The 43,653-nt window shown below is 70.7% G+C and carries 43 protein-coding genes and 1 other RNA gene; 8 read left to right on the forward strand and 36 right to left on the reverse strand.

Annotated elements, in window-relative coordinates; all coding sequences use genetic code 11:
* Positions 1-356: 356 nt before the first annotated feature.
* Positions 357-1,208: a glycosyltransferase family 2 protein gene (locus VFQ84_RS13055; RefSeq protein ID WP_325132071.1), complete on the reverse strand. Its 852-nt coding sequence runs from the start codon at positions 1,206-1,208 to the stop codon at positions 357-359.
* Positions 1,209-1,345: 137 nt separating this feature from the next.
* Here VFQ84_RS13055 and pilB point away from each other — a divergent pair, with 137 nt between their 5' ends.
* From pilB to coaE, 4 genes are read left to right on the forward strand one after another with little or no spacing between them, the layout of a single operon-like run.
* On the forward strand, positions 1,346-3,073 hold the full coding sequence (gene pilB, locus VFQ84_RS13060) for a type IV-A pilus assembly ATPase PilB (RefSeq protein WP_325132072.1): 1,728 nt from the start codon (positions 1,346-1,348) through the stop codon (positions 3,071-3,073).
* Between the two features lie 3 nt (positions 3,074-3,076).
* A complete protein-coding gene (locus VFQ84_RS13065) occupies positions 3,077-4,324 on the forward strand; it encodes a type II secretion system F family protein (RefSeq protein WP_325132073.1) in 1,248 nt (415 codons plus the stop codon).
* A 5-nt stretch (positions 4,325-4,329) separates the two neighbouring features.
* Positions 4,330-5,196: an A24 family peptidase gene (locus VFQ84_RS13070; protein ID WP_325132074.1), complete on the forward strand. Its 867-nt coding sequence runs from the start codon at positions 4,330-4,332 to the stop codon at positions 5,194-5,196.
* Positions 5,197-5,200: 4 nt separating this feature from the next.
* Positions 5,201-5,821 carry a dephospho-CoA kinase gene (gene coaE / locus VFQ84_RS13075; RefSeq protein ID WP_325132075.1) on the forward strand — a complete coding sequence of 207 codons (621 nt, stop codon included), beginning with the start codon at positions 5,201-5,203 and terminating at the stop codon, positions 5,819-5,821.
* Between the two features lie 55 nt (positions 5,822-5,876).
* Here the strand turns inward: coaE and VFQ84_RS13080 are convergent, their stop codons facing one another.
* From VFQ84_RS13080 to VFQ84_RS13090, 3 genes are all read right to left on the reverse strand, one after another.
* Complete coding sequence (locus VFQ84_RS13080) at positions 5,877-6,833, reverse strand: Nudix family hydrolase (protein ID WP_325132076.1); 957 nt, start codon at positions 6,831-6,833, stop codon at positions 5,877-5,879.
* 9 nt (positions 6,834-6,842) lie between these two features.
* Positions 6,843-9,587: a preprotein translocase subunit SecA gene (gene secA / locus VFQ84_RS13085; RefSeq protein ID WP_325132077.1), complete on the reverse strand. Its 2,745-nt coding sequence runs from the start codon at positions 9,585-9,587 to the stop codon at positions 6,843-6,845.
* Between the two features lie 132 nt (positions 9,588-9,719).
* Complete coding sequence (locus tag VFQ84_RS13090) at positions 9,720-10,634, reverse strand: M23 family metallopeptidase (RefSeq protein WP_414637053.1); 915 nt, start codon at positions 10,632-10,634, stop codon at positions 9,720-9,722.
* On the opposite strand from VFQ84_RS13090, the gene VFQ84_RS13095 reads away from it, so the two are divergent.
* On the forward strand, positions 10,618-11,124 hold the full coding sequence (locus VFQ84_RS13095; RefSeq protein WP_325132079.1) for a DciA family protein: 507 nt from the start codon (positions 10,618-10,620) through the stop codon (positions 11,122-11,124). The genes VFQ84_RS13090 and VFQ84_RS13095 overlap by 17 nt on opposite strands.
* Positions 11,125-11,224: 100 nt before the next feature.
* Here VFQ84_RS13095 and lpxC read toward each other — a convergent pair whose 3' ends face one another.
* The 17 genes from lpxC to rsmI form a co-directional block, all read right to left on the reverse strand.
* Positions 11,225-12,136 carry a UDP-3-O-acyl-N-acetylglucosamine deacetylase gene (gene lpxC, locus VFQ84_RS13100; RefSeq protein ID WP_325132080.1) on the reverse strand — a complete coding sequence of 304 codons (912 nt, stop codon included), beginning with the start codon at positions 12,134-12,136 and terminating at the stop codon, positions 11,225-11,227.
* A gap of 332 nt (positions 12,137-12,468) precedes the next feature.
* Positions 12,469-13,698, reverse strand: coding sequence for a cell division protein FtsZ (ftsZ, locus tag VFQ84_RS13105; RefSeq protein ID WP_325132081.1), 1,230 nt, complete (start codon positions 13,696-13,698; stop codon positions 12,469-12,471).
* Between the two features lie 79 nt (positions 13,699-13,777).
* A complete protein-coding gene (gene ftsA, locus VFQ84_RS13110) occupies positions 13,778-15,013 on the reverse strand; it encodes a cell division protein FtsA (RefSeq protein WP_325132082.1) in 1,236 nt (411 codons plus the stop codon).
* Entirely contained in the window at positions 15,010-15,786 is a 777-nt protein-coding gene (locus VFQ84_RS13115) for a cell division protein FtsQ/DivIB (protein ID WP_325132083.1), read from the reverse strand. Before VFQ84_RS13115 ends, ftsA begins: the two co-directional genes overlap by 4 nt.
* Complete coding sequence (locus VFQ84_RS13120; RefSeq protein WP_325132084.1) at positions 15,783-16,766, reverse strand: D-alanine--D-alanine ligase; 984 nt, start codon at positions 16,764-16,766, stop codon at positions 15,783-15,785. The genes VFQ84_RS13115 and VFQ84_RS13120 overlap by 4 nt, the downstream gene beginning before the upstream one ends.
* On the reverse strand, positions 16,763-18,196 hold the full coding sequence (gene murC / locus VFQ84_RS13125) for a UDP-N-acetylmuramate--L-alanine ligase (protein WP_325132112.1): 1,434 nt from the start codon (positions 18,194-18,196) through the stop codon (positions 16,763-16,765). The genes VFQ84_RS13120 and murC overlap by 4 nt, the downstream gene beginning before the upstream one ends.
* The gene (gene murG, locus VFQ84_RS13130; protein ID WP_325132085.1) at positions 18,196-19,272 is read right to left on the reverse strand and encodes an undecaprenyldiphospho-muramoylpentapeptide beta-N-acetylglucosaminyltransferase; all 1,077 of its coding nucleotides are present in this window, start codon (positions 19,270-19,272) and stop codon (positions 18,196-18,198) included. Before murG ends, murC begins: the two co-directional genes overlap by 1 nt.
* Positions 19,269-20,579 (reverse strand): putative lipid II flippase FtsW, encoded by a 1,311-nt coding sequence (gene ftsW, locus VFQ84_RS13135; protein WP_325132086.1) that lies wholly within the window; start codon positions 20,577-20,579, stop codon positions 19,269-19,271. Before ftsW ends, murG begins: the two co-directional genes overlap by 4 nt.
* A gap of 1 nt (position 20,580) precedes the next feature.
* A complete protein-coding gene (mraY, locus tag VFQ84_RS13140; protein ID WP_325132087.1) occupies positions 20,581-21,663 on the reverse strand; it encodes a phospho-N-acetylmuramoyl-pentapeptide-transferase in 1,083 nt (360 codons plus the stop codon).
* On the reverse strand, positions 21,653-23,035 hold the full coding sequence (locus VFQ84_RS13145) for a UDP-N-acetylmuramoyl-tripeptide--D-alanyl-D-alanine ligase (protein ID WP_325132088.1): 1,383 nt from the start codon (positions 23,033-23,035) through the stop codon (positions 21,653-21,655). Before VFQ84_RS13145 ends, mraY begins: the two co-directional genes overlap by 11 nt.
* Positions 23,032-24,510: a UDP-N-acetylmuramoyl-L-alanyl-D-glutamate--2,6-diaminopimelate ligase gene (locus VFQ84_RS13150; protein ID WP_325132089.1), complete on the reverse strand. Its 1,479-nt coding sequence runs from the start codon at positions 24,508-24,510 to the stop codon at positions 23,032-23,034. Before VFQ84_RS13150 ends, VFQ84_RS13145 begins: the two co-directional genes overlap by 4 nt.
* Positions 24,507-26,267: a peptidoglycan D,D-transpeptidase FtsI family protein gene (locus VFQ84_RS13155; protein ID WP_325132090.1), complete on the reverse strand. Its 1,761-nt coding sequence runs from the start codon at positions 26,265-26,267 to the stop codon at positions 24,507-24,509. The genes VFQ84_RS13150 and VFQ84_RS13155 overlap by 4 nt, the downstream gene beginning before the upstream one ends.
* On the reverse strand, positions 26,264-26,533 hold the full coding sequence (gene ftsL, locus VFQ84_RS13160) for a cell division protein FtsL (protein WP_325132091.1): 270 nt from the start codon (positions 26,531-26,533) through the stop codon (positions 26,264-26,266). Before ftsL ends, VFQ84_RS13155 begins: the two co-directional genes overlap by 4 nt.
* Positions 26,530-27,489 (reverse strand): 16S rRNA (cytosine(1402)-N(4))-methyltransferase RsmH, encoded by a 960-nt coding sequence (gene rsmH, locus VFQ84_RS13165; protein WP_325132113.1) that lies wholly within the window; start codon positions 27,487-27,489, stop codon positions 26,530-26,532. The genes ftsL and rsmH overlap by 4 nt, the downstream gene beginning before the upstream one ends.
* A gap of 14 nt (positions 27,490-27,503) precedes the next feature.
* Positions 27,504-27,950 (reverse strand): division/cell wall cluster transcriptional repressor MraZ, encoded by a 447-nt coding sequence (mraZ, locus tag VFQ84_RS13170; protein WP_325132092.1) that lies wholly within the window; start codon positions 27,948-27,950, stop codon positions 27,504-27,506.
* Between the two features lie 311 nt (positions 27,951-28,261).
* Positions 28,262-28,615: RNase P RNA component class A (gene rnpB, locus VFQ84_RS13175), an RNA gene on the reverse strand.
* 207 nt (positions 28,616-28,822) lie between these two features.
* The gene (gene rsmI, locus VFQ84_RS13180) at positions 28,823-29,659 is read right to left on the reverse strand and encodes a 16S rRNA (cytidine(1402)-2'-O)-methyltransferase (RefSeq protein WP_325132093.1); all 837 of its coding nucleotides are present in this window, start codon (positions 29,657-29,659) and stop codon (positions 28,823-28,825) included.
* Positions 29,660-29,723: 64 nt separating this feature from the next.
* Between rsmI and VFQ84_RS13185 the strand changes: the two genes are divergently transcribed.
* The 3 genes from VFQ84_RS13185 to VFQ84_RS13195 all read left to right on the forward strand — a co-directional run bounded on the left by VFQ84_RS13185 (position 29,724) and on the right by VFQ84_RS13195 (position 33,287).
* On the forward strand, positions 29,724-31,469 hold the full coding sequence (locus VFQ84_RS13185; protein ID WP_325132094.1) for a penicillin-binding protein activator: 1,746 nt from the start codon (positions 29,724-29,726) through the stop codon (positions 31,467-31,469).
* The gene (locus VFQ84_RS13190; protein WP_325132095.1) at positions 31,453-31,833 is read left to right on the forward strand and encodes a YraN family protein; all 381 of its coding nucleotides are present in this window, start codon (positions 31,453-31,455) and stop codon (positions 31,831-31,833) included. Before VFQ84_RS13185 ends, VFQ84_RS13190 begins: the two co-directional genes overlap by 17 nt.
* A gap of 65 nt (positions 31,834-31,898) precedes the next feature.
* Positions 31,899-33,287 (forward strand): FAD-binding oxidoreductase, encoded by a 1,389-nt coding sequence (locus tag VFQ84_RS13195; RefSeq protein WP_325132096.1) that lies wholly within the window; start codon positions 31,899-31,901, stop codon positions 33,285-33,287.
* Positions 33,288-33,371: 84 nt separating this feature from the next.
* On the opposite strand, the gene VFQ84_RS13200 is transcribed toward VFQ84_RS13195, so the two are convergent.
* The 15 genes from VFQ84_RS13200 to glyA all read right to left on the reverse strand — a co-directional run bounded on the left by VFQ84_RS13200 (position 33,372) and on the right by glyA (position 43,420).
* Complete coding sequence (locus VFQ84_RS13200) at positions 33,372-33,533, reverse strand: hypothetical protein (RefSeq protein WP_325132097.1); 162 nt, start codon at positions 33,531-33,533, stop codon at positions 33,372-33,374.
* Positions 33,534-33,599: 66 nt separating this feature from the next.
* Positions 33,600-33,827 carry a hypothetical protein gene (locus VFQ84_RS13205; protein WP_325132098.1) on the reverse strand — a complete coding sequence of 76 codons (228 nt, stop codon included), beginning with the start codon at positions 33,825-33,827 and terminating at the stop codon, positions 33,600-33,602.
* A gap of 10 nt (positions 33,828-33,837) precedes the next feature.
* Positions 33,838-34,002 (reverse strand): hypothetical protein, encoded by a 165-nt coding sequence (locus VFQ84_RS13210; RefSeq protein WP_325132099.1) that lies wholly within the window; start codon positions 34,000-34,002, stop codon positions 33,838-33,840.
* A 269-nt stretch (positions 34,003-34,271) separates the two neighbouring features.
* Positions 34,272-34,763: a phosphatidylglycerophosphatase A gene (locus tag VFQ84_RS13215; RefSeq protein WP_325132100.1), complete on the reverse strand. Its 492-nt coding sequence runs from the start codon at positions 34,761-34,763 to the stop codon at positions 34,272-34,274.
* Positions 34,763-35,722 (reverse strand): thiamine-phosphate kinase, encoded by a 960-nt coding sequence (gene thiL, locus VFQ84_RS13220; RefSeq protein ID WP_325132101.1) that lies wholly within the window; start codon positions 35,720-35,722, stop codon positions 34,763-34,765. Before thiL ends, VFQ84_RS13215 begins: the two co-directional genes overlap by 1 nt.
* On the reverse strand, positions 35,722-36,183 hold the full coding sequence (gene nusB, locus VFQ84_RS13225) for a transcription antitermination factor NusB (RefSeq protein ID WP_325132102.1): 462 nt from the start codon (positions 36,181-36,183) through the stop codon (positions 35,722-35,724). The genes thiL and nusB overlap by 1 nt, the downstream gene beginning before the upstream one ends.
* The gene (ribH, locus tag VFQ84_RS13230) at positions 36,180-36,647 is read right to left on the reverse strand and encodes a 6,7-dimethyl-8-ribityllumazine synthase (protein WP_325132103.1); all 468 of its coding nucleotides are present in this window, start codon (positions 36,645-36,647) and stop codon (positions 36,180-36,182) included. The genes nusB and ribH overlap by 4 nt, the downstream gene beginning before the upstream one ends.
* A gap of 158 nt (positions 36,648-36,805) precedes the next feature.
* Entirely contained in the window at positions 36,806-37,894 is a 1,089-nt protein-coding gene (ribB, locus tag VFQ84_RS13235) for a 3,4-dihydroxy-2-butanone-4-phosphate synthase (protein WP_325132104.1), read from the reverse strand.
* Entirely contained in the window at positions 37,891-38,496 is a 606-nt protein-coding gene (locus VFQ84_RS13240) for a riboflavin synthase (protein ID WP_325132105.1), read from the reverse strand. The genes ribB and VFQ84_RS13240 overlap by 4 nt, the downstream gene beginning before the upstream one ends.
* Positions 38,497-38,611: 115 nt before the next feature.
* Entirely contained in the window at positions 38,612-39,187 is a 576-nt protein-coding gene (locus VFQ84_RS13245; protein ID WP_325132106.1) for a hypothetical protein, read from the reverse strand.
* A 25-nt stretch (positions 39,188-39,212) separates the two neighbouring features.
* The gene (locus VFQ84_RS13250; protein WP_325132107.1) at positions 39,213-39,731 is read right to left on the reverse strand and encodes a hypothetical protein; all 519 of its coding nucleotides are present in this window, start codon (positions 39,729-39,731) and stop codon (positions 39,213-39,215) included.
* A 360-nt stretch (positions 39,732-40,091) separates the two neighbouring features.
* Complete coding sequence (ribD, locus tag VFQ84_RS13255) at positions 40,092-41,183, reverse strand: bifunctional diaminohydroxyphosphoribosylaminopyrimidine deaminase/5-amino-6-(5-phosphoribosylamino)uracil reductase RibD (RefSeq protein ID WP_325132108.1); 1,092 nt, start codon at positions 41,181-41,183, stop codon at positions 40,092-40,094.
* Positions 41,180-41,644 carry a GNAT family N-acetyltransferase gene (locus VFQ84_RS13260; RefSeq protein WP_325132109.1) on the reverse strand — a complete coding sequence of 155 codons (465 nt, stop codon included), beginning with the start codon at positions 41,642-41,644 and terminating at the stop codon, positions 41,180-41,182. The genes ribD and VFQ84_RS13260 overlap by 4 nt, the downstream gene beginning before the upstream one ends.
* A gap of 5 nt (positions 41,645-41,649) precedes the next feature.
* Complete coding sequence (nrdR, locus tag VFQ84_RS13265; RefSeq protein ID WP_325132110.1) at positions 41,650-42,165, reverse strand: transcriptional regulator NrdR; 516 nt, start codon at positions 42,163-42,165, stop codon at positions 41,650-41,652.
* A 4-nt stretch (positions 42,166-42,169) separates the two neighbouring features.
* Complete coding sequence (glyA, locus tag VFQ84_RS13270) at positions 42,170-43,420, reverse strand: serine hydroxymethyltransferase (RefSeq protein ID WP_325132111.1); 1,251 nt, start codon at positions 43,418-43,420, stop codon at positions 42,170-42,172.
* Positions 43,421-43,653: the final 233 nt, after the last annotated feature.

Here is a 43,653-nt window from a genome sequence, read left to right on the forward strand (position 1 = left end):
TTCTGCGTTGTCGAGGATGCTGCCAGGCATCGCCTCGGGGACAGTTGGCACGATGGTGATGACATGGAGATCTTCCGTGAAACACCTGCGCAACTCATCATGGACAAGCCGGGGTTCTGGCTCTAGCGGCGAGCTCGGATACACGAATGCCAGAATCAGCATGGTCGACGAAGTACTCGTCATACGCTGAGTGGGTCGCAAAATAGTGGGCGATCACTCCGGAGCCGGTCCCGATCTCCAGCAACCGCAACCGCCTGTCCGCCATCGCGCCGAGCTTCAGGAGTGCTGCAACCTTTTCCGCTTTCGGCAGACGCCCTGCCGGATCGAGGGCAGCATGCGGAAGGCGGCGCTCGGCCTCAGGCATCGCGGCGGTACGTCAGCGCGGTGATCTGCTCGGAGATCAGGCCGATCAGGAAGACGATGACGGCGGCGCTCCACAGCAGCGTGCTCATGTTGGTCAGGCGGCCGGTGTGGAGGAAGGTCCAGGCATAGTTGGCGCAGCCAAGCAGGAAAAACACGGCACTGGCTGGCAGGAACAGTTTCAGCGGCGCATACAGGGTGGCGATCTTGAAGATGATGACCAGGAAGCGCAGGCCGTCGCGCAGCGGCCGGATGTGGCTCTTGCCGACGCGCTGCGCGGCCTTGATCGGCAGGTAGGCGACGGCATAGGCGCTGCGGAAGAAGGCCATGGTGCTGGTGGTGGGGTAACTGAAGCCGTTGGGCAGCAGGTGCAGGAACTCGCGGAACTTGTCGGCCCGCACCGCCCGGAAGCCGGAGGTCAGGTCCTTCACCTCGTGGTTGGTCATCCAGCTGGCCAGCCGGTTGTACAGGCGGTTGGCCAGGCCGCGGCCGACGCTGGCCTGGCCACTGCCGTCGCGTGCACCGACCACCATGTCGAAGCCGGCCTCGAGGCGGGCCAGGAGTTGGGGGATCAGGGCGGGGTCGTGCTGGCCGTCGGCGTCCATGAACACGATCACCTCGCCGGTCGCCGCCCGGGCGCCGCGCTTGATGGCGGCGCCATTGCCCATGGAGTAAGGCGCGGAGAGCACCCGGGCCCCCAGCGAGGCCGCCACGGCCGCGGTGTCGTCCGTGGAACCGTCGTCCACCACGATGACCTCGGCCCCGGGCAGGGTCGCCGCCAGGGCGGGCAGTGTCCTGCGCAGGCCCTCCGCCTCGTTTTTGGCAGGCAACACCACACTGACCTTCATGGCCACCCCCGAATGGACCCGACCCCAAGCTTACTTGATCCCACCCCCCTCCTGACTATAAGAAGGTGTTGCAAGAGGCTGGCCAGCGGCCATTTTTCGGGTACAGTTGGCCCAACCGCGCGTCTCTGGGGAGCAGAGTGAACGCCAACGCTACCGCCAACCTGGTGGGCATCACCGGCATCGCCCGGCGCCTGGTGCTGGACGGCGTGCTGGGCGAAGCCGATGCGCGCAAGGCCCTGGACGAGGCCAGCAAGCAGAAGCGGCCCATCCACCTGTACCTGCTCGAGAAGAAGCTGGTCACCAGCGCCCACGTCGCCGGGGCCAATGCCGTCGAGTTCGGCATGCCGCTGTTCGACAGCGCCGCCCTGGACCTCAACCAGGCCGCCACCAAGCTCGTCAGCGAAGAGCTGATTACCAAGCACCAGGCGCTGCCGCTGTTCAAGCGCGGCAACCGGCTGTTCGTGGGCATCGCCGACCCGACCAACACCCGGGCCCTGGACGAGATCAAGTTCGCCGCCAACCTCACCGTCGAGCCGATCCTGGTCGACGAGGAAAAGCTCCGCCGCAGCATCGAACAGGCCCTGACCGCCAGCGACAGCATGGGCGACAGCATGGGCGACGACGAGGGCCTCGAGAACCTCGAGTCCACCGGTGGCGACGATGATGCCAACGACAACATCGCCGACTCCAAGGGTGGCGACGACACCCCGGTGGTGCGCTTCGTCAACAAGGTGCTGCTGGATGCCATCAAGCGCGGCGCCTCCGACATCCATTTCGAGCCCTACGAGACCGAGTTCCGGGTCCGCCTGCGCATGGACGGCATCCTGCGCGGCGTCGCCAAGGCCCCGGTGAAGCTGCACCCGCGCATCACCGCGCGCCTGAAGGTCATGGCCCAGCTCGACATCGCCGAGCGCCGCCTGCCCCAGGACGGCCGCATCAAGCTCAACATCTCCAAGACCAAGCAGATGGACTTCCGCGTGTCCACCTGCCCCACGCTGTTCGGAGAGAAGGTCGTGCTGCGACTGCTCGACGGCAGCGCGGCCAAGCTGGGCATCGACAAGCTGGGCTACGAGGAAGACCAGAAACAGCTCTACCTCGACGCCCTGGCCAAGCCCTACGGCATGATCCTGGTCACCGGCCCCACCGGCTCGGGCAAGACCGTGTCCCTGTACACCGGCCTGAACATCCTCAACACCGAGGAGCGCAACATCTCCACCGCCGAGGACCCGGTCGAAATCCGCGTCCCGGGCATCAACCAGGTGCAGATGAACGTCAAGAAGGGCATGACCTTCGCCGCGGCCCTGCGCAGCTTCCTGCGCCAGGACCCGGACGTGATCATGGTCGGCGAGATCCGCGACCTGGAGACCGCCGAGATCGCGGTCAAGGCCGCCCAGACCGGCCACCTGGTGCTGTCCACCCTGCACACCAACGACGCCCCGCAGACCGTGTCGCGCCTGATGAACATGGGCATCGCGCCCTACAACATCACCTCGTCGGTCACCATCATCATCGCCCAGCGCCTGGCGCGCCGGCTGCACGACGCCTGCAAGCGGCCGATCACCCTGCCGGAGAACGCGCTGCTGGCGGAGGGCTTCACGGCCGACGACATCAAGGCCGGCATCAACCTGTACGAACCGGGTGGCTGCGAAGACTGCAACGACGGCTACAAGGGCCGCGTCGGCATCTACCAGGTGATGCCGATGGCCGAGAACATCCAGTCCATCATCCTCGAGGGCGGCAATGCCCTGCAGATCGCCCAGGCCGCGCAGGATGCCGGCGTCCGCGACCTGCGGCAATCCGCCCTTTACAAGGCCCGGCAAGGCGTCACCAGCCTGGCTGAAATCAACCGCGTGACGAAGGATTAAGCCATGGCGACGACCGCTGCCAAAACCACCCAACAGCGCACCAACGCGATGGAGAACTTCATCTGGGAGGGCACCGACAAGCGCGGTGTCAAGATGAAGGGCGAGACCACGTCCAAGAACGCCAACCTGCTGCGCGCCGAACTGCGCAAGCAGGGCATCAATCCGACCGTGGTGCGGACCAAGTCCAAGCCGCTGTTCGGCAACGCCGGCAAGACCATCAGCGCCCAGGACATCTCGGTCTTCAGCCGCCAGATCGCCACCATGCTGCAGGCTGGCGTACCGATGGTGCAGAGCTTCGAGATCCTGGCCGGCGGCCAGAAGAACCCGCGCATGCGCGACATGCTGCTCGACATCCGCGACTCGATCGCCGGCGGCAGCTCGCTCAGCGAGGCGATGGCGCGGCATCCGGTCCAGTTCGACGCCCTCTACCGCAACCTTACCCGCGCCGGCGAAGGCGCCGGCGTGCTCGACACGGTGCTCGACACGGTCGCGACCTACAAGGAGCGCACCGAGGCCCTGAAGGGCAAGATCAAGAAGGCGCTGTTCTACCCCGCCGCCGTCATCGCGGTCGCCATCCTGGTCAGCGCCATCCTGCTGATCTACGTCGTTCCGCAGTTCGAGGAGGTCTTCAAGGGCTTCGGCGCCGACCTGCCCGCCTTCACCCAGATGATCGTCAATGCCTCGCGCTTCCTGACGGCCTGGTGGTGGCTGGTCCTGGCCGTGGTCGCCGGCAGCATTTTCGCCTTCATGTTCGCCTACAAGCGTTCGGCGGCCCTTGAGCGCAACGTCGACCGCCTGATGCTGAAGATCCCGGTGATGGGCCAGATCCTGCACCAGTCGGCCATCGCCCGCTTCGCGCGCACCCTCGCCCTGACCTTCAAGGCCGGCGTGCCGCTGGTGGAGGCGCTGGAAACGGTCGCCGGCGCCACCGGCTCGATCATCTACAACGAAGCCGTGATGCGCATCCGCGACGACGTCTCGGTGGGTTACCAGCTCAACGTGGCGATGAAGCAGGTCAACATCTTCCCGCACATGGTCGTCCAGATGACCGCGATCGGCGAAGAGGCCGGCGCGCTCGACACCATGCTGCTCAAGGTGGCCGAGTTCTACGAGCAGGAAGTCAACAACTCCGTCGATGCCCTGGCCAGCCTGATCGAGCCCTTCATCATGGTCATCATCGGCGTCCTGGTCGGCGGCATGGTCATCGGCATGTACCTGCCGATCTTCAAGCTCGCCTCCACCATCAGCTGATCCGGATGCTTGAGCTCATCCAGTCCACGCCGGGCCTCGCGCCCGGCCTGGCCTTCATCTTCGGCCTGCTGGTCGGCAGCTTCCTCAACGTCGTGATCCTGCGCCTGCCGCCCTGGCTGGAGTGGGACTGGCGCAAGACCAGCCGCGAGATGCTCGAGCTTCCCGAGCCGTACGAGCCGGCCCCGCCTGGCATCGTGGTCCAGGGCTCGGCCTGCCCCAAGTGCGGCCACAAGCTGGCGCCCTGGGAAAACATCCCGGTCCTGAGCTGGCTGGCCCTGCGCGGGCGCTGCCGCGGCTGCGGCGGCGCCATCTCGATCCAGTACCCGCTGGTCGAGCTGGCCACGGGCCTGCTGTTCGCGGCCTGCGTGCTGCGCTTCGGCGCCGGCCCCGAGGCGCTGGCGGCCATGGTCTTCACCGGCTTCCTGGTCGCCCTGGCCGGCATCGACCTGCGCACCACCCTGCTTCCCGACCAGCTCACGCTGAGCCTGCTGTGGATCGGCCTGGGCCTGTCCACGGTCACCCTGTTCAGCTCGCCCACCCAGGCCATCTTCGGCGCCATCGCCGGCTATCTCAGCCTCTGGACGGTCTACAAGCTGTTCAAGTGGCTGACCGGCAAGGAAGGCATGGGCTATGGCGACTTCAAGCTGCTGGCCGCGCTGGGCGCCTGGTGCGGCGCGACCGCCATCCTGCCGATCGTGCTGATCTCGTCCCTGATCGGCGCCGTGGTCGGCACGCTCTGGATCACCTGGCGCGGCGCCGATCGCGCCACCCCGATCCCGTTCGGCCCCTACCTGGCCGCCGCCGGCTGGGTCCAGTTGCTCTGGGGTCCACAGCTGATCCAGGCCTACCGCAGCTTCTCCGGCCTGGACTAGCGCGATGGCCGCGACCCGGGTCGCCGTGACGGGGGGCGTCGCGTCGGGCAAATCCGCGGTCACCGCCGCGTTCGAAGCCCTGGGCGCCAGCGTGGTCGACGCCGATATCGCCGCCCGCGAAGTCGTCGCCCCCGGCCAACCGGCGCTTGCCGGGATCGCGGCCCGCTTCGGGAGCGAGAGCCTGCTGCCGGACGGCCAGTTGGACCGCGCGGCCATGCGCCGGCGGGTGTTCGCCGACCCGACCGCGAAAGCCGACCTCGAAGCCCTGCTCCACCCGCCCATCCGCGCCTGGCTGCAGGCCGCCTGCGATGCGGCGACCGGGCCGTACGTGGTGGTGGCGATCCCGCTGTTGGCCGAAGGCGGGGGGCGCGCGCGCTACCCGTGGCTGGACCGCATCCTGGTGGTCGACGTGCCGCAGGCCGTGCAGACCGCCCGCCTGATGGCCCGGGACGGCATGGATCCGGACCTGGCCCGGCGGATGGTGGCGGCCCAGGCCAGCCGCGCCGAGCGGCTGGCGATCGCGGACGACGTGATCGTGAACGACGGGACCTTGGCCGACCTGGAGGCCGCGGTAGGCCGGCTGCATCCGCGGTACCTCGCGTTGGCCGAAGCGCTTCGGGCGTGAAGGCCCGCCTGCACGCGCCCCCGTAGGAGGGGCCTTCAGGCCCGAACCGCTGGCTTCACCGCGGCCAGAGGCCTCGGATGCCCGCCACGCCCTGCCCGCCATGGCGGCGGGCCACGGCGACGTCCGCCGGCTTCATCCCGCCCAGCGCATAGATCGGCAGCGACACCGCCTCGCGCAGTTCGGCGAAGGCCTCCCAGCCCAGCGGCACGGCCTCCGGATGGGATTCGGTGGCGCGCACCGGGCCCAGCACGACGAAATCCAGGCCCAACCGCTCGGCCTGGGCCAACTGCCCGGCGTCATGGCAGGACGCGGCCACCGGCTGGCCGGCGGCGAGCGCCGGGCGCTCGGCCAGCGCCATCAATTGGCTGGCCCGCAGGTGCAGGCCCAGCCCCAGGTCGGCCGCCAGTCCGGGCTCGCCGTTGAGCAGCAACTGGGCGCCCTTGGCGCGGCAGCGGATCTGGGCGTCGCGGGCCAGGAGGGCGAGTTCCTTCGGGGCCATGCCGCGGGCGCGCAGCTGGATGCGGCGGGCGCCCGCGGCCAGGGCCTTGTCCAGTCGCGCCAGGCAGCCGGGACGGTCCTCGGGCTCGGGCGTGATCAGGTAGCGATCGGGGGCCGTCAGCGCCGCCACGACGGGGCGGTCGGCGGGCGGCATCGGGTAGCTGGCCAGCTTTTCCAGCGGCGCCCAGGCCAGGGCCTGGCGCTCCAGCCCGTGGGCCGTGCCTTCGAACTGGGTCACCTCGTAGACATCGAGCACGATGCGCTTGGTCGGGTAAGCCTGGGGCACCGCCACCAGCGGCCGCGCCGACACCACGCGGATGCCCAGCTCTTCGTGCAGCTCGCGATCGAGGGCCTGCAGGGCGGTCTCGCCCGGTTCGACCTTGCCGCCCGGGAACTCCCAGGCGCCGGCCAGGTCACGGCCGGCGGTGCGGCGGGCCAACAGGATCCTGCCGCGGGCGTCCCGGAGGACGGCCGCGACCACATGCACCGGGGGCTTAGGTCGGTCGCCGGGCATGCGTGGGGATCACTCCAGGCGGCCGTGGCACTGCTTGTACTTCTTGCCGCTGCCGCAGGGACAGGGATCGTTGCGGCCGATCTTCGGCTCCTCGCGGACCTGCGGGGAGGCCAGCACGCCTTCGCCACGGGCGGCCTGCGCCTGGGCCTGGGCGGCTTCCTCGTCGGCGCCGTAGCCGCCGGTCTCGGGATGCTGGAACTGCATCTGCTGCGACTTGGCGGCCAGGCGCTGGCGCTCGGCGGCCTCCATCGCGGCCACTTCTTCCTCGTTGCGGATGCGGACGCGGGCCAGCAGCGACACCACCTCCAGCTTCACCTTCGACAGCATGTCGCCGAACAGCTCGAAGCTCTCGCGCTTGTACTCCTGCTTGGGCTGCTTCTGGGCGAAGCCGCGCAGGTGGATGCCCTGGCGCAGGTAGTCCATGCGCGCCAGGTGCTCCTTCCAGTTCTGGTCGAGCACGTTGAGCATCAGGTGCTTTTCCAGCGTGCGCATCATCTCGGGGCCGAGCTGGGCCTGCTTGGCCTCGAACAGGCGCGTCGCGGCCTCTTGGGCCAGGTCGTGGATGCGCTCGTCGTCGATCGCCTCTTCCTTGGCGGCCGGACCCTGCAGGTCGACCTCGAGGCCGAACTCGTCGGCCAGGGCGCGCTCGAGGCCCGGCAGGTCCCACTGCTCGTCGATCGATTCGACCGGCACGTAACGGCGGACGATCTCGGACACCACGTCCTCGCGGATGGCGAGCACGGACTCTTCCACCGACTCCGACTCCAGCAGCTCGTTGCGCTGCTGGTAGATGACCTTGCGCTGGTCGTTGGCGACGTCGTCGAAGTCGAGCAGGTTCTTGCGGATGTCGAAGTTGTGGGCCTCGACCTTGCGCTGGGCGTTCTGGATCTGCTTGGTCACCAGGCCCGACTCGATGACGTCGTTCTCCTTCATGCCCATGCCGCGCATGGCGCGCTGCACCCAGTCGGCGGCGAAGATGCGCATCAGGTTGTCTTCCAGCGACAGGTAGAAGCGGGACGAACCCGGATCGCCCTGGCGGCCGGCGCGGCCGCGCAGCTGGTTGTCGATGCGGCGGCTCTCGTGGCGCTCGGTGCCAATGATGTGCAGGCCGCCGAGGGCCTTCACTTCGTCATGGCGCTTCTGCCACTCGGCCTTGGCGCGGGCCTTGTCGGTGTCGCTGGCCTCTTCGCCGAGCTTGTGCAGCTCGGACTCGAGCGAGCCGCCCAGCACGATGTCGGTACCGCGGCCGGCCATGTTGGTGGCGATGGTGACGGCCTTGGGCATGCCGGCGTTGGCGACGATCTGCGCCTCGCGCTCGTGCTGCTTGGCGTTGAGCACCTCGTGCGGGATGCCGGCCTGCTTGAGCTGGTTCGACAGCAGTTCGGAAGTCTCGATCGAGGTCGTGCCGACCAGCACCGGCTGGCCGCGGCCGAAGCAGTCCTTGATGTCCTCGACGACGGCGTCGTACTTGGCCGGGCGGGCCAGGTAGACCAGGTCGGGATGGTCCTTGCGGACCATCGGGCGGTGGGTCGGGATCACCACCACTTCCAGGCCATAGATGGTCTGGAACTCGAAGGCCTCGGTATCGGCCGTGCCGGTCATGCCCGCCAGCTTGGCGTACATGCGGAAGTAGTTCTGGAAGGTGATCGAGGCCAGGGTCTGGTTCTCGCGCTGGATCGGCACGCCTTCCTTGGCCTCGATGGCCTGGTGCAGGCCGTCGGACCAGCGGCGGCCGGCCAGCGTGCGGCCGGTGAACTCGTCGACGATGATGACTTCGCCGTCGCGCACGATGTAGTCCACGTCGCGCTGGAACAGCGCATGCGCGCGCAGCGCCGCGTTGAGGTGGTGGACCACGGCCAGGTTGTTGCCCGAGTAGAGCGTGTCGTCCTCGGCGATGATGCCGGCCTGGCGCAGCAGCGCCTCGGCGTGGACCATGCCCTGCTCCGAGAGGTGCGCCTGCTTGCCCTTTTCGTCGACGAAGAAGTCGCCCTCGCCGTCTTCCTTCTCCTGGCGGACCAGCTTGGGGACGATGCGGTTGGTCTTGACGTACAGGTCCGGGGAATCATCGGCCGGGCCGGAGATGATCAGCGGCGTGCGGGCTTCGTCGATCAGGATCGAGTCGACTTCGTCGACGATGGCGAAGAACTGGCCGCGCTGGAAGCGATCGTCCTTCGACAGCGCCATGTTGTCGCGCAGGTAGTCGAAGCCGTATTCGTTGTTGGTGCCGTAGGTGATGTCGGCGGCGTAGGCGCCCTTCTTGTCCGAGTGCGGCATGCCGGGGTAGACGACGCCGACGGTCAGGCCCAGGAAGTTGTAGAGCTTGCCCATCCAGGCCGAGTCGCGCTTGGCCAGGTAGTCGTTCACCGTGACCACGTGCACGCCCTTGCCGGCCAGCGCGTTGAGGTAGACCGCCAGGGTCGCGACCAGGGTCTTGCCTTCGCCGGTGCGCATCTCGGCGATGCGGCCCGAGTGCAGCACCATGCCGCCGATCAGCTGCACGTCGTAGTGGCGCAGGCCCAGTGCCCGCCGGGAGGCCTCGCGGCAGACCGCGAACGCCTCGACCAGCAGGGAGTCGAGGCTGGCGCCGTTGGCCACGCGCTCGCGGAACTCCTCGGTCTTGCGCTTGAGGGCGGCGTCGTTCAGGCGCTCCAGCTCGGGCTCCAGGGCGTTGATCGCGGCGACGTTCTTCTGGAACTGGCGCAGCAGTCGATCGTTGCGGCTGCCGAAGATGCGGGTGAGCAAGCTGTTGAGCATGGGGAAAACCGGTAGGGGAAAGGACCGCGCAGGGCGCGAAATGAAACGGCCGCGGCAGCCCTCGGGGGGCGTCGCGGCCGTCTAGTCTAACTTGGGGACGGGGTCGGGACTATCAAGCCCCGGCCCGGAGGCTCAGCCGCGGACCTTTTCCAGGTACTGGCGCGGGTTGACCTGGCGGCCGTTGAGCTTGACCTCGAAGTGCAGGTGCGAGCCGGTGGATCGGCCGGTGGAGCCGACCCGGGCGATGTTCTGCCCGGCACGCACGACGTCGCCAGCCTTCACCAGGTTGGCGGAATTGTGCGCGTACAGGGTCTTGTAGCCGTTGCCGTGGTCGATCTCGACGACGTTGCCGTAGCCGCCGCGCACGCCGGAGAAGCTGACCACGCCCTCGGCGGCCGCGGTGACCGGGTCACCGCTGTTGGCGTCGATGTCGATGCCGAGATGGTGGGCCTGGCCGCGACCGAAGGGATCGTTGCGGCCGCCGTAGCGGGAAGAGATGTAGCCCGGGGCGGGCATGCCGGCCGGGGTGCTGTTGCTGTCGAGGGCCTGGTCGAAGAGCAGCGCCTCGAGCACGTTCAGCTGGCGACCGGAGCGGTCGAACTGCGTCTGCAGCTGGTCGAGGCTGGCCAGCAGGTCGCCCGAGGGCACGTCGCCGGCGGACTCGCCGCCGCCCTGGCCGGGCAGCTCGCCGAAGTTGAATTCACCGTCCTTGAGCTTGCCCACGCGGGTGAGGCGATCGCCGAGGGCGTTGAGGCGGTTGGCCTGGGCCTGCAGTTCGCCGACGCGGGCTGCGATGGCGTTGACTTCGCGCTGGGCCTCGTCGCGGGCCTGCACCAGCTCCTGCGCCTGGAGGTCGAGCTGCGCCTGCATGCGGGCGATTTCCTCGAGGGCGGCGCCGTTGGCGCCCCGCGCCAGGTAACCCGCGCCGAAGGCCGTCGCGAGCACCAGGAAGATGGCGCCCAGGGCGATGCCGGCTACTTTCGGTTGGTCGAACGCCAGTTTTTTTGGCGCCCGGAGGAATTTTGCTGCGATGATGACATTCATCATGTCTGAACCACCTAAAACCCGCGTCCGCGGCGCCGCGTCGTCGCCTGCCCTGCCCCCGCTGGCGCTTGAAGCGCTGGCTGGTTCCGGGCTGGCCAACGTGGTCGAACGCGCCAAATGGCTGGCCACGCTCGATCCGTTGCTGCGCCAGAGTCTCCCCGCCACCTTGGCCGACCAATGCAAGTTGGCCAACGTGGATGACAAGCACTTGGTGTTCCTGGTGAGCGCGCCGGTCTGGAAAGCCAAGCTGCGGCTGCATGCCGACGCCCTGCTGGACGCGGCGGCCGCGGCCGGCCTCAAGGCCCGGACGCTCGTGGTGAAGGTGTCCGCTCCGGTGACGCCCGTCCCCACGGGGACCGGTCCAACGAGGACACTTTCCGAGGCAGTCCGCGATTCACTGCGGGCCACCGCCCAATCGGTTTCCGATCCGGAGCTCCGGGCACAGCTTCTGAGGCTGGCCTCGTCATCCCGGTCGGGGACCGACGGGGCATGATGCCCCGGCTTTCCCGGCCAAGTCGTTAACCGAACGTTAAACGGGGGTCAGCCTTTGTGACCCGGGTCTCGTTTCGCTGTCGCGAAACGAGACGCCCTCCTCACACCGCCTGGGCGGGATGGGCGTAGGAAATCGGCGCCAGCGCCGGGTCCTCGAAGGTGACCTCTTCCCAGGCCGAGGTGTCGGCCAGCAGGGTCCGGAGCAGCTGGTTGTTGAGCGCGTGGCCGGACTTGTAGCCGTAGAACGCGCCGATCAGGCTGTGGCCGAGCAGGTAAAGGTCGCCGATGGCGTCGAGGATCTTGTGCTTGACGAACTCGTCCTCGTAGCGAAGGCCGTCCTCGTTCAGCACCCGGTAGTCGTCGAGCACGATGGCATTGTCCATCGAGCCGCCCAGCGCCAGGTTGCGCTCGCGCAGGAACTCGATGTCCTTCATGAAGCCGAAGGTCCGGGCCCGGCTCACTTCCTTGACAAAGGAGGTGGTCGAGAAGTCGATCTCGGTGCTGGAGGTCGACTTGTTGAAGATCGGATGCTGGAAATCGATGGTGAAGCCGACCTTGAAGCCGTCGAACGGCTCGAAGCGGGCCCACTTGTCGCCGTCCTCGACCTTGATCGGCTTGAGGATGCGGATGAAGCGCTTGGCCTTGGCCTGCTCTTCGATGCCCGCGGACTGCAGCAGGAACACGAAGGGGCCGGCGGAGCCGTCCATGATCGGCACTTCGGCCGTCGACAGGTCCACGTAGGCGTTGTCGATGCCCAGCCCGGCCATGGCCGACAGCAGGTGCTCGATGGTCATGACCCGGGTGTTGCCTTCCACCAGCGCGGTGCACAGGCTGGTGTCGCCGACCTTCTCGGCCTTGGCGTGGATTTCCACCGGGGTTTCGAAGTCAACGCGCCGGAACACGATGCCGGTATCGGGCGCAGCCGGGCGCAAGGTCATGTAGACCTTCTCGCCGCTATGCAGGCCGACGCCGGTGGCGCGGATGACGTTCTTGAGGGTTCTTTGTCTGATCATTTTTGTGGCGTTCTCCGCTCAGGAGCGCGCAAAACCGCTCGAACCATAGCACAGGGCGCAATGAACGAAAACCTAACATTATTCCCAGCGTCTCGTTACAGCAACAATTGTGAGCCAGTTCACGGCTTTACGGTCGCCACCGACACACCCCCCGGCCGGAAAAGGACCCGCCGGCAGGGCCGGCGGGCCAAGGTTTCCTGACCCCCTGGGGACAGCAGGCCTAACCCTGGAAGCAGGGCTGGACCCTGACCGGCGCGGCCATCCAGGCCGGCCGGCTGCGGTCCGCGCCGGGGGCACCTGGTCGGGTGCCCGCGACCGGACCGCCACTCAACTCAGTCGGCCTGGCGACGCAGGAAGGCCGGGATGTCCAGGTAGCTGTGGTCGTTGGGCATTTCGGCCAGGGCGCTGGTGGCCCCCGACGCCGGCTCGTGCGACCGGCCGGCGCGCAGGCCGAGGTGGCCGTTGGCCTGGGGCGGCGCCGCGGTGACGTTGGCCATCGCGTCGTAGTCCACCTGGCCGGTGCTGGCATTGCGCACCAGCTTGACCGGGGCCCGGTAGGCCTCCTTCTCCGGGGCGCGCGGGGCGGCCTGGCGCACGGCGCCGCGGTTGAGGCCGGTGGCCACCACGGTGACGCGCACTTCGTCCTGCATGTCCGGGTCCAGCGAGGTGCCGATGACGACGGTGGCGTCCTCGGAGGCGAAGTCCTCGATGGTGCGGCCGATCTCGTCGAACTCGGCCATGGTGAAGTCCGGGCCGGCGGTGATGTTGACCAGCACGCCGTTGGCGCCCGAGAGATTGACCTCGTCCAGCAGCGGGTTGGAGATCGCGGCCTCGGCGGCGGCCTGGGCGCGGTCGTCGCCGCGGGCCACGCCGGTACCCATCATCGCCAGGCCCATTTCGGACATGACGGTGCGGACGTCGGCGAAGTCGACGTTGATCAGGCCCGGGCTGACGATCAGGTCGGCGATGCCCTTCACTGCGCCCAGCAGCACGTCGTTGGCGGCGCGGAAGGCCTGGACCATGGTGGCCTGGCGGCCGAGCACGGTGATGAGCTTCTCGTTCGGGATGGTGATGAGCGAGTCGCAGTGGTGGCTCAGCTCCTCGATGCCCTTGAGCGCCACCTGCATGCGGCGGCGACCCTCGAACGGGAACGGCTTGGTGATGACGGCGACCGTCAGGATGCCCATCTCCTTGGCCAGCTGCGCCACGACCGGGGCCGCGCCCGTGCCGGTGCCGCCGCCCATGCCGGCGGTGATGAAGACCATGTCGGCGCCTTCCAGCGCCTCGACGATGCGCTCGCGGTCCTCCAGCGCGGCCTGGCGGCCGACTTCCGGGTTGGCGCCGGCGCCCAGGCCCTTGGTGACGTTGCCGCCGAGCTGCAGCTGCAGCTTGGCGCCGCACTGCTTGATCGCCTGCGCGTCGGTGTTGGCGGTGATGAACTCCACGCCTTCCACGCCCGCGTTGACCATGTGCGCCACGGCGTTGCCGCCACCGCCACCGACGCCGATGACCTTGATTACCGCATTGGGTGCCAACTTCTCGATCAGTTCAAAATGTGCCATGTCCGCGTCCTCCGTGATTCGAATCCAGGGGTTTGTGTTTTCTTGTTCGTTGCGTTTGCCGCTACCTCAATGACGTCGTTCAGAACTCACCGCGATACCAGTTCTTGAACTTCGTCCAAATCGTCCCCGCCTTGCCCGCCGACAGCGTCGGCCGGCGCGGGTGTTCCAACTGGCTGCCCCACAGCAGCAGGCCAACGCCGGTGGCGTGCACCGGGTTGCCCACCACTTCGCCCAGGCCGGACACGTGCTGGGGGATGCCCACCCGCACCGGCATGTGCAGCATTTCCTCGGCGAGCTCGACCACGCCCTCCATCCGCGAGGCGCCGCCGGTGAGCACCAGGCCGGCGCGCACCAGCTCCTCGAAGCCGGAGCGGCGCAGCTCGGCCTGCACCATCTCGAAGATTTCCTCGTAGCGGTTCTGCACCGCCTCGGCCAGGGCCTGGCGCGCCAGGCGGCGCGGCGGGCGGTCGCCGACGCTGGGCACCTGGATCGACTCCTCGGCGGTGGCCAGCTGGGCCAGCGCGCAGGCGTAGCGGACCTTGATCTGCTCGGCCTCCGGCGTCGGCGTGCGCAGCAGGTGGGCGATGTCGTTGGTGACCTGGTCGCCGGCGATCGGCAGCGATGCGGAGTGGCGGATCGCGCCCTGCACGAACACCGCGATGTCGGTGGTGCCGGCGCCGATGTCGACCAGCACCACGCCCAGTTCCTTTTCGTCGGTGGTCAGCACCGCGGTGCTGGAGGCCAGCGAGCTCAGGATCAGGTCATCCACCTGCAGGCCACAGCGCTGCACGCACTTCATCACGTTGCTGGCGGCCGACTGGGCGCCGGTGACCAGGTGCGCGCGCACCTCGAGCCGCACCCCCGACATGCCGACCGGGTTGCGGATGCCTTCCTGCGAGTTGTCGACGATGTATTCCTGGGCGATGGCGTGCAGGATCTTCTGGTCGGCCGGCACCGCCACGGCCTTGGCCGCTTCCAGCACGCGGTCGAGGTCTGCATACGTCACCTCGCCGCCCGCCACCGGCACGATGCCGGGCGAATTGCGGCACTGGGTGTGGCTGCCGGTGATCGAGGCATACACCGAACGGATCTCGCAGCCGGCCATCAGCTCGGCTTCCTCGATCGCGCGCTGGATCGACTGCACGGTGGACTCGATGTCGACCACCACGCCGCGCTTCATGCCGCGCGACTCGTGCGAGCCGATGCCGATCACTTCGATTTCCTGGCCGGGCGAGTACTCGCCCACCAGCGCGGTGATCTTGGAGGTGCCGATGTCGAGGCCGACGATCAGCGACTTGTCGCCTTTGCGGTTCATGCGTTTCCTTCCTGCGGATTGCCGGCGGCGTCGCGGAGCGACGGGCCTGCCGGGGCCGGCGCCGGGGCGGCCGGCGGCGGCGGATCACCCCAGACCAGGGTGAAGCCATTGGTGTAGCGGAGGTCGGCGCGGACGAGCACGCGTGGTTCGTCGTCGCGCAGGCGCGGCAGCAGCCGGGCGAAGCGCGCCAGGCGCGCCTGCGGATCGCCGCGACCGGCTTCCACTTCGGTGCCGTCGTCCAGCGTCAGGCTCCAGCTGCCGCGCGCGCTGAGCCGGACCGTCGCGACCTTGGCGCCGACGGTGAGGAAGAGCGGACGCGCCAGGCTGTGGAAGGACATCAGTTCGCTGGCGCGGTCCTCGGCGCCCTCGAACAGCGGCAGGCCGGCGCCGGCGCCCGCGGGCGCCGCGAACAGCTTGCCGTCCTCGGACAGCAGGCGGCCGTCGGGCCAGCGCGCCACCGGCGTGTGCTCGGTCAGGCTGACCTCGAGGCGGTCGGGCCAGCGCTTGCGCACCTCCACCCGCTCCACCCACGGCAGGGCCGCCACGGCCTCGCGCACCTGGTCCAGGTCGACCGCGAAGAAGCCGCGCTGCACCTGCGGCATCACCGCCGCACGGACGGCCGCTTCGTCGACCTGGGCGAACTCGCCGGTCACCGCCAGCCGCCGCATCGGCCAGCGCTCGCCGGCGATCCAGCCGTTGAGCACGGCGACCACGGGCAGCGCCACCAGCAGGATGGCGAGGGACCAGGCGATGATGCGCAGCAGGGCGTTCACGGCGTCGCGGCCTCCCGCGGCAGGCTGGTTTCCAGCACGCGCCAGCACAGCGCCTCGAAGTCGATGCCGACCTGGCCGGCGGCCTTCGGCACCAGCGAGTGGCTGGTCATGCCCGGGGCCGTGTTCACCTCGAGCAGGTAGTTGTTGCCGGCGGCGTCGCGCATCACGTCCACGCGGCCCCAGCCGGTGCAGCCGGCGGCGCGGAAGGCCGCGAGTGCGAGCGCACGGATCGTGGCCTCGGCCTCGCCGTCCAGGCCCGGGCACAGGTACTGGGTGTCTTCGGCCTGGTACTTGGCGTGGTAGTCGTAGTACTCGCCGGCCGGCACGATGCGGATGCTGGGCAGGGCGACGTCGCCGAGGATGCCGACGGTGTACTCGCCGCCCACCACCAGCTGCTCCATCAGCAGTTCGCCCGGGTAACGCGCCGCCAGCGCCACGGCGGCGGCCAGTCCGGCGGCGTCGAAGACGCGCGAGACGCCGACGCTGGAGCCTTCGCAGGACGGCTTCACGATCACGGGCAGGCCCAGGTCGGCGGCGGCGGCACGCACCGCGGCTTCGGTCGCGGCGGCATCGGCATTCGGCGCGATGCGGGCGTAGCGCGGCGTCGGCAGGCCCACCGACAGCCAGACCTGCTTGGTGCGGATCTTGTCCATGCCCAGCGCCGAACCGAGCACGCCGGAGCCGGTGTACGGAACGCCCAGCGCCTCCAGCAGGCCCTGCAGGGTGCCGTCTTCACCGCCGCCCTTGTTGCCGTGCAGGATGTTGAAGACACGGTCGAAGCGCTTGGCCACCAGGGCCTCGACCAGCGCCGGGATGCCGTCGACCGGCTGCGCGTCGATGCCGCGCGCACGCAGGGCCTCGAGCACGTTGCGGCCCGATTCGAGCGACACCTCGCGCTCGGCGCTGGTGCCGCCCATCAGCACGGCGACGCGGCCGAAGGCCTTGGGGTCGGTCAGGCGCGGGGCGGGGATCGGCGTCATGCCTTGGGTTCTCCGGGGATGCCGTGGGCCGCCAGTTCGGCGGCGACGTGGCCGATGTCGCCGGCGCCCATCACCAGCAGCAGGTCGCCGTCGGCCAGCACGTCGGCCAGCACGTTCGGCAGTTCGCGGGCCGCGCCGGCCAGCACCGGGTCGAGCCGGCCGCGGGCGCGGATGGCGCGCGCCAGTGCCTTGGCGTCGGCACCGGCGATGTGGGCTTCGCCGGCCGGGTAGACGTCGGTCAGCACCACTGCGTCGGCGCTCGAGAGCACCGCCGCGAAATCGTCGAACAGGTCCCGGGTGCGGGTGTAGCGGTGCGGCTGGAAGGCGACCACCAGGCGGCGCGACGGCCAGCCGCCGCGGGCCGCGGCGAACACGGCTTCGAGCTCCTTCGGGTGGTGGCCGTAGTCGTCGACCAGCAGCGCCTTGCCGCGGCCGAAGTCGAGTTCGCCCTTGAGGTTGAAGCGGCGGCCGATGCCCTGGAACTTCTCCAGCGCGGCCGCGATCGCCCGGGGCTCGACCCCGAGCTGCCAGCCGATGGCGGCCGCGGCGAGCGCGTTGAGCACGTTGTGGCGGCCGGGCAGGTTCAGGGTCACGGCCTGCGGCGCGCTTTCCGGCAGGTGCAGGGTGAAGCGCATGCAGGCGCCGTCCTGGCGCACGTCGCGGGCGGTGACGTCGGCCGGCTGGTCGATGCCGTAGGTCACGAGGTGCCGCGGCGTCTCCGCCGCCAGTGCCGCCACCTCGGCGTCGTCGACGCAGAGCACGGCCAGGCCATAGAACGGCAGCCGGTGCAGGAACTCATTGAAGGCCGCCTTGACGCGCTCGAAGTCGCCGCCGTAGTTCTCGAGGTGATCGGCATCGATGTTGGTGACCACGGCCACCAGCGGGTTCAGGCGCAGGAAACTGCCGTCGCTCTCGTCGGCCTCGGCCACCAGCCACTGGCCCTTGCCCAGGCGCGCGTTGGCGCCGGCGGAAAGCAGCTGGCCGCCGATCACGAAGGTCGGGTCCAGCCCGCCTTCGCTGAGCACGCTGGCGACCAGCGAGGTCGTGGTGGTCTTGCCGTGGGTGCCGGCGATCGCGATGCCGCGCTTGAAGCGCATCAGTTCGGCCAGCATCTCGGCGCGCGGCACCACCGGGATGCGCTCGCTGCGGGCGGCAACCAGCTCCGGGTTGTCGGCGCGGATGGCGCTCGAGACCACCACCACGTCGGCGCCGGTGATGTTGGCAGCGACGTGGCCGCGGTGGATGCTGGCGCCCAGGGCGAGCAGGCGGCGGGTGGCCGGCGACTCATTCTGGTCGGAGCCCGAGACCTGGTAGCCGAGCGTCACCAGCACCTCGGCGATGCCGCTCATGCCGACGCCACCGATGCCGATGAAGTGCACGCGCGGGAAGGCGCGGGCCAGGTCACCGGTGTCCTGCAGGCGACGACGGATCATGCGCGGGCCTCCTGCAGCACCAGGTCGGCCACGCGCTCGGCGGCGTCGGGACGGGCGGCGGCACGCGCCGCCGCGGCCATGGCCAGGCGCGCCGGCGCGTCGGCCAGCAGCGCCGACAGCGCCGACAGCAGGCGCGCTTCGAAGCCCTCGCCTTCCGGCAGCAGGCGCGCGGCGCCGCGCTCGACCAGGTACTCGGCGTTGCGGGTCTGGTGGTCATCCACCGCCTTGGGGAAGGGCACCAGCAGCGAGCCGACGCCGGCGGCGCACAGCTCGGCCAGGGTCAGCGCGCCGGCGCGGCACACGACCAGGTCGGCCCAGGCGTAGGCCTCGGCCATGTCGGCGATGAAGGGTTCAACGCTGGCCGGCACGCCGGCCTGTTCGTAGACGCGGCGCGAGGCCTCGGCGTGGCGTTCGCCGCACTGGTGCCGCACGGCCGGGCGCTGGTCCTGCGGCAGCCGCGCCAGCAGCGCGGGCAGCGCGGTGTTCAGGGCGTAGGCGCCCTGGCTGCCGCCCAGCACCAGCAGGCGCACCGGGCCGCTGCGGCCGGCGAAGCGCTCGGCCGGCGGCGGCACGGCGGCGATCGCCGGCCGCACGGGGTTGCCCACGTCCACGGTCTCGCGGCCGGGGAAGCTGCCCGGGAAGCCGCACAGCACGCGGCGCGCGACCCGCGCCAGCACGCGATTGGTGAGGCCGGGCGCGCGGTTCTGTTCGTGCACCAGCAGCGGGCGCCGCAGCAGCCAGGCGCAGAAGCCGCCCGGCCCCGCCGCGTAGCCGCCGAAGCTGAGCACGGCGCGCGGCCGGGCCCGGCGCAGCACGCCCAGCGCCTGGGCGCAGGCGCGCAGCAGCACGAACGGCGCCTTGAGCAGGGTCATCGCGCCCTTGCCGCGCAGGCCGCCGATGGCGATGGTTTCGATGCGCACGCCCGCCTGCGGCACCAGCCGCGTTTCCATGCCGCCGGCGGCGCCCAGCCAAAGCACCGGCACGTCGCGCTGCTGCAGGGCCTGGGCCACGGCCAGGCCCGGGAAGATGTGTCCGCCGGTGCCGCCGGCCAGGATCAGGACGGGGCCGGTCATGCCACCGCTCCGATCTTGGGTTCGATGCGATGGCGGGAACCCCGCGGGCCCACGGCCGGCGCCAGCGCCGCCGGCGACTGCGGCGGCAGCGTCGCGTCCAGGCTCGGCTCGCCCGGCTCGGGCAGGCCGTCGCCGCTGCGCAGGCGCGCGACCTGGCGTTCGGCGCGGTCGAGCTCGTAGCTCACGCGGAGCAGCAGGCCGATCGCCATGCAGGTGATCAGCACGCTCGAGCCGCCCGACGAGATCAGCGGCAGGGTCAGGCCCTTGGTTGGCAGCAGGCCCAGGTTCACGCCGATCGAGACGAAGGACTGCAGGCTCACCCACAGGCCGACGCCGAAGGCGCAGAAGCCGGCGAAGTGGCGGCGCATGTTCACGGCGCGGAAGCCGATGTCGAAGGCGCGCCAGGTGAACGCCGCGAACAGCGCGATGATGCCGAACGAGCCCACGAAGCCCAGCTCTTCGGCGGTTACCGAGAAGATGAAGTCGGTGTGCGCCTCGGGCAGGTAGAAGAGCTTCTGCACGCTGCCGCCCAGGCCGACGCCGAACCACTCGCCGCGACCGATCGCGATCAGGGCCTGGGTGAGCTGGAAGCCGTCGTTGAACGGATCCGCCCAGGGATCGCGGAACGACGTCAGCCGGCGCACGCGGTAGGGCTCGGCGATCGCCACGATCGCCAGCAGCGGCAGCGCCACCAGCGCCGGGATCAGCAGGTTGCGGATGCGGGCGCCACCCAGCCAGACCATGCCGCCGGTGATCGCCAGCAGCAGCGCCGCCGAGCCGAAGTCCGGCTGCAGCAGCAGCAACACCACGATGATGCCGGCCATGGCCAGCGGCTTGATCAGCGCCATCCACTGCTGGGCGATCTCGTCGCGGTAGCGCACGAGGTAGCTGGCGAGCCAGATGATGAACATCAGCTTCACCGCCTCGACCGCCTGGAACTTGGACACGCCCAGGTTCAGCCAGCGCTGCGCGCCGTTGACGGTGTGGCCGATGCCGGGCAGGAACACCAGCAGCAGCATCACGAAGCACAGCGCCAGCAGCAGGTGGCTGTACTTCTCGACGATCTTGAGTTCGATCCGCATCAGCGTCCAGGCCAGGCCGCCGCCCACGCACAGGAACACCAGGTGCCGGATCAGGAAGTGGAACGGACCCACCGACAGCCCTTCCGCGATCGCGATCGAGCTCGAGGCCACCATCACCACGCCCAGCCCGACCAGCGCCAGCGTCAACAGCAGCAGCACCGGATCGTAGCGACCGGTGATGGCGTCGAGGCGGGTGGCCTGGCGGCTGCGGTCGGAGGCGTCCATCTCAACGCACCTTCAACGTGGCGAGGCCGACGAGCACGAGCATCACCGAGATGATCCAGAAGCGCACGATCACGCGCGGCTCCGGCCAACCCTTGAGCTCGAAGTGATGGTGGATCGGCGCCATCCGGAACACGCGCTTGCCGGTGAGCTTGAAGCTGGCGACCTGGATCATCACCGACAGCGTCTCGACCACGAAGATGCCGCCCATCAGCACCAGGATCGCTTCCTGGCGCACGATCACCGCGATGGTGCCCAGCACGGCGCCCAGCGCCAGCGCACCGATGTCGCCCATGAACACCATGGCCGGATAGGTGTTGAACCACAGGAAGCCCAGGCCGGCGCCGGCGATCGCCGCGCAGACGATGGTGATTTCGCCCGCGCCCGGGATCGCCGGGATCTGCAGGTACTGCGAGAACACCGCATTGCCCGAGGCGTAGGCGAAGATGCCCAGCGCCGCCGCCACCAGCACGGTCGGCATGATCGCCAGACCGTCGAGGCCGTCGGTCAGGTTCACCGCGTTCGAGAAGCCCACGATCCAGAAGTAGGCGATGACCACGAACATCCCGCCCAGCGGGATCGCGAAGTCCTTGAGCAGCGGCAGGAACAGCGTGGTCGCGTTGGCATTGTCGGCGGTGTAGTACAGGTACAGCGCCGCGGCCAGGCCGAAGATCGACTGCAGCGCGTACTTGTGTCGCGACTTGAGGCCATTGGGATCGCGCTTGACGATCTTGATCCAGTCGTCCAGCCAGCCAATGGCGCCGAAGGCGATCATCACCGCCAGCAGCACCCACACGTACTTGTTGCGCAGGTCGGCCCACATCAGCGTCGACAGCGACACCGTCATCAGGATCAGGGTGCCGCCCATGGTCGGCGTGCCGGCCTTGGAGAAGTGGCTCTGCGGACCGTCGGTGCGGATCGGCTGGCCGCCCTTGAGCTGGGCCAGGCGCGCGATCACGCGCGGGCCGAGCCACAGCGACAGCAGCAGGGCGGTCAGTGCGCCCAGGATGGCGCGGAAGGTGATGTAGCCGAACAGCGGCGGCATCAGGCCCATCTCGTGCAGCCAGCGGGCCAGTTCAAGCAACATGGTCGGCGTCTCCTTGCCGGTCGGCGGCCAGCAGCGCGGCCATTACCTTGTCCATCGCGCTCGAGCGCGAACCCTTCACCACGCAGCGCAGCCCCGCGCCGGCCGAGCGCAGCGCCGGTGCCAGCGCCGCGACCAGCGCGGCCTGGTCGGCGAAGTGCCGGGCGCCGTCGCCGAACGCGCGGCTGGCGTGCGCGCTCAGCCCGCCCACCGTCCACAGCCGGGCGATGCCGGCGCGGCGCGCCTGCGTGCCGATGTCGGCGTGCATGGTTTCGCCGCCCTCGCCCAGCTCCTTCATGTCGCCCAGCACCAGCCAGGCCTCGCCGCCGGTCGCGGCCAGCGCGGCGATGGCCGCGGCCACCGAGCCCGGGTTGGCGTTGTAGCTGTCGTCCACCAGCACGGCGCCGTTGGCCAAGGTGTGCGGGACCTGGCGTCCCGGCACCGAGGCGGCGACGCCGAGCCCGGCGACCACGTCGTCGAGCGACGCCCCCGCCCCCAGCGCCAGCGACGCCGCGGCCAGCGCGTTCATCACGTTGTGGCGGCCGGCCAGCGGCAGGGCGACCTCGGCCTGCCCGGCCGGCGTGTGCAGCCGGAAGCGGGTGCCGTCGGCGCCGGCCTGCAGTTGGGTGGCGCGCACTTCGGCATCGTTCTCGAGGCCGAAGCGCAGCACCCGGCGCGAACCGATGCGCTGCATGAACCACGGCGCGAAGGCGTCGTCGGCATTCACCACTGCGACGCCGTCGTCGGGCAGCGCTTCGTAGATCGCGCCCTTGGTCTCGGCGATGCCCAGCAGGCTGCCCATGCGCTCGAGGTGGGCGGCCATGACGTTGTTGACCAGCGACACCTGCGGCGGCGCGATCGAGGCCAGGTAAGCGATGTCACCCGGCTGGCCGGCGCCCATCTCGTAGATGGCGAAGCGCGCGTCTTCCGGCGCATCCAGCACCGCCAGCGGCAGCCCGATCTCGTTGTTGAAGTTGCCCGGGTTGGCGTAGGCCTTGCCGGCGCGCGACAGGATGCCCAGCAGCAGCGTCTTCACCGACGTCTTGCCGTTGCTGCCGGTGATGCCGACCACCACCGCGGGGCGGCCCTGCTGCATGCCGGCGGCGAACTCGCCCAGCGCGTCCTGGGTGTCGGCGCACAGCACCTGCGGCAGCGCGCAGTCGACTTCGCGCTGGACCAGCAGCGCCGCGGCGCCGCGCTCGAGCGCCTGGGCGACGTGGTCATGGCCGTCGTGGCGCTCGCCGCGCAGCGCCACGAACAGGCCGCCCGGCGCCAGCTTGCGGCCGTCGGTGCCGACCGACGTGATCTCGACGTCGGCGCCGAGATGGCGGCCTTCGACCCAGCGCGCGATCTGCGACAGCAGCACCGGCCTCATGCGCGGGCCTCCAGCACGGCGCGCGCGACCTTGAGGTCGTCGAACGGATGCTTCACGCCCTGCACTTCCTGGTAGGGCTCGTGGCCCTTGCCCGCCACCAGCACCACGTCGCCGGGGCCGGCGTCGGCCAGCGCCAGCGCGATCGCCTGCGCCCGGTCGCGCTGTACCTGCACGCGATCCGGACGGACGAAGCCGGCCAGGATGCCGGCGACGATGGCATCGCCGTCCTCGCGGCGGGGGTTGTCGTCGGTGACGACCACGCGGTCGGCGCCGGCCTCGGCGATCGCCGCCATCTGCGGGCGCTTGCCGGCGTCGCGCTCGCCGCCGCAGCCTAACACGCACGTCAGGCGGCCCGGGGTGTGGGCGCGCAGGCTCGAGAGCGCCTGTTCCAGCGCATCGGGCGTGTGGGCGTAATCGACCACTACCAGCGGCCGGCCATCGCGGCCGCCGACCCGGCTCATGCGGCCGTCGACCGGCGCCAGCCGCGGCAGCATGGCGGCGACGGCGTCCAGCGGCCAGTCGAGCGCACGCAGCGCACCGGCCACCGCCAGCAGGTTGTCGACGTTGAACCGACCCAGCAGCGGCGAAGCCACCGCCTGGCGCGCGTCGCCCTCGACCAGGTCGAAGCGCAGGCCGGCCGGCGCCAGCGCCACCCGGTCGGCGCGCAGCGTCGCGTCGGCGTGGCCGCGCGAGCTCAGGCCGATGCGGCGCGCCGCGGCCGGCGCCCGCGCCAGCAGCGCCGGCCCGAAGGCATCGTCCAGGTTCACCACCACGGCCTGCAGCGTCGGCCACGCGAACAGGCGCGCCTTGGCGGCGCCGTAGGCTTCCATGGTGCCGTGGAAATCCAGGTGGTCGCGGGTGAGGTTGGTGAACACCGCGATGCGGAACGCCACCGCGTCGACCCGGCCCTGCACCAGCGCGTGCGACGACACTTCCATCGCCACGTGGGTGGCGCCGGCGTCGCGCATTTCCGCCAGCAGGCGGTGCACGGCGATCACGTCGGGCGTGGTTCGCTCGCCGGCGACCAGCTGGCCGTGCAGGCCGGCGCCCAGGGTGCCGATGCTGCCGGCGACGCCGCCGCCCAGCGTCAGCGCCTGGGCCAGCAGCTGCACCGTCGAGGTCTTGCCATTGGTGCCGGTGACGCCCGCCACCGCCAGCGCCCGCGACGGCGCACCGTAGAAGCGATCGGCCAGTTCGCCCTGGCGCTGGCGCAGGCCGGGGACGGCCACGGCGGCGTCGCCCGGCATCTGGTCGGCCGGGGCCGGCGGTTCGAACAGGATCACGCTGGCGCCGGCGGCGCGCGCCTGCCCGGCGTGGCGCAGGCCGTGGGTGCTGGCGCCGGCCAGGGCGATGAAGGCATCGCCTTCGCGCAGCGCGCGGCTGTCCGCGGTCAGGCCGCGCAGCAACGGATCGAAGCCGGCGGGGAGCGCCGGCTGGCCCTGGAGCAAGTCATTGAGCGACATCGCGCGCGTCATCGCAGCGCCCCCGTGCCGTCGGCGCCGGCCGGGCGGACCGCGGCGGTCTGCGGCGCCTTCTTGGCCGCCTGTTCGGCGAACCACTGCTCGATGTTGTCGGGCGGCACGTCCATCAGCCGCAGGGCGCCTTCCATCACGTGGTGGAAGACCGGGGCCGACACCGCACCGCCGCCGTATTCCTCGCCCTGCGGGTCGTGGATGACCACGGCCATGGCGAAGCGCGGATGGCTGGCCGGCACCAGGCCCACGAACACCGCCGCATAGCGCTTGGCCGCATAGCCGCCGCCGCTGGCCTTGCGCGAGGTGCCGGTCTTGCCGGCGACGCGGTAGCCCAGCACCGCGGCGCGGCGGGCGGTGCCTTCCGGGCCGGTCACGGTTTCCATCATCTGCATCAGCTGCTCGGCGATGGCCGGATCCAGCACCTGCTGGCTGGCCTTGCTGCCGCCCTTGACGAAGGTCGCCTCGTTGATGCGGCCGCCGTTGCCGATCGCGGCGTAGGCGCGCGCCAGCTGCAGCGGCGTCACCGACAGGCCGTAGCCGTAGCTGATGGTGGCCTTCTCGGCCGGGCCCCAGGTGTTGGGCGGCCGCAGCACGCCCGAGGACTCGCCCGGGAAGCCGCTGCCGCTGACCTGGCCCAGGCCCAGGCGGTGGTACATGTCGAACTGGTGCTCGTTGCTCAGCTGCTGGGCCACCAGGGTGGCGCCCACGTTGGAGCTCTTGGTGAGCACGCCGGTGAGGGTGAGCGTGCCGTAGTTGCGGAAGTCGCGGATCGGGTGGCCACCGGCCAGGGTCATGTAGCCCGGCGCGGTCTGGATCGGCGTTTCCGGCGTGAACTTGCCGCTCTCCAGCGCTGCCGCGAAGGTCAGCGTCTTCATCACCGAGCCCGGCTCGACCACGTCGGTGACCGCGCGGTTGCGCTGGGCGTCGGTGGTCGCGGACTCGCGCGCGTTCGGGTTGTACGACGGCTGGTTGACCATCGCCAGGATCTCGCCGGTGGGCACGTCCAGCACCACGATCGAGCCGGCGCTGGCGCCGTGTTCGATCAGCGCCGACTTCAGCTCGCGGTAGGCCAGGTACTGGATGCGGCGGTCGATCGACAGCACCAGGTCGTGGCCCGGCTCGGCCGGACGGATCAGGTCCACGTTCTCGACCACGCGGCCGCGGCGGTCGCGGATGACCTGCTGCGCGCCCTCGGTGCCGGTCAGCCAGTCCTCGAACGCCAGCTCCAGGCCTTCCTGGCCGTGGTCGTCGATGTTGGTGAAGCCCAGCACGTGCGCCATCACCTCGCCGTGCGGATAGAAGCGACGGAACTCGCGCTGCGAATAAACGCCCGGGATGCCCAGGTCGGTGACTTCCGCGGCCAGGTCCGGGTTCATGTGCCGGCGCAGGTACAGGAACTCCTTGTGCGCGCGCTCGCTGACCTTCTGCATCAGCACGTCGCGCGGGATGCCCAGCGCATCGGCCAGCTCGGGCAGGCGATCGGGATGCTGCAGCAGCTCCTTCGGATTCACCCACACCGACTCCACCGGCGAGGACACCGCCAGCGGCTCGCCGTTGCGGTCGCTGATCATGCCGCGCGAGGTCGGGATCGGCACTTCGCGCAGGAAGCGGGCGTCGCCCTGCTGCTGGTAGAACTCGGGATTGATCAGCTGCAGGTGGGCGGCACGCGCCACCAGCACGCCGCCGAACAGGCCCATCACCACGCCGACCGCCACCAGGCGGTGGCGCAGGCTGTAGCTGCTGCGCTGTAGCTTCATGGCTGCAGCACCACGATGTCGGCATCGGTCGGGTACTTCATGCCGATGCGGTTGCCGGCGACCTGCTCGATGCGGTTGGCCTCGGACCAGGTGGCCTGCTCGAGCTGCAGCCGGCCGAACTCGATGTTGAGCTCGTCGCGCTCGTGCTCGAGCATGGTCAGCGAGATGTAGGCCTGGCGATGCAGGTGGCGCGAGTAGACCACCGCGACCGCGCTCGCGAGCACGGCCACCACCATCAGGGCGAGCGCGAACAGGCGCGGGTTCATGCCGCGCGCTCCCCGGCGTCGTGCGCCGGCGACAGCTTCTCGGCCACGCGCATCACGGCGCTGCGGGCGCGCGGATTGGTCGCGGTCTCGGACGCGTCGGCGCGCAGCGCGCCGGACAGGTCGCGCAGCACCGGGTCGAAGGCCACGGCCACCGGCATGCGGCGGTTGCCGGGCGGGGCCTTGGCGTGGCGGGCGATGAACTGCTTGACGATGCGGTCTTCCAGCGAATGGAAGCTGATGACCACCAGCCGGCCGCCCGGCTTGAGCCGCGCCAGCGCCGCGTCCAGGCCGCGCTCGAGGTCCTCGAGTTCGCGGTTGATGAAGATCCGGATGGCCTGGAAGCTGCGGGTGGCGGGATGGATCTTGCTGTCGCCGCGGCCGACCACCGAGGCGATCAGCTCGGCCAGCTGGGCGGTGCGCAGCAGCGGCTCGTCGTCGCGGCGGGCGACGATGGTGCGGGCGATCTTGCGGCTGAGCTTTTCCTCGCCGTAGGTCCACAGCACGTCGGCGATCTCGCGCTCGTCGGCGCGCGCCAGCCAGTTGGCTGCGCTCTCGCCCGACTCCGGATCCATGCGCATGTCCAGCGGGCCGTCCTTGGAGAAGCTGAAGCCGCGCTCGGCGACGTCGAGCTGGGGCGAGGAGACGCCCAGGTCCATGAACACGCCATCGAGGCCGTCGGCGGTCTCGTCCCAGTCGGCCAGCCCGGCGAAGGAACCCCGGCGGACGCGGACGCGCGCATCCGCGCTGGCAAGCGCGTGGGCGGTGGCGATCGCTTCCGGGTCCTTGTCCATCACCAACAGCCGTCCATCCGGCCCCAGCCGGTCGAGCACGCCGCGTGCGTGGCCACCACGCCCGAACGTGCCATCCAGATACCTGCCATCCCTGAGCACACGCAGCCCGTCCAGGGCCTGCCCGAACATCACCGGGAGATGGCTGGGCTGCGTGGCTTCCCGCATCCCGGCCATGCCCGTCACAGCCTGAGGTCGAGCATGTCCTCGCTGATCTCGTCTTCACCAATGGTTTGACGGATCTGCGCGAGGTGCGCCTGCTCGCTCCACAATTCGAACTTGCCGCCCATGCCCAGCAGCACGGCCTTCTTCTCGATCGCCGCCGCGTTGCGGTGGCTGGCCGGCAGCAGCAGCCGGCCGTTGCCGTCGGGCTCGACCACGGTGGCGGCGCCGACCAGCTTCAGCTGCAGGTTGCGGTGCACGCGCTTGGCGTTGGGCAGGGCGTTGACCTGGTCGCGGACCTTTTCCCAGGCCGCTTCCGGGTACAGCCACAGGCAGCCGGCTTCGTAGGGGTTGTAGGTGACCACCAGGCGATTGGCGCAGGCGCGCGCGACCAGGTCCCGGTAGGCGGTGGGAATCGCCAGACGGCCCTTGTCGTCGATCGTGATTGCGGTTTCGCCCTGGAACATCTGTTCGGATCAACCCTTATCCACCGAAACCCACGAAAAACCCGGATTTCCCTCGGAAGCCCACGTTAGTCCTGCCCCCGGGGGCTGTCAAGGACAAAACGAGAGCAATTTCGCTAGGCGGATCAAGACTTTGCGCGAAACTTGAGAGTCTTGTTTAAGAACCATTGGGCAAGTGTTGTTTCACATGGATTTGATCCGAACCTGTGCGCTGGTCCACAGATCGGCCCCCGGCCCGGCCCGCGGGGCCAACGCGCCCGCCCCGGGCGGACCGCCCGGAGAATCTGCGCAAACGGGGAATGGGGACGAGGAAGTGGCGGAGCCGGTCGTTAAGCCGGGTTCTGTCGTGGACAGTCATTCCTCTGGGACCTGCGTCGCCGCAGGCCTCAAGCAACCAACCCGGGTGCGGCACGAGCCATGCCATAGCACCCCTATTTGGTCTTGCTCCGGGTGGGGTTTGCCGTGCCCCGAGGCGTTGTCCCCTCGGGCGGTGGGCTCTTACCCCACCGTTTCGCCCTTACCACGCACCCTTGCGGGCCGTTCGGCGGTTTGTTTTCTGTTGCACTTTCCGTCGGCTCACGCCGCCCAGGCGTTACCTGGCACCCTGCTCTGTGGAGCCCGGACTTTCCTCGGCGCATTGCTGCGACGCGACTGCCTTGACCGACTCCGCCGGGACGGATTCTCGCACGCTTTCGACGTCTGGGGCGAAAGGCAAGTCAGCCACGGATGAACACAGATGAACACGGATAGAGCAAACGATCGACTGGGAGATTCATGCCCGATGCGCCGCGCCGCATCCTCCGACGCCTTACCCAGTTCAATGTTCCTGAAAGCAATATCCGTGTTTATCCGTGTTCGTCCGTGGCTGAATCGCTCTATCCCTCACCACCGCCATACAGTGACTTGCGCGGCGCGCCGCTCAGGTCGGCGGCGAGTTTGGCGGCGACGGAGGGTTTGAGGTGTTCGGCGAGCTTGGCGTACAGGCGCTGGCCTTCGATCAGGCGGGCGGCGGTGTCGTCTTCGCAGCCGCGCACGACCAGCACGAACTCGCCCTTGCGCTGGTTGTCGTCGGCGGCGACCTTGGCCGCGATCGCAGCCAGGGTGTCGCCCAGCACCGTTTCGAACAGTTTCGTCAGTTCGCGTGCGAGGACGGCTTCGCGATCGCCGCCGAATGCCGCGACGAAATCGGCGAGGCTTTCCTCGATGCGATGCGAGCTTTCGTAGAACACCAGCGTCCGGGATTCCCGCGCCAACGCCGCCAGCCGCTCGCGTCGCGCCGAGCCCTTGGCCGGCAGGAAGCCCTCGAAGCAGAAGCGATCGCTGGGGACGCCGGCCACCGACAGCGCGGCGATGGCGGCGCAGGCGCCGGGGATCGGGCTCACCGCCAGGCCGGCGGCCCGCACTTCGCGCACCAGGCGGTAGCCCGGATCGCTGACCAGCGGCGTGCCGGCGTCGGACACCAGCGCCAGCCGCTCGCCGGCGCGCAGGCGCTCGACCAGCTTCCAGGCGATCTCGCCCTCGTTGTGTTCGTGCAGCGCCAGCAGCGGCCGATCGATGCCCAGGGCCACCAGCATCTGGCGCGTGTGCCGGGTGTCTTCGGCACAGATCGCGTCCACCGACGCCAGCACCTCGCGCGCCCGCGCGCCGAGGTCGCCGAGGTTGCCGATGGGCGTGGCCACCACGTAAAGCGTTCCTGCCTGGGTCGTTGCCATGACCGCGCCCTCCTTGTGCACCGGGGTATCATCTTAGCGGCATCACCTTCCCGGACCCCCGACCATGCTGCGATCCGCTTCCTTCCTGTTGGCCCTGGCCCTGATTTCGGGCTGTGCCAGCGTGGCCGTCTCCCCGTCCGCGCCGGTGGCCGGGGCGGCCGCCACCCCCGCCGCACGCCTGGCGGCCGACGGCCAGCACCTCGAGGCGGCCCGCGCCTACGCCGCCGAGGCGGGCAGCGCCCGCGGCAGCGCCCGGGACCGCAGCTGGCTGTACGCGGCCGACCAGTACCTGCTGGCCGGCGACCCGGGCGCCGCCGCGCAGGCCCTGGCGCAGGCCAACGCCCGCCGGCTCGAGGGCCGCGACGCGCTGCTGCACGACCTGCTCGCGTCGGAGCTCGATGTCGCTGCCGGCCGCCACGCCCCGGCGCTGGCCCGGCTCGGCCAGTCCCGCGACGCCGTGCCGGACCGCCTGAAGGCGCGCTGGCACGCCGCCCGCGCCGCGGCGATGGAAGCCGCCGGCCGCGCTTTCGACGCCGCCGGTGAGCGTGCCTGGATGCAGGATGCACTCGACCGCGAAGCCCGCCTGGACAACCTGCGCCGCATCGACGCCCTGCTGCGGACGGTGCCCGACCCGGCCCTGGCGGCCGGCAGCGCCGCGCTGCCCGTCGGCCACCCGCTCTACCTCTACGCCGGTCGCGCGCTGACCCAGCGCGGCCTGCCCCTGCCCCGCCCGTATGACCGCAGCGCCTCGGCGCCGGGCATGCAGGACCTGCCGCCGGCCGAACGCGACGGCTATCGCCCGCCCGAGCGCCTGGCGGCCCTGCTGCCGCTCACCGGCCCACTGGGTCCGGCCGGCCAGAGCGTGCGCGACGGCCTGCTGGCCGGCTATTACGGCGAGCTGCGCCGCCGACCCGAGCTGCGCTTCTACGACACCGCCGGTCCCGAAGGCGTGCGCGGTGCGCTGGCCCAGGCCCACGCCGACGGCGCGCAGATGATCGTCGGCCCGCTGGCGCGCGACCAGGTGGACGCGCTGTTCAGCCTGCCCGAACTCGACTTGCCGGTGGTCGCGCTCAACCGCGGCGGCATCGCGCCGCCGCCGGGCAGCACCACCTTCGCGCTGGCGCCCGAGGACGAAGGCGTGGCCGCGGCCGAACGCCTGCTCGATCGCGGCATGCGCCGCATCCTGGTGGTCACCCAGGCCGACGAGAATGCGAGCCGCGCGCTCGGCGCCTTCCGCGAACGGCTGCGGGCCGGCGGCGGCGAGATCATCGCCGAGGTCACCGTCACCGACGACAACCCGGACTACGTGCCGGCGCTGCAGCAGGCGCTGGCCGGCGCCCGCCCCGACGCGGTATTCCAGCCGCTGCGCGCGGCCCAGGCGCGTCTGCTGGCCAGCCAGATGGACACCGCCGGCCTGGATGGCGTGGCGCGGGTCGCGACCTCGCTCATCCTCTCCGGCGCCAACCTGCGCATGGACGTGGAGCTGGACGGCATCGAGTACCCCGAACTGCCCTGGCTGCTCGGCCTGCGCGGCGGCATGCCCGATGCCGACAGCCTGGGCCGCAGCCTGCCCAGCGCCCAGGGCGGCGGCGCCCGGCTGTTCGCCTTTGGCATGGACGCCTGGCAGCTGGCGGCGTTCGCCGACCTGCTGGCGCGCGACCCGGCGGCGCAGCTGCGCGGCGCCACCGGCGAACTGCAGGTCGACGGCTTCGGACTGGTGCAGCGCCGGCCGGCCTGGGCGGTCTTCAGCGGCGGTCGCTCGCGCCCGGCGCTGGACGGCGCGCTGCTGCCCGATGCCGGCACGCCCTGACCGGCAAGCCCTGGGCGCCGCGGCCGAAGCCGCGGCCCTGCGCCACCTCGAAGCCGCGGGCCTGGTGCTGCTGGCCCGCAACGCCCGCTTCAAGGTCGGCGAACTCGACCTGGTGATGCGCGACGGCGACACCGTCGTGTTCGTCGAGGTGCGCCTGCGCAACGCCACCCACTTCGGCGACGGCTTCGCGTCGGTGGACCGCCGCAAGCGGCAGCGCATGGTGCGCGCGGCACAGGCCTGGCTGGCGGCGCGTCCGGCGCTGGCGCGGCACCCCTGCCGACTGGACGTGGTGTCGGCCCGGGCCGAGGACGGGGCGCACGCCCTGGACTGGCAGCGCGACGCCTTCACCCTCGCCGACGTGTAGCCGACGCGCGGCCGGCCACCGGCCCGCTCGCCGGCCCGTGCGGCCGCAGGCGCTAGAATCCGCCGATGCCCGCTTCCCTGCCCGCCGAACTGGCCGCCCGCCTTGCCGAACTGCTCGGCCCGGGCGGGCTGCTGCTCGATCCGTCCGAGCGCCTGGCCTACGGCTACGACAACTCACGCCGCCAGGGCCTGCCGCTGGCCGTGGCGCTGCCGACCACGGCGGCGCAGGTGCAGGCCCTCGTGCGCCTTTGCCGCGAGGCACGGCTGCCGATCGTGGCACGCGGGCGCGGCACCAACACCACCGGCGCCAGCGTGCCGGGCGAGGACGCGCTGGTGGTTTCGTTCGAACGCATGAACCGGGTGCTCGACATCCGGCCCGGCGATCGCGTGGCCGTGGTCGAGCCCGGCCTGCTCAACGGCGACCTGCAGGCCGCGCTGGCGCCGCACGGCCTGTTCTGGCCGCCGGACCCGACCAGCGCCGGCTTCTGCACGGTCGGCGGCAACCTGGCCTGCAACGCCGGCGGCCCGCGCGCGGTGAAATACGGCGCCACCCGCGACAACGTGCTGGCGCTGACCGCGGTGACCGGCGCCGGCGACCTGGTGCACTTCGGTGCGGGCACCACCAAGGGCGCCAGCGGCTACGACCTGTCGCGCCTGCTGATCGGCTCCGAAGGCACGCTGGCCCTGGTCGTCGAGGCCACCCTGAAGCTGACGCCGATCGCCTCCCAGCGCCGCGCCCTGCGCGCGCTGTATGCCGACGTCGAAAGCGCCGCGGCCGCGGTGGCGCGGCTGATGGCGCAGCCGGTGACGCCGTCGATGCTCGAGTTCATGGACGGCGACTGCGTCCGCCTGGCGCGCGAGGTGGGCGGCGCCGACCTGCCGCCGGCCGGGGCGCTGCTGATGATCGAAGCCGACGGCGAAGACGCGGTGCTGGACGCCGCGGTCGCCGCGCTGTCGGCCGCCGCCCAGGGCCCCGGCTGCCTGGACGTGGCCAGCGCGCCCGACCCGGCCGCGCGCGAGAAACTGTGGGCCGCCCGCAAGGCGCTGTCCCCCGCCCTGCGCACGCTGGCCCCGGGGAAGATCAACGAAGACGTGGTGGTGCCGGTGTCGCGCATCCCCGACCTGGTGGCGGCGGTGCGCGCGGCCGCCAGCGCGCAGCAGCTGGCCATCGTCAGCTTCGGCCATGCCGGCAACGGCAACCTGCACGTCAACATCCTGTACGACCCCGCCGACGCCAGCCAGTGCACGCGCGCCGAAGCGGCGCTGGCGGCGGTGTTCGACGCCGTGATCGCGCTCGGCGGCCAGGTCTCGGGCGAGCACGGCATCGGGCTGGTGAAACGCGAGCTGCTGGTGCGCGCGCTGACGCCGGCCACGGTGTCGCTGATGCGCGCCATCAAGTCGCAGTTCGACCCGGACGGCATCCTCAACCCCGGCAAGGTGCTGCCGCCCGCCTGAGCCGTGGCCGGCCCCGCGCGGGCGGACAGTCCCGCTACCGGGCGACGCCGCCGGCTTGCACCGCGCGTCGACCAACCCGGCGGCTCAGCGTTTGGTGCACTCCGCCGCCAGCCTCGCCGCCTCGGACGAGGCCGCCGCCGCCACCTGCACCAGCGCATCACGCCCCAGCCAGGCCAAGGCCGCCAGCACCAGCAGCGCGCCCAGCCACGGCGCGCGTCGGCGCGCCGGATTCGAATGCTTTTCCATGTCTTTCTCCCGGGTTTGGCCCGGGGAGTCCGGCGGCCGGGGTCGGCCACCGGATCCCGCGCCCGCTCAATGGTTGTTGTGGTGGTGGATCACCGCACCGATGATCACGCCGACCGGCGACAGCACGGCGCCGACCAGGGCTTCCTTCGACGACAGGTCGTGCAGGGCCGAGCCCAGGGCTTCGCCGATGGCTTCTTCCACCGGGGTCGGGCCGCTGCCCGAACCGCCGCCGCCCGACGACTCACCGTCGCCACCGGCGACCTGGGTGCACGCGTGCATGCTGAGGATGTCCATGGCGGTCTCCTCAGTGGTCGCCGCATTCGGCGTTGCGGTCGGCCATTTCCAGCGCCGCTTCCGAGGCGATGTTGGCCAGGGATTCGCGGTTGCTCCAGAGGAAGGCCGCCACCTTGAGCAGGGTGGCGCTGCCGCCGCTGACCTGGGCCGTTTGCGAAGGGGTCAAAACGTTCATGGGTGTCTCCCGGAATGCCTGCGGTTTGCAGGCAAGGCCATCTCAGCAGCACCGGGGCGGCGGGGATGCCGGCCGTTGCCGTCGCCGGGCGTCGGTCGACGCCGCGGCGGCGGGTAGCGCCCCGCGTCCCGCGATCACGGCAGCCGCCGACGCCGTGTCGGCATTGCCCGATCAGCCGTGCCGGCCAAGGCGCTTTTTTCCCACGCGACGACCACGCGGCCCATCGGCCACGGCCCCGGGGACGCGTGCGATTCTTCGGACGCCGCGCGTCAGCGCAGCAGGAAGGCCGCCAGCTGCAGCAGCCCCAGGGCCCACAGGCCCGCCAGCGCATCGTCGAGCATCGCGCCGAAGCCCCCGTGCAGGCGGCGATCGGCCCAGCCCACCGGCCAGGGCTTGGCGATGTCGAAGATCCGGAACAGCACGAAGGCCGCCAGCACCCACGGCCAGCCGGCCGGAAGCAGCAGCAGGGCGATCCACATGCCGATGTACTCGTCCCAGACCACCAGCGACGGGTCTTCGATCTTCGTCTCGCGAATGGCCCAGTGCGAGGCCCACACGCCGATGGCAAAGCCCGCCACCAGCACCGCCAGGTAAGCCGCCGGCGGCAGGTGGCGCAGGAAGAACCACCACGGCAGCAGCGCCACCAGGCTGCCCACGGTGCCCGGCGCCCGCGGCGAGAAGCCGGCGCCGAAGCCCGCCGCCACCCAGCCCAGCGGGTGCTTGATCAGGCGCCGGCGGGTGCCGACGGGCAGCACGGCCATCAGTGCACTCCCTGGAAATGCTGGAAGCCGGCCCGCGCCGGCACGTAGTCCTCGCCCTCCGGCGTCACGAAGGCCAGGCCTTCGCCGGCCTGCACCTGGCCGATGACGGTGGCGGCGGTGTCGCAGGCCGCCAGCGCCTGCTCGATCGCGAACGCAGCCGCGGGCGGCGCGGTGAAGCACAGCTCGTAGTCGTCGCCGCCGGACAGCTGCAGCGGCCAGCGCTGGGTTTCTTCGAAATGATCGGCCAGGGTGCGCGACGTCGGCAGCCGGCCCAGGTCGATGCGCGCGCCCCGCCCGCTGGCGCGCATCACGTGGCCCAGGTCGGCGGCCAGGCCATCGCTGAGGTCGATGCCGGCCGTGGCGAGGCCGCGCAGGGCGAGGCCGGCGGCGACGCGCGGCGTCGGGCGGTCGAGCCGGTAGCGCAGCTTGGCCGAGGCCGGCCCGCGCGCCCGCCACTGCGACAGCGCGCCCGCGGCATCGCCCAGCGTGCCGGTGACCCAGACCTCGTCGCCCACGCGCGCGCCGTCCCGGCGCAGCGCCGCGCCGGCAGGCACCAGGCCGTGCGCGGTGACGGTGATCGACAGCGGCCCCGAGGTGGTGTCGCCGCCGACCAGGCTCACGTCGTGCGCGTCGGCCAGTTCCAGGAAGCCATCGAGGAAGGCCTCGACGAAGCCGGCGTCGGCCTCCGGCAGCGTCAACGCCAGCGTGCACCAGGCCGGCGCGGCGGCCATCGCGGCCAGGTCGCTCAGGTTCACCGCCAGCGCCTTCCAGCCGAGGTCGGCGGCGGCGGTTTCGAGCGGGAAATGGACGCCGGCCACCAGCGTGTCGCTGGTCACCACCAGCTCGTGGCCGGGCGGCAGGCGCAGCACGGCGGCATCGTCGCCGATGCCCACCGCCACGTCGGGACGCCGCCGCGCGCGGGCGCGGATGCGGTCGATCAGGGCGAATTCGCCCGGCATCAGCCGCGACGCGGGGCCTGGGCCTCGGCCGGGCGCCAGGCCGCGGCGGCATGGTCGAGCACGCCGTTGACGAAGGTGTGGCCGTGCTCGGAGCCGAAGCGCTTGGTGGTCTCGATCGCTTCGTTGATCACCACGCGGTAGGGCACGTCGATGCGGTGGCGCAGCTCGTAGGCGGCGATGCGCAGCACCGCGCGCTCGATCGGATCGACCTGGGCGATATCGCGGTCCAGGTAGGCCGCCAGCGCCTGGTCGAGCGTGGCCAGGTTGGCCTCGACGCCGCGCACCAGGTCCTCGAAGTACTCGGTGTCGGCCACTTCCATGTCCTGCTCGTTCTGGAACTGGTCGATGACCTTGTTGATCGCGGTGTGCGACATCTGCCAGGCGTAGACGGCCTGCAGCGCGCGGCGGCGGGCGCGCGAGCGCGCGTGCGGGTCGACGCCGTCGGGGCGGGTCTGCTTCATGCGAGTTTTCCGATCAGGTTCGCCATCTCGATGATGACCAGGGCGGCTTCCTCGCCCTTGTTGCCGTGGTTGCCGCCGGCGCGGGCCTCGGCGTGGGCGTAGTCGTCGACCGCCAGCACGCCGTTGGCGACCGGCACGCCGGTGTCCAGGGCGACGCGCATCAGGCCGCGGGCGCATTCGTCCGAGACCTGCTCGAAGTGGCGGGTGTCGCCGCGCACCACGCAGCCCAGGGCGACGATGCCGGCATAGCCGATGCGGTCGATGGCGTTGGCGGCCGCCACGGGCAGCTCCCAGGCGCCGGGCACGCGGATCACGTCGACATCGGCTTCGGCCACGCCGTTGGCGATGAACGCCTTGCGGGCGCCGTCCACCAGGGTGTCGGTGATGCGCGGGTTCCAGCGGCTGGCGAGGATGGCGTAACGGGCCGAGCCGGGGCTCTGGACGTCGCCTTCGAAGTGGCTCATCGGGGACTGCCGGGCGAAAGGGCGGCCAGTTTACCGCGCCCCGGCCGGGAAGAAGAGAAAAAGGGGTCAGTGTCACTTCGTCCCGGAACCCGGCGGTTCGCCCCGGTCCTGGCACGAAGTGACACTGATCCCTTTTTCTCTTCTTCCCGCGCTGTGGGCTAGGGCGAAACGTACTCGACCACTTCCAGCCCGTAACCGGCCAGGCCCACCTGGCGGCGCGGCGTCCCCAGGACCCGCAGCTTGCCCAGGCCCAGGTCGGCCAGGATCTGGGCACCGGCGCCGTTGCGGCGCCATTCGCGGGTCTTGGGGGCCTCGCTGGCGTCGGCCTCGGTGATGCGGGCCAGCAGGTCGTCGGGGGTTACCGGCTCGGCCAGCACCACCACCACGCCCTCGCCCGCCCCGGCCACCGCGGCCAGCGCGTCGTTCACGCTGACGCCGAAGTCGGCCCGGCGCCACTGCAGCACGTCCGACAGCGGGTTCTTGACGTGCACGCGCACCAGGGTCGGCGTGGCGGCGGCCGGCTGGCCGTGCACAAGGGCGAAGTGCAGGTCGTGGGTGACGCGGTCGCGGTAGGTCACCAGCTTGAACGGGCCGTGCGCGGTCTGGATGTCACGCGCGTCCACGCGCTCGACCGTGTTCTCGGTTTCCAGCCGGTAGCGGATCAGCTCCTCGATCGAGCCGATCTTCAGGCCGTGCTCCTTCGCGAAGGCCTCGAGCTCGGGGCGGCGCGCCATCGAACCGTCCGGGTTGAGGATCTCCACCAGCACGCCGGCCGGCTCCAGGCCCGCCAGCAGCGACAGGTCGCTGGCGGCTTCGGTGTGGCCGCTGCGGGTGAGCACGCCGCCGGGCTGGGCCATCAGCGGGAAGATGTGGCCGGGCTGGGTGAGGTGCTCGGCCTTGGCGTCCGGCCGCACCGCGGTGCGGATGGTGTGGGCGCGGTCGTAGGCGCTGATGCCGGTGGTGACGCCTTCCGCCGCCTCGATGCTGACGGTGAAATTGGTGTGGTAGGGCGAATTGTTGTCGCGCACCATCGGGCCCAGGCCCAGCTGGCGGCAGCGCTCGCGGGTGAGCGAGAGGCAGACCAGGCCGCGGGCGTGGGTGACCATGAAGTTGATGTCGCTGGGCTTGACCAGCTCGGCGGCCATGATCAGGTCGCCCTCGTTCTCGCGGTCCTCGTCGTCGACGATGACGACCATGCGGCCCTGGCGGATTTCCTCGAGCAGCTCGGGGACGGTGGCGAAGCTCATTTCGATTCCTCGCGAGTCGCCAGCAGGCGCTCGACGTAGCGGGCCACGGTATCGACCTCGAGGTTGACGGCGGCGCCGACGGCGGTGTCGCCGAAGGCGGTGTGGGCGACGGTGTGCGGCACCAGGTTCACTTCGAAGCCGGCGTCGTCGACGGCGTTCACCGTGAGGCTGGTGCCGTCCACGGCGATCGAGCCCTTGTTGGCGATGTAGCGCAGCACGCTGCCGGGCGCGGCAAAGCGCCAGCGCTGGCTGCGGCCGTCGTCCCAGACCTTCTCGACCCGGCCCACGGCATCGACGTGGCCCGACACCAGGTGCCCGCCCAGGCGGTCGGTCGGCAGCAGCGAGCGCTCCAGGTTCACCGCGGCGCCGATCGGCAGCCCGCCCAGCGTGGTCAGGGCCAGCGTTTCGTTCGACACATCGGCGAACCAGCCCTCGGCGTCCCATTCGACCACCGTCAGGCAGCAGCCGCTGACCGCGATCGACTCACCCAGGGCGATATCGCCGTGCGGCAGCCCGCCCCAGCCGATGCGCAGGCGCTGGTCGCCGCCGCGGACCTCACGGGCCAGCAGGCGGCCGACGGATTGGATCAAGCCAGTGAACATGGGGGAAAGGCCCGGGAAAAGAGCGCCATTGTAAGTCCCCCGGGCGAACGCCGCGTCAGCAACCGGGGGCGGGCCGGGAACGCTGGGTTGCGGACGTCGGCCACCGGCCCGGACGCTAACCCGGGTAGCGCGCCTTGGCGCCGAACAGGAGCCAGATGAAGGGCCCAAGCAGCAGCCTCACGGCATCCATCGCCAGCGCTCGCCCGGGCTGGCCAAGCTGGCGCGCCATCCGGGAGTAGCCGAAGAACCCCGCGAACCGACCGTGGGTGGCCGCCCTGAGGTAATGATGCTTGGCGAGCGCGGGATCCGGCTCCGGACCGCGGCTGAGGTACCACGCGAAGCCCAGGCTCACTTCGGGGGTGTTCCCGAGCCGCTCTCCTTCGCGGAGCGCCTTGAGCGCCGAGGGGTAGCTATCGTGGCCCTGCTTCAGGAGCGCCCGTGCGAGGTTCGAATAGCTGATGGAATGAGGCGCGAGGATCGTCAGCTGGCGATAGTCCTGCACCGCCAGGGCGAGATCCTGCACACCGTCTTCGACGCCCCACTCGTAGGCCGCGGCCCGGAGCATGTAGCCGGCCACGGCTCGATCTCCCCCCGCCTGGATGAGCTGGGTTGCCAGTGAGACGACGGTCCGGTTGTCTCTCCGATCGTCGGCTTTCCAGGCTCGGCGCGTCACGTCATCCAAGTCATCCATGGCCGGCCCACCTACACTCAGGGCGTCAGCAGGAGGCGGAGGTCGGGGCCGACCTGGCGGGTTTCGACGAGCCTGAGGCCGATGCGCTCGGCCATCGTGGCCGGGTCGATGCCGGCGAACAGCGGTCGGCCACGCCCGCGTGTCCTGCGGCGGACAGCGGCGGGCCCTGCAACGGCCGGATCACCTTCACCCCTTGGGCTTGTGCGCGCGCGATGTCCTCGCGGATCTCGGCGAGGCGGCCGGAATGCAGGGCCACGCCCAGCGCGATCCGCTCCTCGATCGCGTTCAGCACGAGTATGCGCAACTCTGGCGACAGCCGAAGTGCCCCGGCGAGACGCGGCCGGCCTTCGGACACCCAGAACCTCTGCTTGAGTGCGACGGGCATCGGCAGCTCGACCACATCATTGGCAGCGTCGTCGAACTCGACCATCCCCATCAGCGCCAGGGTCAGCGGTTCAAGCGAGCGCAGACGGTCCATGCACGCGTGGTGGTAACCGAGTGCCAGGACCAGCGTGGCAATGAGCGCGACCAGCAATTTTTTCATGCCGCGATCCTAGTACAGAAGCTCGCGCAGGGCACCCGGTGGCTTCCGATGGCTACGGCGCCTTCGGGTCCTCATCCAACGGTTTGGAAGACGTCCTGTCGACGTCTTGCTGCTTGCCGGGAAAGAGTTCCCGCCAGGCCACGAACAGGACGGCCGCCGTCACGATGATGCAGCCCGCCAGCAGGATATGGCCGCCGTACTCCGGGCTGAACTAGTAGAGCAGTCCGCGCTTGTCAAGGAACTGCAGATGCCGCCAGTACCACGCGCCGGCGCCCGCCAGCAGGATTCCCAGCAGGATCAGGAGCCGTCCCGTGCGGCTTTCCATGCCCGAAGGGCTGCCGCGCTGCGGCCTCGGTGCGTTCACTGCGGCACCAGTGAAAGCCGCAGGTCGGGGCCGACCTGGCGGGATTCGACGAGCTTCAGGCCGATGCGCTCGGCCATGGTGGCCGGGTCGATGCCGGCGAACAGGGGGCGGGCGCGTTCGCCCAGCAGCACGGGGGCGATGTAGAGCAGCAGTTCGTCCACCAGGCCGGCCTTGAGCAGCGCGCCGCTGAGGGTGGCGCCGGCTTCGACCTGCAGTTCGTTGACGCCGCGCTGGGCCAGCTGCGACAGCACGGCGGAAAGATCCAGGCCGCCGTCGACGCGGCGCACCGCGAAGGCGCGCACGTCATCGTCGTAGTCGGGCACCACGTCGTCGCCGTGCACCACCAGGGTCGGCGCGAGCCCGTCGGTGAGCACCTGCGACAGCGCCGGCAGGCGGCCGCGTTCGTCCAGGACCACGCGCAGCGGCGGCACGAAATCGACGCCCTCGGGCAGGCGCACGGTGAGGCGTGGGTCGTCGGCGAGCACGGTGGCGATGCCGGTCATCAGCGCGCCGGCGCGCGCACGCCAGCGCATCACGTCGGCGCGCGCGGCCTCGGAGGTGATCCACTTCGACTCGCCGCTGGCCAGCGCGGTGCGGCCGTCCAGGCTCATGCCCAGCTTCACCCGCACCCAGGGCCGGCCGCGCTCCATGCGCGAGAAGAAGCCGCGGTTGAGGTGGCGCGCCGCGGCCTCCATCAGGCCGTACTCGACGGTGATGCCGGCGGCCTGCAGCTTGGCGAAGCCCTGCCCCGAGACCTGGTGGTAGGGATCGCGGCAGGCCGCGACCACGCGGGTGACGCCGGCGGCCACCAGGGCGTCGGCGCAGGGCGGCGTGCGGCCGTGGTGGGCGCAGGGTTCGAGCGTGACGTAGGCGGTCGCGCCGCGGGCGCGGCCGGCGGCTTCGCGCAGCGCGTGCACTTCGGCGTGCGGCTCGCCGGCGCGCACGTGCCAGCCTTCGCCCAGCACCTGGTCGCCGTCGGCGATGACGCAGCCCACCATCGGGTTGGGCTGGGTGGTGAACGCGGCGCGCTCGGCCAGCTGCAGGGCGCGGGCCATGTGGGCGTGGTCGCGGGCGGTGAAGTCGGTCATGCCGGAAGGATATCCATCAAATGCACGCGGGTGCCCCGCAGGCTGGCCTCGCCCTGCGGGCGCCAGCCCAGGCGGGCGTAGTAGTCGGCGTGGTCGGGCGTGAACAGCCAAAGGCGCGCCACCCCCTGCCCCGCCGCGAAGTCCACCAGGGCCTGCACCAGCTGCTTGCCGAGGCCGGTGCCGCGGGCTTCGGGCACCACGTAGAGGCTGGCCAGCCAGGCGTCGCCCTGGTCGCGCAGCTCCGGTGCATCCTCGTCCACCAGGCTCACGGAACCCAGCAATCGCTCGCCTTCCAGCGCCACCAGCGTCGTGGGGCGGGTGCGGCGGGTGGCGTGGTCGCGCAGCTCCTCGCGGGTCTGTTCCAGCGTCCAGCCTTCGTAGAGATGCTGCCACTGGGCGTGGTGCCAGCCGGCCAGGGTGTCGGCATGGCCGGGGGCGTCGGCCAGGAAACGGATGGCCACGGCCGTCAACGCTTGGCCTTGTCCACCACCGCATCCAGCAGGGGCAGCTGCAGGCCCTCGAGGCCCGGCAGGTCGCGTTCCAGGCGCTCGATTTCCTCGCGGAAGGCCTGCACGTCCTCGAACTTGCGGTAGACCGAGGCGAAACGCACGTAGGCCACCTGGTCGAGCGGCTTGAGCTCGGCCATCACGAATTCGCCCACCCGCAGCGAGGGCAGCTCGCGCTCGCCGGTCAGGCGCAGCGCGTGCATGACATTGCGCACCGCGGCATCGATCTGTTCGGACGACACCGGCCGTTTCTGCAGCGCGCGGTCGAAGCTGGTGCGCAGCTTGCGTTCGTCGAAGGCCTCGCGGCGGCCGTCGCTCTTGACGATCGCCGGCAGCTTCAGCTCGGCCACCTCGAAGGTGTTGAAGCGCTCGTTGCACTGCTCGCACTCGCGCCGGCGCCGGATGGTGGCCCCATCCTCGGACACGCGCGAGTCGATCACGCGGGTGTCTTCGTGCTGGCAGAAGGGGCAGTGCATCCGGTCAGCCGTATACCGGGAAGGCGCGGCACTGCGCGGTGACGGCGTCGCGGACGCGGGCGATGACGGCCGGGTCGGCGGGCGCGTCGAGCACGTCGCAGATCCAGTTCGCCAGCGCGATGCACTCGGCCTCGCCGTAGCCGCGGGTGGTGACGGCCGGGGTGCCGATGCGCAGGCCCGAGGTGACGAAGGGCGAGCGCGGGTCGTTGGGCACCGAGTTCTTGTTCACGGTGATATGGGCGGCGCCCAGCGCGGCCTCGGCGTCCTTGCCGCTGACGTCGCGGCCGATCAGGTCGATCAGCATCAGGTGGTTCTCGGTGCCGCCGGAGACGACCTTGTAGCCGCGCGCCATGATCGTCTTCGCCATCGCCTGCGCGTTCTTCACCACCTGCACCTGGTAGTCCTTGAAGCCCGGCTCCAGCGCTTCCTTGAAGGCCACGGCCTTGGCCGCGATCACGTGCATCAGCGGGCCGCCCTGGGTGCCGGGGAAGACCAGCGACTGGAACTTCTTCTCCAGCGCCTCGTTGGCCTTGGCCAGGATGATGCCGCCGCGCGGGCCGCGCAGGGTCTTGTGGGTGGTGGAGGTGACCACGTCGGCGTGCGGCACCGGGCTCGGGTACACGCCGGCGGCCACCAGGCCGGCGACGTGGGCCATGTCGACGAAGAAGTAGGCGCCGACCGACTTGGCGATCGCGGCCAGGCGCGCCCAGTCCACCACCTGCGAGTAGGCGCTGAAGCCGCCGATCAGCATCTTGGGCTTGTGCTCGTCGGCGAGGCGCTGCACTTCGTCGTAGTCGATCAGGCCGTTCTCGTCGACGCCGTACTGCACGGCGTTGTAGGTCTTGCCGGAGAAGTTGACCTTGGCGCCGTGGGTGAGGTGGCCGCCGTGGGCCAGGCTCATGCCCAGCACGGTGTCGCCCGGCGACAGCAGGGCCATGTAGACGGCGATGTTGGCCGAAGAGCCCGAGTGCGGCTGCACGTTGGCGTAGTCGGCGCCGAACAGCTGCTTCACGCGCTCGATCGCCAGCTTCTCGGCGATGTCGACGTATTCGCAGCCGCCGTAGTAGCGCTTGCCCGGATAGCCCTCGGCGTACTTGTTGGTCAGCACGCTGCCCTGGGCCTCGAGCACCCGCGGGCTGGCGTAGTTCTCGGACGCGATCAGCTCGACGTGGTCTTCCTGCCGCTGGCGCTCCTGGGCCATGGCCTCGGCCAGGGCGTCGTCGTAACCAGCGATCTGCATATCCTTGGCGAACATTCGGGGCTTTCCAGGCAGCGGGGACCCCCAAATTGTACCGGCAAAGCCCCGAAAACCCGCACCAACGCCCCCCAAGCCCCCAAGCAGCCCCGCGCAAAGCCGCGTACCAGTTACCTTTTCATGGACGATGAGACTGGCCGGCCTTGGCCGTCCGGTCTCATCGTCCATGAAAAGGTACCTGGTACGGCTTTCCCCATGGGCAAGCCACCCCCCCCTAAGGCAAAGCCCCCACC

Origin of the sequence: Arenimonas sp. (assembly GCF_035721105.1) — a bacterium.
GTDB lineage: Bacteria > Pseudomonadota > Gammaproteobacteria > Xanthomonadales > Xanthomonadaceae > Arenimonas.

Excerpts from the sequence above, each read along its gene's own strand:
- VFQ84_RS13095 (WP_325132079.1), top strand. The coding sequence starts at position 10,618 with ATGATGACATTCATCATGTCTGAACCACCTAAAACCCGCGTCCGCGGC.
- VFQ84_RS13190 (WP_325132095.1), top strand. The coding sequence starts at position 31,453 with ATGCCGGCACGCCCTGACCGGCAAGCCCTGGGCGCCGCGGCCGAAGCC.
- VFQ84_RS13120 (WP_325132084.1), bottom strand. The coding sequence starts at position 16,766 with ATGACGCCGATCCCCGCCCCGCGCCTGACCGACCCCAAGGCCTTCGGC.
- VFQ84_RS13250 (WP_325132107.1), bottom strand. The coding sequence starts at position 39,731 with ATGAAAAAATTGCTGGTCGCGCTCATTGCCACGCTGGTCCTGGCACTC.
- glyA (WP_325132111.1), bottom strand. The coding sequence starts at position 43,420 with ATGTTCGCCAAGGATATGCAGATCGCTGGTTACGACGACGCCCTGGCC.
- VFQ84_RS13195 (WP_325132096.1), top strand. The coding sequence starts at position 31,899 with ATGCCCGCTTCCCTGCCCGCCGAACTGGCCGCCCGCCTTGCCGAACTG.
- VFQ84_RS13185 (WP_325132094.1), top strand. The coding sequence starts at position 29,724 with ATGCTGCGATCCGCTTCCTTCCTGTTGGCCCTGGCCCTGATTTCGGGC.
- VFQ84_RS13240 (WP_325132105.1), bottom strand. The coding sequence starts at position 38,496 with ATGTTCACTGGCTTGATCCAATCCGTCGGCCGCCTGCTGGCCCGTGAG.
- thiL (WP_325132101.1), bottom strand. The coding sequence starts at position 35,722 with ATGCCGGGCGAATTCGCCCTGATCGACCGCATCCGCGCCCGCGCGCGG.
- ftsA (WP_325132082.1), bottom strand. The coding sequence starts at position 15,013 with ATGAACCGCAAAGGCGACAAGTCGCTGATCGTCGGCCTCGACATCGGC.
- VFQ84_RS13245 (WP_325132106.1), bottom strand. The coding sequence starts at position 39,187 with ATGGATGACTTGGATGACGTGACGCGCCGAGCCTGGAAAGCCGACGAT.
- ftsL (WP_325132091.1), bottom strand. The coding sequence starts at position 26,533 with ATGAACCCGCGCCTGTTCGCGCTCGCCCTGATGGTGGTGGCCGTGCTC.
- murG (WP_325132085.1), bottom strand. The coding sequence starts at position 19,272 with ATGACCGGCCCCGTCCTGATCCTGGCCGGCGGCACCGGCGGACACATC.
- mraZ (WP_325132092.1), bottom strand. The coding sequence starts at position 27,950 with ATGTTCCAGGGCGAAACCGCAATCACGATCGACGACAAGGGCCGTCTG.
- VFQ84_RS13065 (WP_325132073.1), top strand. The coding sequence starts at position 3,077 with ATGGCGACGACCGCTGCCAAAACCACCCAACAGCGCACCAACGCGATG.
- nusB (WP_325132102.1), bottom strand. The coding sequence starts at position 36,183 with ATGAAGCAGACCCGCCCCGACGGCGTCGACCCGCACGCGCGCTCGCGC.
- VFQ84_RS13200 (WP_325132097.1), bottom strand. The coding sequence starts at position 33,533 with ATGGAAAAGCATTCGAATCCGGCGCGCCGACGCGCGCCGTGGCTGGGC.
- VFQ84_RS13145 (WP_325132088.1), bottom strand. The coding sequence starts at position 23,035 with ATGAGGCCGGTGCTGCTGTCGCAGATCGCGCGCTGGGTCGAAGGCCGC.
- mraY (WP_325132087.1), bottom strand. The coding sequence starts at position 21,663 with ATGTTGCTTGAACTGGCCCGCTGGCTGCACGAGATGGGCCTGATGCCG.
- ribB (WP_325132104.1), bottom strand. The coding sequence starts at position 37,894 with ATGAGCTTCGCCACCGTCCCCGAGCTGCTCGAGGAAATCCGCCAGGGC.
- VFQ84_RS13150 (WP_325132089.1), bottom strand. The coding sequence starts at position 24,510 with ATGACGCGCGCGATGTCGCTCAATGACTTGCTCCAGGGCCAGCCGGCG.
- ftsW (WP_325132086.1), bottom strand. The coding sequence starts at position 20,579 with ATGGACGCCTCCGACCGCAGCCGCCAGGCCACCCGCCTCGACGCCATC.
- VFQ84_RS13215 (WP_325132100.1), bottom strand. The coding sequence starts at position 34,763 with ATGGCCGTGCTGCCCGTCGGCACCCGCCGGCGCCTGATCAAGCACCCG.
- VFQ84_RS13090 (WP_414637053.1), bottom strand. The coding sequence starts at position 10,634 with ATGATGAATGTCATCATCGCAGCAAAATTCCTCCGGGCGCCAAAAAAA.
- VFQ84_RS13055 (WP_325132071.1), bottom strand. The coding sequence starts at position 1,208 with ATGAAGGTCAGTGTGGTGTTGCCTGCCAAAAACGAGGCGGAGGGCCTG.
- VFQ84_RS13070 (WP_325132074.1), top strand. The coding sequence starts at position 4,330 with ATGCTTGAGCTCATCCAGTCCACGCCGGGCCTCGCGCCCGGCCTGGCC.
- VFQ84_RS13210 (WP_325132099.1), bottom strand. The coding sequence starts at position 34,002 with ATGAACGTTTTGACCCCTTCGCAAACGGCCCAGGTCAGCGGCGGCAGC.
- VFQ84_RS13205 (WP_325132098.1), bottom strand. The coding sequence starts at position 33,827 with ATGGACATCCTCAGCATGCACGCGTGCACCCAGGTCGCCGGTGGCGAC.
- secA (WP_325132077.1), bottom strand. The coding sequence starts at position 9,587 with ATGCTCAACAGCTTGCTCACCCGCATCTTCGGCAGCCGCAACGATCGA.
- ribD (WP_325132108.1), bottom strand. The coding sequence starts at position 41,183 with ATGACCGACTTCACCGCCCGCGACCACGCCCACATGGCCCGCGCCCTG.
- ftsZ (WP_325132081.1), bottom strand. The coding sequence starts at position 13,698 with ATGGCACATTTTGAACTGATCGAGAAGTTGGCACCCAATGCGGTAATC.
- rsmI (WP_325132093.1), bottom strand. The coding sequence starts at position 29,659 with ATGGCAACGACCCAGGCAGGAACGCTTTACGTGGTGGCCACGCCCATC.
- ribH (WP_325132103.1), bottom strand. The coding sequence starts at position 36,647 with ATGAGCCACTTCGAAGGCGACGTCCAGAGCCCCGGCTCGGCCCGTTAC.
- VFQ84_RS13080 (WP_325132076.1), bottom strand. The coding sequence starts at position 6,833 with ATGCCCGGCGACCGACCTAAGCCCCCGGTGCATGTGGTCGCGGCCGTC.
- lpxC (WP_325132080.1), bottom strand. The coding sequence starts at position 12,136 with ATGATCAGACAAAGAACCCTCAAGAACGTCATCCGCGCCACCGGCGTC.
- coaE (WP_325132075.1), top strand. The coding sequence starts at position 5,201 with ATGGCCGCGACCCGGGTCGCCGTGACGGGGGGCGTCGCGTCGGGCAAA.
- VFQ84_RS13155 (WP_325132090.1), bottom strand. The coding sequence starts at position 26,267 with ATGAAGCTACAGCGCAGCAGCTACAGCCTGCGCCACCGCCTGGTGGCG.
- nrdR (WP_325132110.1), bottom strand. The coding sequence starts at position 42,165 with ATGCACTGCCCCTTCTGCCAGCACGAAGACACCCGCGTGATCGACTCG.
- rsmH (WP_325132113.1), bottom strand. The coding sequence starts at position 27,489 with ATGCGGGAAGCCACGCAGCCCAGCCATCTCCCGGTGATGTTCGGGCAG.